This window comes from Parafrankia soli, from assembly GCF_001854695.1.
GTDB classification, from domain to species: domain Bacteria; phylum Actinomycetota; class Actinomycetes; order Frankiales; family Frankiaceae; genus Parafrankia; species Parafrankia soli.
This window is the reverse complement of sequence record NZ_MAXA01000224.1, coordinates 57,672-115,103: the sequence shown is the minus strand read 5'-3', so window position 1 is coordinate 115,103 and position 57,432 is coordinate 57,672. Positions and strand designations below refer to the sequence as shown.

At 73.2% G+C, this 57,432-nt stretch carries 52 protein-coding genes and 1 pseudogene (2 of these 53 running past the window's edge); 21 read left to right on the top strand and 32 right to left on the bottom strand.

Going from position 1 to position 57,432, the window contains the following annotated elements:
* A protein-coding gene (locus BBK14_RS21030) for a hypothetical protein (RefSeq protein ID WP_071064961.1) crosses the window boundary here: on the top strand, positions 1-921 show its 3' portion. 39 nt of this gene lie to the left of the window's left edge; only the last 921 of its 960 coding nucleotides appear in the window; its start codon lies beyond the left edge, outside the window; the stop codon is at positions 919-921.
* Positions 922-1,138: 217 nt separating this feature from the next.
* On the opposite strand, the gene BBK14_RS21025 is transcribed toward BBK14_RS21030, so the two are convergent.
* A complete protein-coding gene (locus BBK14_RS21025) occupies positions 1,139-1,708 on the bottom strand; it encodes a Fur family transcriptional regulator (protein WP_476739400.1) in 570 nt (189 codons plus the stop codon).
* 161 nt (positions 1,709-1,869) lie between these two features.
* Here BBK14_RS21025 and BBK14_RS21020 point away from each other — a divergent pair, with 161 nt between their 5' ends.
* Both BBK14_RS21020 and BBK14_RS21015 read left to right on the top strand, forming a co-directional pair.
* Positions 1,870-2,271: an SCO5389 family protein gene (locus BBK14_RS21020; protein ID WP_020464637.1), complete on the top strand. Its 402-nt coding sequence runs from the start codon at positions 1,870-1,872 to the stop codon at positions 2,269-2,271.
* A gap of 260 nt (positions 2,272-2,531) precedes the next feature.
* Complete coding sequence (locus tag BBK14_RS21015) at positions 2,532-3,233, top strand: hypothetical protein (protein ID WP_071064959.1); 702 nt, start codon at positions 2,532-2,534, stop codon at positions 3,231-3,233.
* 67 nt (positions 3,234-3,300) lie between these two features.
* Here the strand turns inward: BBK14_RS21015 and BBK14_RS21010 are convergent, their stop codons facing one another.
* The 9 genes from BBK14_RS21010 to BBK14_RS20970 all read right to left on the bottom strand — a co-directional run bounded on the left by BBK14_RS21010 (position 3,301) and on the right by BBK14_RS20970 (position 13,537).
* Positions 3,301-5,439 carry an ArnT family glycosyltransferase gene (locus tag BBK14_RS21010; RefSeq protein WP_420849178.1) on the bottom strand — a complete coding sequence of 713 codons (2,139 nt, stop codon included), beginning with the start codon at positions 5,437-5,439 and terminating at the stop codon, positions 3,301-3,303.
* Positions 5,440-5,527: 88 nt separating this feature from the next.
* A complete protein-coding gene (locus BBK14_RS21005) occupies positions 5,528-6,742 on the bottom strand; it encodes a pyridoxal phosphate-dependent aminotransferase (protein ID WP_071064958.1) in 1,215 nt (404 codons plus the stop codon).
* 62 nt (positions 6,743-6,804) lie between these two features.
* On the bottom strand, positions 6,805-7,728 hold the full coding sequence (locus BBK14_RS21000) for a metal ABC transporter permease (RefSeq protein WP_071064957.1): 924 nt from the start codon (positions 7,726-7,728) through the stop codon (positions 6,805-6,807).
* Positions 7,728-8,642, bottom strand: coding sequence for a metal ABC transporter permease (locus BBK14_RS20995; RefSeq protein ID WP_071064956.1), 915 nt, complete (start codon positions 8,640-8,642; stop codon positions 7,728-7,730). Before BBK14_RS20995 ends, BBK14_RS21000 begins: the two co-directional genes overlap by 1 nt.
* 7 nt (positions 8,643-8,649) lie before the next feature.
* Complete coding sequence (locus tag BBK14_RS20990) at positions 8,650-9,654, bottom strand: metal ABC transporter ATP-binding protein (RefSeq protein WP_071064955.1); 1,005 nt, start codon at positions 9,652-9,654, stop codon at positions 8,650-8,652.
* A gap of 28 nt (positions 9,655-9,682) precedes the next feature.
* Entirely contained in the window at positions 9,683-10,720 is a 1,038-nt protein-coding gene (locus BBK14_RS20985; RefSeq protein WP_083391129.1) for a metal ABC transporter substrate-binding protein, read from the bottom strand.
* 76 nt (positions 10,721-10,796) lie between these two features.
* Positions 10,797-11,399, bottom strand: a complete 603-nt coding sequence (locus BBK14_RS20980; protein WP_071065051.1) for an OmpA family protein — start codon at positions 11,397-11,399, stop codon at positions 10,797-10,799.
* Between the two features lie 47 nt (positions 11,400-11,446).
* The gene (locus BBK14_RS20975) at positions 11,447-11,992 is read right to left on the bottom strand and encodes a hypothetical protein (protein ID WP_071064954.1); all 546 of its coding nucleotides are present in this window, start codon (positions 11,990-11,992) and stop codon (positions 11,447-11,449) included.
* A gap of 501 nt (positions 11,993-12,493) precedes the next feature.
* Positions 12,494-13,537, bottom strand: coding sequence for a DUF2470 domain-containing protein (locus BBK14_RS20970; RefSeq protein WP_071064953.1), 1,044 nt, complete (start codon positions 13,535-13,537; stop codon positions 12,494-12,496).
* A gap of 222 nt (positions 13,538-13,759) precedes the next feature.
* Between BBK14_RS20970 and BBK14_RS20965 the strand changes: the two genes are divergently transcribed.
* A complete protein-coding gene (locus BBK14_RS20965) occupies positions 13,760-14,086 on the top strand; it encodes a type II toxin-antitoxin system VapB family antitoxin (protein ID WP_071064952.1) in 327 nt (108 codons plus the stop codon).
* Positions 14,087-14,149: 63 nt separating this feature from the next.
* Here the strand turns inward: BBK14_RS20965 and BBK14_RS20960 are convergent, their stop codons facing one another.
* From BBK14_RS20960 to BBK14_RS20945, 4 genes are all read right to left on the bottom strand, one after another.
* Positions 14,150-14,506 carry a hypothetical protein gene (locus BBK14_RS20960; RefSeq protein ID WP_020464623.1) on the bottom strand — a complete coding sequence of 119 codons (357 nt, stop codon included), beginning with the start codon at positions 14,504-14,506 and terminating at the stop codon, positions 14,150-14,152.
* A gap of 96 nt (positions 14,507-14,602) precedes the next feature.
* Positions 14,603-16,762, bottom strand: coding sequence for a primary-amine oxidase (locus BBK14_RS20955; protein WP_241831715.1), 2,160 nt, complete (start codon positions 16,760-16,762; stop codon positions 14,603-14,605).
* 212 nt (positions 16,763-16,974) lie between these two features.
* Positions 16,975-17,622, bottom strand: a complete 648-nt coding sequence (locus BBK14_RS20950; protein ID WP_071064951.1) for a response regulator transcription factor — start codon at positions 17,620-17,622, stop codon at positions 16,975-16,977.
* On the bottom strand, positions 17,610-18,548 hold the full coding sequence (locus BBK14_RS20945; protein ID WP_071064950.1) for an MOSC domain-containing protein: 939 nt from the start codon (positions 18,546-18,548) through the stop codon (positions 17,610-17,612). Before BBK14_RS20945 ends, BBK14_RS20950 begins: the two co-directional genes overlap by 13 nt.
* Positions 18,549-18,672: 124 nt before the next feature.
* On the opposite strand from BBK14_RS20945, the gene BBK14_RS20940 reads away from it, so the two are divergent.
* From BBK14_RS20940 to BBK14_RS20925, 4 genes are all read left to right on the top strand, one after another.
* Positions 18,673-19,821, top strand: coding sequence for a hypothetical protein (locus tag BBK14_RS20940; RefSeq protein WP_071065050.1), 1,149 nt, complete (start codon positions 18,673-18,675; stop codon positions 19,819-19,821).
* A 64-nt stretch (positions 19,822-19,885) separates the two neighbouring features.
* On the top strand, positions 19,886-20,599 hold the full coding sequence (locus BBK14_RS20935; RefSeq protein ID WP_071064949.1) for a hypothetical protein: 714 nt from the start codon (positions 19,886-19,888) through the stop codon (positions 20,597-20,599).
* Between the two features lie 273 nt (positions 20,600-20,872).
* Positions 20,873-21,610 carry a YcnI family copper-binding membrane protein gene (locus BBK14_RS20930; RefSeq protein ID WP_071064948.1) on the top strand — a complete coding sequence of 246 codons (738 nt, stop codon included), beginning with the start codon at positions 20,873-20,875 and terminating at the stop codon, positions 21,608-21,610.
* A gap of 111 nt (positions 21,611-21,721) precedes the next feature.
* The gene (locus tag BBK14_RS20925; protein WP_071064947.1) at positions 21,722-23,593 is read left to right on the top strand and encodes a copper resistance CopC/CopD family protein; all 1,872 of its coding nucleotides are present in this window, start codon (positions 21,722-21,724) and stop codon (positions 23,591-23,593) included.
* A gap of 80 nt (positions 23,594-23,673) precedes the next feature.
* Here the strand turns inward: BBK14_RS20925 and BBK14_RS20920 are convergent, their stop codons facing one another.
* The 3 genes from BBK14_RS20920 to mscL all read right to left on the bottom strand — a co-directional run bounded on the left by BBK14_RS20920 (position 23,674) and on the right by mscL (position 27,939).
* Positions 23,674-25,194, bottom strand: coding sequence for an RNA polymerase sigma factor (locus BBK14_RS20920; RefSeq protein WP_241831714.1), 1,521 nt, complete (start codon positions 25,192-25,194; stop codon positions 23,674-23,676).
* A 338-nt stretch (positions 25,195-25,532) separates the two neighbouring features.
* Positions 25,533-27,227 (bottom strand): trypsin-like peptidase domain-containing protein, encoded by a 1,695-nt coding sequence (locus BBK14_RS20915; protein WP_083391128.1) that lies wholly within the window; start codon positions 27,225-27,227, stop codon positions 25,533-25,535.
* 322 nt (positions 27,228-27,549) lie between these two features.
* Positions 27,550-27,939 carry a large conductance mechanosensitive channel protein MscL gene (gene mscL, locus BBK14_RS20910; RefSeq protein ID WP_071064946.1) on the bottom strand — a complete coding sequence of 130 codons (390 nt, stop codon included), beginning with the start codon at positions 27,937-27,939 and terminating at the stop codon, positions 27,550-27,552.
* A 366-nt stretch (positions 27,940-28,305) separates the two neighbouring features.
* Between mscL and BBK14_RS20905 the strand changes: the two genes are divergently transcribed.
* Positions 28,306-30,183, top strand: coding sequence for a hypothetical protein (locus BBK14_RS20905; RefSeq protein WP_198541369.1), 1,878 nt, complete (start codon positions 28,306-28,308; stop codon positions 30,181-30,183).
* Between the two features lie 77 nt (positions 30,184-30,260).
* On the opposite strand, the gene BBK14_RS20900 is transcribed toward BBK14_RS20905, so the two are convergent.
* The 3 genes from BBK14_RS20900 to BBK14_RS20890 all read right to left on the bottom strand — a co-directional run bounded on the left by BBK14_RS20900 (position 30,261) and on the right by BBK14_RS20890 (position 33,618).
* Complete coding sequence (locus BBK14_RS20900; RefSeq protein ID WP_071064945.1) at positions 30,261-31,478, bottom strand: CE1 family esterase; 1,218 nt, start codon at positions 31,476-31,478, stop codon at positions 30,261-30,263.
* 37 nt (positions 31,479-31,515) lie between these two features.
* On the bottom strand, positions 31,516-32,112 hold the full coding sequence (locus tag BBK14_RS37220; RefSeq protein ID WP_235014736.1) for a hypothetical protein: 597 nt from the start codon (positions 32,110-32,112) through the stop codon (positions 31,516-31,518).
* 210 nt (positions 32,113-32,322) lie between these two features.
* A complete protein-coding gene (locus BBK14_RS20890; RefSeq protein ID WP_241831713.1) occupies positions 32,323-33,618 on the bottom strand; it encodes a mechanosensitive ion channel family protein in 1,296 nt (431 codons plus the stop codon).
* Positions 33,619-33,758: 140 nt separating this feature from the next.
* Here BBK14_RS20890 and BBK14_RS20885 point away from each other — a divergent pair.
* Positions 33,759-35,067, top strand: a pseudogene (locus tag BBK14_RS20885) (cryptochrome/photolyase family protein).
* A 517-nt stretch (positions 35,068-35,584) separates the two neighbouring features.
* Here the strand turns inward: BBK14_RS20885 and BBK14_RS20880 are convergent.
* From BBK14_RS20880 to pdxH, 3 genes are all read right to left on the bottom strand, one after another.
* Complete coding sequence (locus BBK14_RS20880; RefSeq protein ID WP_198541367.1) at positions 35,585-36,472, bottom strand: L,D-transpeptidase; 888 nt, start codon at positions 36,470-36,472, stop codon at positions 35,585-35,587.
* Entirely contained in the window at positions 36,469-37,239 is a 771-nt protein-coding gene (locus BBK14_RS20875; protein ID WP_071064942.1) for a hypothetical protein, read from the bottom strand. The genes BBK14_RS20880 and BBK14_RS20875 overlap by 4 nt, the downstream gene beginning before the upstream one ends.
* A gap of 349 nt (positions 37,240-37,588) precedes the next feature.
* Positions 37,589-38,353 carry a pyridoxamine 5'-phosphate oxidase gene (gene pdxH, locus BBK14_RS20870; protein ID WP_071064941.1) on the bottom strand — a complete coding sequence of 255 codons (765 nt, stop codon included), beginning with the start codon at positions 38,351-38,353 and terminating at the stop codon, positions 37,589-37,591.
* Between the two features lie 447 nt (positions 38,354-38,800).
* On the opposite strand from pdxH, the gene BBK14_RS20865 reads away from it, so the two are divergent.
* Entirely contained in the window at positions 38,801-39,895 is a 1,095-nt protein-coding gene (locus BBK14_RS20865) for a citrate synthase 2 (protein ID WP_020464606.1), read from the top strand.
* A complete protein-coding gene (serC, locus tag BBK14_RS20860; protein WP_071064940.1) occupies positions 39,888-41,012 on the top strand; it encodes a phosphoserine transaminase in 1,125 nt (374 codons plus the stop codon). Before BBK14_RS20865 ends, serC begins: the two co-directional genes overlap by 8 nt.
* A gap of 429 nt (positions 41,013-41,441) precedes the next feature.
* Here the strand turns inward: serC and BBK14_RS20855 are convergent, their stop codons facing one another.
* The 4 genes from BBK14_RS20855 to BBK14_RS20840 form a co-directional block, all read right to left on the bottom strand.
* On the bottom strand, positions 41,442-42,809 hold the full coding sequence (locus tag BBK14_RS20855) for a citrate synthase (protein WP_020464604.1): 1,368 nt from the start codon (positions 42,807-42,809) through the stop codon (positions 41,442-41,444).
* Between the two features lie 341 nt (positions 42,810-43,150).
* Positions 43,151-43,846, bottom strand: a complete 696-nt coding sequence (locus BBK14_RS20850) for a hypothetical protein (RefSeq protein WP_071064939.1) — start codon at positions 43,844-43,846, stop codon at positions 43,151-43,153.
* A gap of 24 nt (positions 43,847-43,870) precedes the next feature.
* The gene (locus BBK14_RS20845; RefSeq protein WP_071064938.1) at positions 43,871-44,560 is read right to left on the bottom strand and encodes a response regulator transcription factor; all 690 of its coding nucleotides are present in this window, start codon (positions 44,558-44,560) and stop codon (positions 43,871-43,873) included.
* Between the two features lies 1 nt (position 44,561).
* On the bottom strand, positions 44,562-46,346 hold the full coding sequence (locus tag BBK14_RS20840) for a sensor histidine kinase (RefSeq protein WP_071064937.1): 1,785 nt from the start codon (positions 46,344-46,346) through the stop codon (positions 44,562-44,564).
* A 414-nt stretch (positions 46,347-46,760) separates the two neighbouring features.
* Here BBK14_RS20840 and BBK14_RS20835 point away from each other — a divergent pair, with 414 nt between their 5' ends.
* Both BBK14_RS20835 and BBK14_RS20830 read left to right on the top strand, forming a co-directional pair.
* Complete coding sequence (locus BBK14_RS20835) at positions 46,761-47,186, top strand: MarR family transcriptional regulator (protein ID WP_071064936.1); 426 nt, start codon at positions 46,761-46,763, stop codon at positions 47,184-47,186.
* A 68-nt stretch (positions 47,187-47,254) separates the two neighbouring features.
* Positions 47,255-48,580: an MFS transporter gene (locus tag BBK14_RS20830; protein ID WP_071064935.1), complete on the top strand. Its 1,326-nt coding sequence runs from the start codon at positions 47,255-47,257 to the stop codon at positions 48,578-48,580.
* Here BBK14_RS20830 and BBK14_RS20825 read toward each other — a convergent pair.
* Entirely contained in the window at positions 48,513-49,526 is a 1,014-nt protein-coding gene (locus tag BBK14_RS20825) for a Gfo/Idh/MocA family oxidoreductase (RefSeq protein ID WP_071064934.1), read from the bottom strand. The genes BBK14_RS20830 and BBK14_RS20825 overlap by 68 nt on opposite strands.
* Before the next feature lie 182 nt (positions 49,527-49,708).
* Between BBK14_RS20825 and BBK14_RS20820 the strand changes: the two genes are divergently transcribed.
* The 3 genes from BBK14_RS20820 to thpR all read left to right on the top strand — a co-directional run bounded on the left by BBK14_RS20820 (position 49,709) and on the right by thpR (position 51,129).
* A complete protein-coding gene (locus BBK14_RS20820; protein WP_071064933.1) occupies positions 49,709-49,936 on the top strand; it encodes a hypothetical protein in 228 nt (75 codons plus the stop codon).
* Positions 49,937-49,939: 3 nt separating this feature from the next.
* Positions 49,940-50,503, top strand: coding sequence for a Clp protease N-terminal domain-containing protein (locus BBK14_RS20815; RefSeq protein WP_071064932.1), 564 nt, complete (start codon positions 49,940-49,942; stop codon positions 50,501-50,503).
* A 104-nt stretch (positions 50,504-50,607) separates the two neighbouring features.
* The gene (gene thpR / locus BBK14_RS20810) at positions 50,608-51,129 is read left to right on the top strand and encodes an RNA 2',3'-cyclic phosphodiesterase (protein ID WP_241831712.1); all 522 of its coding nucleotides are present in this window, start codon (positions 50,608-50,610) and stop codon (positions 51,127-51,129) included.
* Here the strand turns inward: thpR and BBK14_RS20805 are convergent.
* From BBK14_RS20805 to BBK14_RS42320, 3 genes are all read right to left on the bottom strand, one after another.
* On the bottom strand, positions 51,075-51,449 hold the full coding sequence (locus BBK14_RS20805) for a winged helix-turn-helix domain-containing protein (RefSeq protein ID WP_020464595.1): 375 nt from the start codon (positions 51,447-51,449) through the stop codon (positions 51,075-51,077). The two genes, thpR and BBK14_RS20805, sit on opposite strands and share 55 nt — an antisense overlap.
* Before the next feature lie 153 nt (positions 51,450-51,602).
* Entirely contained in the window at positions 51,603-52,220 is a 618-nt protein-coding gene (locus tag BBK14_RS20800) for a cupin (protein ID WP_071064931.1), read from the bottom strand.
* A gap of 365 nt (positions 52,221-52,585) precedes the next feature.
* A complete protein-coding gene (locus BBK14_RS42320) occupies positions 52,586-52,666 on the bottom strand; it encodes a putative leader peptide (protein WP_368672102.1) in 81 nt (26 codons plus the stop codon).
* 685 nt (positions 52,667-53,351) lie between these two features.
* On the opposite strand from BBK14_RS42320, the gene BBK14_RS20795 reads away from it, so the two are divergent.
* The 4 genes from BBK14_RS20795 (at position 53,352) to BBK14_RS20780 (ending at position 56,176) form a co-directional block, all read left to right on the top strand.
* Entirely contained in the window at positions 53,352-53,945 is a 594-nt protein-coding gene (locus tag BBK14_RS20795) for an NADPH-dependent FMN reductase (RefSeq protein ID WP_071064930.1), read from the top strand.
* On the top strand, positions 53,942-54,580 hold the full coding sequence (locus BBK14_RS20790) for a flavin reductase family protein (RefSeq protein WP_071064929.1): 639 nt from the start codon (positions 53,942-53,944) through the stop codon (positions 54,578-54,580). The genes BBK14_RS20795 and BBK14_RS20790 overlap by 4 nt, the downstream gene beginning before the upstream one ends.
* 197 nt (positions 54,581-54,777) lie before the next feature.
* Positions 54,778-55,830 (top strand): sulfotransferase family protein, encoded by a 1,053-nt coding sequence (locus BBK14_RS20785; RefSeq protein WP_071064928.1) that lies wholly within the window; start codon positions 54,778-54,780, stop codon positions 55,828-55,830.
* Between the two features lie 76 nt (positions 55,831-55,906).
* Positions 55,907-56,176 (top strand): DUF2530 domain-containing protein, encoded by a 270-nt coding sequence (locus BBK14_RS20780; protein ID WP_071064927.1) that lies wholly within the window; start codon positions 55,907-55,909, stop codon positions 56,174-56,176.
* Between the two features lie 10 nt (positions 56,177-56,186).
* On the opposite strand, the gene BBK14_RS39025 is transcribed toward BBK14_RS20780, so the two are convergent.
* Positions 56,187-57,432, bottom strand: the 3' portion of a protein-coding gene (locus tag BBK14_RS39025) for a sacsin N-terminal ATP-binding-like domain-containing protein (protein ID WP_071064926.1). It continues 2,864 nt past the right edge of the window; 1,246 of the gene's 4,110 nt are visible here — the last part of the coding sequence; its start codon lies beyond the right edge, outside the window — the gene reads right to left on this strand; its stop codon occupies positions 56,187-56,189.

Below are 57,432 nucleotides of genomic sequence, written 5' to 3'. Positions count from 1 at the left end.
CTGGCCGCCGGCGTCGGCCGCAAGATACTCGTCGCCTTCGTCTTTCTCGCCGGGAGCGGGCTGGTGGTGGTCGGGGGGCCGTCGCCCGCGTGGGCCGCCGACACCACCCAGTACGCCGGCGACTCCACCCGGGGCAACGGGGCGGCCGTCCCGTTCGAGGGCCTCACGGACCAGAACGGCGGCCCGGTGCCCATCTCCGGGGCCATCGGCGTCGACCTGGTTCTCGGCTCGACGCAGCAGCCCTACCTGCCGTGCCAGAACTACAACCGGACCACCGGTACCGGCGACACCTTCGTCAACGCCTGCCAGGAACGGGGCAGCTACGCGACGTACACGCGTTTCGCCACGGGCAAGGGGCTTGTCTTCCCCAACGGGTACTTCATGGGCGACAGCCAGCCTGACCTGGTCAAGGGCGGCACACTGAACACCGGTTGGGGCCGCCGCACGGCCGGGCTTTCGTTCGAGTTCTACCCGCAGGTCGACCGGGACGCCGAGTTCGTCCACTCGCGTTTCTACATCGACGTCTTCGACCWTCGCGCCAACGGCTGGACGTACTCCGCGCACGTCGGCCGCATCAAACTGACGACGCTCAATGATCCGGGTACGGCGCAGGTCGGCGGCCGGCTCACCGACGGTGGGCAGACACCGGCCCGTGACCGGGTGAAGTTCCTCATCTTCGGCGGTGACGCCCGTTCGTCGACCGGGTACCCGATCTCGTCCTTCGCCGTCTTCACGAGCTCGGGGGCGGCGAACTGGAGCAGCGGCGCGCTGTACGCCGGCGCGCAGCGCATCACCGTCACGGACACCGCGACCGGCCGTGAATGCGTCATTGACCTGAAGCCGATCAGCGGTCGGGGCAACGCGCTCGACATCGACCTCTCCCGGCCCGGGTTCGGCCACGAGGGCAGCGTCTGCCACTGAACGGTGCCGAGTAACTGCGGCGGTTGAGCGACAGCCAGGACTCATCCAGTCGCCACACATCGCCGGGCGGCGGGACCTGACGTACATAGAACGGCGGCACCGGCCAGCGGCCGGGACGGCTTGGCTGTCCCGGCCGTTTTACATTTCTCCAACCGCTTTCGCGGGCGTTCGTTCAGTCGTTTTCGCGCGTTCGCTCGTTCGTTTTCGCGCGTTTCGCTCAGCCGTCGTCGCGGGGGCGGCCGGGGCTGTTGCCGCTGTTGCGTGAGGCGGCGCACCGGGCGCACGTTCCGTAGATCTCGACGGTGTGTACGACGTCGGTGAAGCCCTCCGCGCTGGCCACGGAGGACGTCCAGGCCTCGATCTCGGGGCCGGCGATCTCCACCGTGTGGCCGCAGTGGCGGCACACGAGATGGTGGTGGTGACCGTCCGTGGTGCACCGCCGGTACACGGTCTCGCCGTCATCCCGGCGCAGGACGTCCACCTCGCCGCGGTCGGCCAGCACCTGCAGGTGACGGTAGACGGTCGTCAGACCGACGGACTGGCCCTCCTGGCGTAGCCGGGCGTGCAGGTCCTGCGCGCTGGTGAAGGCGTTCGTCGCCGCGAGCGCGGAGGAGACCGCGTCGCCCTGCCGGGTGGCCCGGACGGAGGTGCCGCGGCCGCGACCCGGGCGGGACACCGCTCCGTTCGGGCGGTCACCGGAGCCAGCGCCGGCGCCGCCTGCCGCCCGGTCGGAGGCCGCTGACATGCCGCGCGGGGAGCTCACCCGCTCGCCTTCCACACTCGCCACGACATCCACTCTCTCATCTACCCGGCCTGTCTGGAGGGCGCGCGATCTCCTCAGTTCTCGCCATGGGAACGGTGTTGACATCGGTTTTCATTTCGTGCGACGGTGTGTGACGTAGTAGGCGCCGACTGTCGCCAATCCGTGTACTTCCCTGGAGGTTCCAGATGTCACTGACCGTCACGCCCGAGCTGGTCGAGGCCGCGGGCGAAGGCCGGATGACCGACGAGGACTTCGTCGCGTGCGTGCGCACCTCGCTCCCGTACGCCTACCGGCTGGTCGAGGAGCTGGTCACGGCCCTGCCCGACGCCGGCCCCGCGGGCCGGGATTTCGCCGACAACCAGGTGCCCCCGCCGGACGAGGCCGCGCGCGGGCAGCTGCTGCGTGCGATGGCCAGCACGTCCATCCGGTCGGCGCTCGAACGGCACTTCGGTGTCGCGCTGGCGTTCCAGAACTGCCACCGGGTCGCGGCCTTCGCACCCGAGGCCGTCGGGCGCGCGCAGTACCAGGCGTTCGTCTCACCGCGGGCACAGGTACTCAACCAGCAGCCCGAATTCGTCGACTGCTAGGCCACATTCCCAAGCCAGGCGCGGGCGTTCGCCCCGCCCCGGGGCCCCTCGCCGGGCGCTCGCCCCGGGGCCCCTCGCGGGCGCCCGCCCCGGGAACTCACCCGGCCGGCCCGGCCGTCTTGTCGCGTTGTGCCCTCGCTGCTGTCGGTTGCCCTCAGGTCGGCCCGGTGACCAGCACTGAGGTCATTTGAGGCGGCGGAATGTCCGTCCCGTACCCTTTGCTCGCGGTAATACGGTGGCGGGCAATCCGGGGGTGGTGGGTGGCAGGACGTCCGGCCTGGCTGCGGGGGGAGTCGTGGCGGATCGCCGAGCCGCCCCTGACCCCGGCGGCGACAGGTGCCGCGGTGCTCGGCGCGGTCGTGCTGGTCGTCGGGTGCGTCCTGACCGCCGGATCGGGCTTCGACGAGGGCTCCACGGCGACGACGCCGGTGGGAGTAGAAGTCGATCAGGGCCCGCTGGTCTCCTGGTACACGTCCACCCAGGGGATGCGCGGCAGTATCGCCACCAGCGTCGCGTCCGCGCGCGCCTTCCTCGACGCCCAGGAYGGCGCCTCACTGCGCCCACTGTGCATCCAACTGGCGGCGGAGGGACAGCAGGCGGGCGGGCTCACACCCGGGCCGGACCAGGAGGCGCAGCGGCTCTTCACCAGCGGCGCCGGGCACTACGAGGCTGCCGCGCGCACCTGCGCCCAGCTCTTCGACGGCACGCAGATCCCCGCCGCGCAGCTACAGGCACAGGTCCGGGCGGCGCTGGCCGACGGCGACCGCGACTGGGACGCGCTGGCCACCCGCGTCGGCCTTCCCATGGCCCATGCCGGGCCGACCCCACCGGCCGCCACCGACGGCTCGGGAGGCACGGGTGGGTCGGCAGCCACCGATGGCACGGGCGGTACCGGCGACACAGACGCCACGGGTGGGACGGACGGCAGCGGCGACCCGGAGGACACGAGCGCGTCCGGGTGAGACCTCCGCCGTGCGGACCCGCCCGCCCGCCCGCCCGGCCGGGCGGGTCGGGGCTCGGTGGGTGTGCTCAGCCTGCGTTGTCGGCTCGGTGCCCGCACGGGGTGAGGACGCGCAGCGTGCCGGTGAGCTCGAAGTCGTGTGTCCAGGCGGGGCACCAGCCCACGGCCCGTGCCTCGTCGAGCGCGTGGCCCGTGCCCCGGCGGTCGTAGGCGAGGACGAACAGCAGCACCCGCCCCTCCGGGCCCGGGGCGCGCCGGGTGAGTGCCCGCCCGACGCCGCCATCTCCGATCGCGGTCAGGAACACGGTCGAGGAGCGCGGCACCCGTGGTCCCACCGGCCCGGTCACCACATCCGCGCCCGGCCCGCCGGGACGTTCCTGACCGGGCGCATCCTGACGGGTCGGGCCCTGCCCGGCTGTGTTCGCGGCGGGTGCGTCCTGGCCGGCCGTACTTTGGCCGGCTGCGTCCTGGCCGGGTGTCCGGTCGTCGGAGGCGCCGTCCTGGCTTACCTCCATCCCGTACAGCCAACCCGCGCGGGCGAGCCGGCCGCCTACGACGACCAGGTCGCCGGGCCGGTGGAGCCGGCGGGCGGTGACGGTCGCGTCCACCATCAGGTCGATCGGACGGCGGTCGCCGCGTTCCTCCCACAGTGGGTGCAGGGCGCTGACCGCGGCGGCGGGCACCGCGGCCGCGGCGAGGACGGTCACCGCCGTCACCGCTGCCAGCAGGCCCGCCGCCGTGCGCCGCCAGCCGGCCGCGCGACCGCCGGCGGGATCGCCACTGGAAGGACCGTCCCCGGGGCGGCCGGCGACCCCGGCTCCCGCCCACGCGACGCGGGCGGTGCGGGCCAGCGCGGCGGCTCCGGCGGCCGCGACCACGGTGAGCAGCGGGACGAGGAAGACGTTCGTCCGCACGGCGCCGAACGGCCAGTACCGCCCGGCGCTCGCCGCCAGCACCATCAGCTCGGCGCCGCCGGTCGCGACCAGCAGCACCCGGCCATCCGGGCGTCGGGCGAGCGTGACCACTCCGGCCAGGAACGTGATCGCGACGGCACAGTCAAGCACGATCACTGCCGGGTCGGACGAGTCGGTCAGCGGGTGAACCAGGTTCGGGTCATAGCGGTCGATGCCCGGGGGCGCGCCGGCCGCGGTCGCCGCGAGCTGGTCGGCGATGAAACGGATCCCGTCGGGCAGTCCGCGCCCGGCCAGGAAGTGGTCGTCCCAGAACGTGCTCGCCCGCTGGCCGGACTGGTGCAACACGAACAGCGCCGCGTGCAGCCCCGCGATCACGGCGGCGGGGGCGTCGCACAGCGCGGCGCGAACGGCCGCGCGAACGGTCGGACGGAAGGCCCTGCGAGCAGCTGGGCGGGCGGCCGTGCGGCGGCCAGCCCAGCCATAGGCGCCGCGCAGCGGCCGGGCGACGTCCACGACGGTCAGCGGGACGATGAGGAAGACCGCGGGCAGGGAGAACAGCGCGAGGACGCCGACGGCGAACCGGCTCCACAGCAGGGCGCGGGTGGTGGAAGCGGCGCGCATCCAGAGCATGACCACGGCCAGTGCGCAGGTCGCGTCGAGGGTGTACGGCTTGACCTGGGACGCGAGGTCCACGACGGTGCCGCCGAGCGTGACCGTCAGCGCCGCCGTGAACGCCGCTGTGCGTCCGGTCAGCCGGCGGGCCAGTAGCCAGGTGCCCGCGGCGAGCGCGACGAGGGGAACGGCGGAGGGTAGCCGCAGGGCCCAGGCATGCCACCCGAACACGTCGCCGCACACCCGGAGCAGACCCATCGAGCCGATCGCGGACGGCGTGTTCGCCACCGAGAGCTCCGACCAGAAGGTCCCCGGCGGCTCGGCGACGAAGTGCGGGCGCCACAGCTCGTCGTACCAGAGCGGCTGGCGGAAGCGTTCCCACAGCACCGCCTGGACCGCGACCGCCAGCAGGCTGACTACGACCACCGCCAGCATGTCCACCGCGCCTCGCGACCCGGTTGTTTCACGTGTGTCCGGCGCAGGCCCCGCCACGCCGCCGCTGATCACCGCGACGGCCTGAACCGCCCCGCTGGCCTGGACCGCCGAGTCGGCCTGAACCGCTCCGTCGCCGCGGGTCACGCCGTCGCCCCGGAGCGGCGGGATGTCCAGCTCGTGGGCGGTTCGGCCGGCTGGCTGGTCGGTTCCACCGGCCGGCTCGGCCAGCACACGCGTGTCCTCCACCCGGTTGTCCACAGGTTCTGTCCACAGGGCGCCCGTCCCTTGTGGACAGAACCTGTGCGGCGCCGCCCGGCAAATCCGGACGAGGCGCTCAGGTCCGAGCGTAGGCGGTCAGGAACCGGTCGATCCGACCGACTGCGTCGGTCAGGTCGTCGACGCACGGCAGGGTCACCAGCCGGACATGGTCGGGCCGCGGCCAGTTGAACCCGGTGCCCTGCACCAGCAGGATCCGCTCGGCCCGCAGCAGGTCGAGCACGAAGCTCTCGTCGTCGTCGATCGGGTAGACCTCGGGATCGATGCGGGGGAACGCGTACAGCGCGCCGCGCGGGGGCACACACGACACCCCGGGGATGTCGTTGAGCAGCTTCACCACCGTGTCGCGCTGCTCGAGCAGCCGGCCGCCGGGCAGGACGAGATCGCCGGCACCGCTGCCCTCGGCGAGCGCGGCCTGGAGCGCGAACTGGCCGGGCACGTTCGCGCACAGGCGCATGTTCGCCAGGATGTTCAGGCCCTCGATGTAGCTCGACGCGTGCTGGCGGGGCCCGGAGAGGGTCATCCACCCGGAGCGGAAGCCCGCCAACCGGTAGGCCTTCGACAGCCCGTTGAACGTCACGCAGAACAGGTCGGGGGCGAGCGCCGCGGGCGAGTGGTGCTCCGCGCCGTCGTAGAGGATGCGGTCGTAGATCTCGTCGGAGAACAGCATCAGGTTGTGCCGGCGGGCGACCTCGATGAGCTCCTCGAGCACCGGCCGGTCGTAGACGGCCCCGGTCGGGTTGTTCGGGTTGATGATCACGATGGCGCGGGTACGTGGGGTGATCTTGCGGATGATGTCGTCGAGGTCGGGATTCCAGCCCGCGGACTCGTCGCACAGGTAGTGCACGGGCCGCCCGCCGGTGAGGCTGACCACCGCCGTCCACAGCGGGTAGTCGGGGGCGGGGAGGAGTACCTCGTCGCCGTTGTTCAGCAGCGCCTGCAGCGACATCATGATCAGCTCGGAGACGCCGTTGCCGAGGTAGACGTCGTCGGGCGTGACGCTGGTCATTCCCTTGCCGGCCGCGTAGCGTACGACGGCCTCACGGGCGGGGAGCAGGCCCTTGGAGTCGCTGTAGCCCTGTGCTGCCGCGAGGTTCTCGACCACGGCGGCGAGCACCGAAGGCGGCGCGGAGAAGCCGAACGGGGCGGGGTTGCCGATGTTCAGCTTCAGGATGCGCTGGCCTGCGGCCTCCAGCCGGGTCGCCTCGTCGAGGATGGGACCTCGGACGTCGTAGCAGACGTCGGCGAGCTTGTCGGACTGGGCGAACTCCATAGTGCCCAGGGTAGATGCCGTGTCGACCGGATTTCCCGCCCCCGTGTGCCGTGGGCGTGGGCTCACCCGCGGTGGGTGGCCGCGGCGATCCGCGCCGCCGGCGCTCCGGACAGCCCGCCCCGGGGCGCCAGGGCGAGGGAGAGCACGAGGGCCGTGGCGAGGGTCAGCACGATCGCCCCGCCGGCGGCGACGTCCCACTGCTCGCTGACGGCGAGCCCGACCACACCGCAGACCACGGCCACCGCGATCGAGACCGCGGTCATCGTCGACGTGCGCGAGCACCACAGCCGGGCGGTGGCGGCCGGCCCGACGACCAGCGCGACGGCCATGATCGTGCCCACCGCGGGCAGCGAGGTGACGACCGCGGCCTCCACGAGCAGCAGCAGGACGAGCCCGAGCCATCTGGACGGGTACCCGGCCGCGGTGAGCGCGGTGGGGTCGAACGCCCCGAGCAGCAGCTCCTTGCGCAGCGCCACGAGCGCGGCGAGCACCACGACGGCCGTCACACCGCTGACGACCAGATCGCTCTCCTGGACAGTCAGCACGGAGCCCACCAGGAAGGCGCTCAGATCACGGTTCGACCCGTCGCGGGCGGACATCAGCGCGACGCCGAGCGCGAACCCGCCGGAGAGGACGACGCCGGTCACGGTGCTCACGTCCCGCCCGCCGGTGCCCGCCCGCCCCGCGCCACCCGGGCCAGCGCCACCCGGACCGGTGCCGGCCGAGTGCCCCGGGGTGCCGGTGAGCAGGGCGACCGCGCTCACCAGCAGCACGCCGAACAGCCCGGCGCCCAGGACGAGGTTCATCCCGATCAGGGAGGCGATCACGACGCCCGGGAAGGTCGCGTGGGTCATCGCCATGGTGAGGAAGCTGAGCCGGCGCAGCACGACGTGCACGCCGACGGCGCCGCACAGCGTCCCGACGATCAGCACCTCGAGGAGGGCCCGCCGGGTGTAGCCGTCGCCCAGCGAGTCGAGCAGCGCCATCAGGTCGCCCCGCGTGACGAGGCGGGCCGCCGCTGCCGGCGCTCGCGGGAACGCGCGCCCCGTGACCGGCGCGGCAGCATGGCGACGAGGAGAGCCAGCGCGTAGATCACGACCAGCGCCAGGACGACCGTCGCGCCGGCGGCGAGCCGGATCTCGTGGCGCACGGACGCTTCGTAGCTGGCGACCAGGCCGAGCCAGCCGCCGAGGACCCCGAGCCCGATCGAGGCCAGCACGATGACCACCAGCCGGTCGCTGAGCAGCCGGGCCGCCGCCGCCGGGATCACGATCAGGGCAATGACCAGCACCGTCCCGACGGCGCGGACGGCGGCGACGACGACGAGCGCGATCACCAGGTTGAGGACGAGGTCCAGCAGCCACACCGGGTACCCGGCCGCGCGCGCCCCCTCCGGGTCGAACGCCCGCAGCAGCAGCTCCTTGTGGATCAGCGCGAGCACCGCGAGAGCCACGGCGGCGGTCACCGCGGTCACGGTGATGTCGGTGGAGTCGACGGTCAGCAGACGTCCGAAGAGGAACGCGGTGAGATCCGACGTGTAGGACTCCCGGCGCGAGACCAGCACGACACCGACGGCGAAACAGCCGGTGAGCAGCATCGCCATGGCCGCGTCCTCGGTGACCCGCCGGGTGGAGACCAGCGCGGTGAACCCGGCGGCGGCCGCGACGGCGACGAGCAGCGCACCCGGCACGATGCCGGAGTCGCCGGCGATCAGAAAACCGATCACGACACCCGGGAAGACGGCGTGGGTGAGCGCGTCGGTGAGGAAGGCGAGCCGGCGCAGCAGGACGAGGACCCCGACCACGGCGCTCAGCGTCCCGAGCAGCAGCACCTCGAGCAGCGCCCGGTACATGAACGGCCGCTCGAACGGCGCGATCAGGAGATCGCCGGGCGTGCTCACGGCCCGGTCACACGCGGGTCACGACGACGCCCCGGCCGTCGATCTCCAACGCGGCGCCGCCGTAGGCGGCCCGCAGGGGCTCCGCGGTGAGCGCCTCGGCGGGCGGTCCGAACGTGATCTGACGGCCGCTCAGCAGGCACACCTCGTCGCTGATGAGCTGCGCCAGGGCCAGGTCGTGGGTGGAGACGACGACGGCCGTGCCGGCGGCGGTCAGCGTACTGAGCGCGGCGAGCAGGGCGTCCTGCGAGACGACGTCCACGCCGTTGAACGGCTCGTCGAGCAGCAGCAGGCGGGGCTGGGCGGCGATGGCGCGGGCCAGCAGTACCCGCTGGCGCTGCCCTCCGGAGAGCGTGCCGAAGCGATCCCGGGCCCGGTGGGCCAGCCCGACGGCCTCCAGCGCGGCCTGCGCCGCCGCCCGGTCGGCGCGGCCCGGCCGGCGGATCCAGCCGATCCCGCGGTAGCGGCCCATCAGCACGACCTGACCGACCGAGATCGGGAAGTCCGGGTCGAGCGTGTCCGCCTGCGGCACGTAGGCGACCTCCCGGCGGGCGGCGCCCGGGGGACGTCCGAGCACCGTGATCAGCCCGTCGACCACGGGCACCAGGCCGAGCACGGCCTTGATCAGCGTTGACTTGCCCGCGCCGTTGGGCCCGATGAGGGCCAGCGTCCGGCCCGGGTGGAGGACGCCGTGCACGCCGTGCAGCACCGGCACCCTGCCGTAGGCGATGCTCGCGTGCTCCAGCGACAGTGCGGCGGGAGCGGCCCCGGCCTGGCCGCCGCTCTCGCCCGCGGCCGTACCCGGGATCGCTGCACCCGGAATCGCCGTATCCGGGATCACGGCGCCGACCTGGTCGGGGAGCGCGATCGCGTCGGCCGCCAGTGCTGTCGCCACTGCCGCCACCGGCGCCGCGGTCGTCGGTATCGCCACGGGCGACGGGGCTCCGTCCGGCCCGTCCGGCGCGGTCAGGCACGGTGCCTGAGCGTTACCGGTCATGATCGACCACCGGTCCATCCTGTAGATCCTGGCTGTGGGTCCTGTCTCACCGGAGGGCGTTGACGATGGTATCCGTGTTGTGCCGTTCGGCTTCGAGGTAGGTGGCACCATCAGACCCCGCCGGGCCCAGCGTGTCGGCGTAGAGGGCACCCTCGCCGGCGACGACGCGGACGCCCGCCTCGCGGCCGATGGTCTGCGCCGTCCGCGGCGGCAGGGATGACTCGGAGRACACCGCCACGACGCGGGACGCCCTGATCCGRCTGACGATGTCGTCGATCGCCCGGCCGGAGAGCTCGGCGGACGTGTCGAAGCTCGGGATGATCGACCCGACGAACTCCAGGCCGTACCGGTCCACGTAGTAGCCGAACGAGTCGTGGTTGGTGACCAGCTTGCGCCGGTCTGCCGGGATGGTGTCGATCTTCTGCTGGTTCTCCCGGTCGAGCTCGTCCAGCCTGGTCGTGTAGCCGGCGAGGTTGGCGCGGTACGTGGCGGAGCTCTCCGGATCGGCCGCCGCGAGCCCCTTCTCGACGTTCGTGACCATGATCTTCGCGTTGCGCGGGTCGTGCCAGATGTGCGGGTCGCCCCCGGCGTGCTCGTCCTCATGCGCACCCTCGTCGGCGTGGTCCGTGCCCCCTCCGGGCTCACTCCGGACGGTGACCCCGTCGGCCATCACGACCTCGACGCCGTCGAAGCCGCTGGCCGAGATCGCGTCGTCGAGCCAGCTCTCCAGGTCGACACCGTTCTCGATCAGGACGTCCGCGGAGCCGATCGCCTCGAGATCGGCCGGCGAAGGCTCGTAGTCATGCGGATCGACGCCCGGCCGCAGGATCTGCCTGACCTCGATGCCGTCACCGCCGATGGCGCGGGCGAAATCCGCCGCGTAGGTGGTCGTCGCGACCACCCGTGGCGCCGAGCCGCCCGCGCCGCCGGAGCCCCCACCCGAGCCGCCGCAGGCCGCCAGCGCGGCGGCGAGCGCAGCCGCGGTGAGCAGAGCGGCGGCGGGACGCGCCACCGGCAGCGACCGGGGGCGCGAGGCCTGGTCCGACGGGTGTCCGGCGGCGGGCCGGAGGGGCAGGGGCGACATGAGGAAAATGAAAACGGTTGTCGATGCGGATGTCAAATCGAACCGGCGTGGTCCAAACGGATGGCGCCCGCGGAGGTCAGCTGGCCAGGAAGCTGATCTGGACCCGCCTGTTCAGCGCGCGCCCGGCGGCGTCGTCGGACCCGTCGGGCCGGGTGTTCGGCGCGACAGGGTCGGCTCCGCCGCGGCCCGTAGCCGAGACGCGCGTGCCGCTCGGTACGGCTGGGCGGAGCAGATCCGCGACCGCGTTGGCCCGGCGCTGCGAGAGGATCACGTTGTAGGCCGGGGTGCCGAGGCTGTCGGTGTGGCCGAGAACCGTGACCGTCCTGGTGGCAGGGCCGACCCGGCCCGCGAGCGTGGCGATCTCCGTGCGCGCGGCCTCGGTCAGATCGTCGGAGTCGAAGGCGAACAGGACGTCCGCGCTGATCGTGACGGTGACCCGGTCGCCGGACCGTTCCTCGGTGACCAGCGGGAGCACGGAGTCCGCCGGGTCGATGGTGAGGACCGAGCCGGCGGCGTCGAGCGGGCGCACCGAACGGGTGATCTCCTCGGCGGGCACATCGGCCGGGGGCGGTGGTGCGCTCGTGGCGCCGAGGGCCCCCGGGCTCTCCGCCCCGGCGAGCGCCCAGAGCGCCGCGGTGACCAGAGCCAGCCGGGCGGCCCGGCCCGCGATCGCGCTCACCGGCGCCGTCACTGCCGCTGTCGCGGCGGGGGGCCGCGGGAGCGCGCTCAACGCGTGATCGCGGCGTCGTCGACGATCACCCGGTCGTTGAGGTAGACGTCCACGGTGGTCACGTCGGCGGGCGGTGCGGCGAAGGTGAACGAGCCGGTCACGGGCACGTTGTTGCGGGTCCGGGTGGTTCCCGAGGCGGCGCCCAGCGCCACTCCGGCGGAGTCCCGCACGACTGTGTAGCGGCGCAGGTTCACGGAGTCGACCAGGGTGACAGCGGCGTCGCGCCGGCCGGCCATGTCGTAGAGCGTGATGCCGGTGCCCGGGTCCTTGGCGTAGCGCGGCGTGAAGAGCAGATCGAGGCGGGCGAGTTGGCCGTCGACCCGCAGCCCGACGAAGCCGACCTCGACGTCCCCGTCCGCTCCCTGGAAGCGGGTGGTGCGGCTCGCGGTCGGCGTTCCCGCGGGCGGGGCTTCCGGGGAGGCCGCGCCGCCCTGGCCCGTGCCCGCTGTGCCGCTCGCCGGGGCCGGTGAGGGTGCCTCATCGTCGCCGGAGCCCGAACAGCCCGGGAGGACCAGGCAGGCAACCAGCAGGCCGCCGACCAACGCGGATGTACTCCGCGCGCGGTAGCCGCCAGAGCCACGGATCGAGGCCGGCCGGGCGGTCGACGCGGGACGCGCCCCCGGGGCCGATGGCCTCGCCGGGACGGGTGTCGTCCGCGGGCTGGCCGTCACCGGGCTGGCCGTCGCTGGGACGGTCGTCGGCGCCAAGGCGGGCGGGGGCAGGTGCGGCATCGGACCTCCGGGCGGGAGGGTCAGGGGAGTCCGATGCCGATTATGATCCCCGCCCGCCGGGCCTGGGGACAGGTACGGACACCGCCCGGGCCCAATCCGTCACCCGTGGGTCGAAAGGCGACAGAACGCGCGCCCTGTCGGCGCCTGCCGTGGCCGGGCCGGATGTTGCCGGCACGGGGGCCGCGGTGGCGGAGACCGCCGTAGCGCGGGCCGCCCGGGCCGCCCGGGCCGGACCCGCGACGGTGTCCGCCACGCCGCGGGTGGCGGTACGGCGGGGCCCGTCGGCGGTCGGCTCCGGTGCGTCAGCGCGGTTCATTCGGTGCCGTGCTCCGCCTCTTCCAGCAGCAGGCGCAGCTCGAGCCCGAGCGAGCGAGGTTCGGCCAGCGGAGACCGGAACAGCACCCGGACGGCGTCGGCGCCGTCGGGGCCGATCCGCCACATGTCCAGGCCGGCCCGGTCGAGCGAGGTCACCGACGCGCCGATCACCTCGTCGGCGCAGATGCTTCCGGCCGCCGTGACGCCGCGCGCGGCGAGCTGGCGCATCTGGGCGGCGTGGGCCTTGTTGAGGTGCTCGATCAGGTCCGGGGCGTAGGCCGTCACGAGGTCGGGCTCGGCGAGGGCGTACGAGGTGAGCTCGACGCGGCGGGCCGGCCCGAGCGACGACCAGCGGCCGCCGGGGCGTGCCGCCGCGTCGCGCCGCGCGCCCCGCGCCCGGCGGGTGACCCGGGACCGCCGCGGGGCCGGAGCCTCCACGACCTCCGTGCCCGCCGCCAGGTCGGCACCCGCCGCTTCCGTGCCGGTAGCCAGTTCCGTGCCCGCGGCCAGCTCGGCGTGTGCGGCTTCGGTGCCTGCCGCGAGCTCGGTCGCGACCGGCACGGAGCCGGCGGCTGTCCGGTCGGCGACTGTCCGGTCGGCGACCGGTGCCCGGTCGGCGCCGGCCGGGGCTTCGGCGCGGCCGGGCAGGCAGATGAGCACCTCGTCCACGGCCACGGAGAGGACACGCAGATCGGAGATGTCGCCGGAGGTCACTGTGATGCTGCGCCCCAGGTTGCCCAGGCGTTGGACGAGCTCGTCGGCGGTCTCCGCCGCCGAGGCCAGCACCCCCGCGAGGACCAGGCGCTCCCCGTTGTGGCCGGGCACGTCGACGCGTGCGCGGCGGCCGGAGTCCGCGCACCGCGCGGGCGGGCTGTCGGCGCCCACGAGCAGCAGGGGCTCGCCGCCGTCGTCGATGAGTCCGACCCAGCCCCGAACGTGGGCGCAGGGCAGCGTGAGCAGCGCGCAGCGGCCGCCGGCGAGGATGGTCCTCGCCTGCTCAGCCAGCACGGGCATGTCGACGTCCGAGCTTGGACTCGTCACCGGGCCTCCTCCTGTCATCAGGTAAGGCTTACTTAAGTCGTCGAGAGCCCGATGGTCAAGCCTTTCGTCCGGTTGTGGTCCCCTGTCTCAGATCAACACTGGTCGCGATTCCCAATGTCCGCGCAACGCGGTCCCGGAAGGGCACCGCGATCCGGTTCGCGGGCGGAGGATTCTAGGCTGTCGTGGTCGGGCAGTGTCTCGCCCCTCGAGAAGGAGGTGCCGGTGATCTTCAAGTTGGTCGGTGACGGTCGCCCGTACCCCGATCATGGTCTTGGCCAGCGGGACTGGGCCGCCATCCCGCCGCGGCAGGTGCGGCTCGACCAGCTCATCACGACGAAACGGGTGCTGGCGCTCGACGTCCTGCTGGACGAGGACTCGACGTTCTACGGCGACCTGTTCCCCCACGTTGTGGAGTGGGGTGGGGCGCTCTACCTGGAGGACGGCCTGCACCGCGCCGTGCGCGCGGCGCTGGCGCAGCGGACGTCCATCCACGCCCGGGTGCACGTGCACACCGCGGCACGGCCGGTGGGCAGGCTCAGCCACCAGTGACGCCGGGCCGGGCGCTTCCCGCGCTCCAGGTCCGGGGCCTGGTGGCGGCGGTGCGGGCCCGGCTCAGTCGTTGGTGATCTCGTAGGTCACGTAGGTGTCCTCGCCGACCTTGGCGAAGACGTAGCGCGGGCACGCCGACCCCGGCCGGTAGGCCGCGATGGGCCGAAGCACGGGGGAGCGCATGACCTGCTTGAGCCGCCCGCCGGCGAGCTTGCGTGCCTGGGCCCCGGAGACATCCGCAGTCTCCTGGCGCTCGTACCATCCACCGCAGTAGTGGATGTCGTGGGGGCGTGACGTCCAGGCCGGCGTGTGGAAGACCCAGAGCAGGTAGGCCGTACGCATGATCAGGGCCAGCAGGGCGATCGTGATCAGAGCACGGACGAGGTTCCCGGCCCGGTTCGTGGCGAGAACGGGACTCACAACTCCGGGAGCCTAGGGCAGCTACCCCCGTTCCGGGGCAAGCCGTCCCTTCCGGTCGGGGCGTGTCGCGTGCGCGCCCGCCCGCCGACGCCCCGGCTAAACAGCACGACCGGGCCCGTCCGCGGCCCCACCGACGTGCTCGTCCGAGCTGCCACCCGCGTTGTCTGCTGCGTGGTCTCCCGGCTGCCCGCCGGCGCAACCGGCCGCGTGCCCGGCAGTGGGGTCGGCAGCCTGCCCGGCGAGGTGCCCGGATGCGTGCCCGGCGAGGTGCTCGGACGGGGGCAGGTCGAGGGCCGGGTTGCCGTCGAAGAAGCCGTCCGGGCGCAGCTCGAAGCCGATCCGGCTGACCGGCATCACCGGCCAGTCCTCCGGGCGCACGACGTGGTGCGCCCCGAAGCTGTACCAGACGACGATGTCGGTGTCGGCGACCGGCCGGTCCGCGGCCGCGTACTGCGGCAGGCCCTCGTTGCCCGCGTTCTGGTTCGGGTAGCGGCCGGCGGCGTACCGCTCCCGCTCGTCGTGCGCGGTCACCCACAGGTTGCGGGACGCGAACCGCCCGCGCGCCGCCTGGTGCGAGTCGGGATGCGCCAGCAACGGCGCCGTGTGCCCCGGGACGAGCCGGTAGGCCACCGGGCGGCCGAGCGGGCCCTCGACGCGCGGGTTGGTGATCCGCCAGAACCGCGCGACGGACGGGTCGACCCTGCGCTGGGCGCGGCGTTCCGAGTCCAGCAGCGTGTCCTGGGTCCGCCAGGCGACGCCCGTCGGGTTGTCCGGGCCGATCGGGTCGGGCACCGAGTCGATCTCGTGCACCGAGTTCGGGCCGCCGTCGAGCTCCAGGTCCAGGCGCACGTTGAAGAAGTGCTGGTGATGCGGCCCGTACAGGCCGGGCGCCACGAGCACCCCGTGCGACGGCGACTCGCCCGGCCGCACCGCCCCGGTCGAGATCACCCCGGTCAGCTTCACCTCGAACTCGATCGAGCCGTCCAGGTAGAGGTACCAGAAGAAGCCGTACTCGTAGTTCCCGACCGTGCAGATCATCGAGATCACCAGCCGGCGCATGCGGCGGACCTCGACCTGGCCGGTCCGGAAGTCGGTGTGCTTCCAGGCGATGCCGGTGTCCTCCTCGTGCAGGCACACCGCGTTCGGGATCGCCACCGGGTTACCGTCGGAGTCGTTCACCACGGCGTCGAAGTACCGGATGTCACCGAGGCAGTCGCAGCCGAGCCGCAGCGAGTTGGCCATCACCCCGACCCCGTACTCGCCCATGTCGAAGACGTTCTTCACCCGGTGCGTCGGCGCCGGGTCGCCGTACGGGACGAACATCTCCGACACCGACGCGCGCTGCAGGATCGGCCGCCGCCGGCCCCGGTCGGTGTACGCGACCTGGTGCAGGATGAGGCCCTCGCGCGGGGTGAAACCGATGCGCAGGTCCCATTTCTGCCAGCGGACGGCGTACCCGTCCACGGTGAAGCTGGCGCCGCGCGGTTGGGTGACCTCGATCGGGCGCAGGTCGTCGCGCAGCCGGTCGAACGCGGGGACGTTCTCCGGGGCGGCCGTCATCAGCGCCGGTGCGTAGTTGCCGGGGCGCGGCGGCAGCGGCACGGGGCCGTCCGGGCCCTGGCCGTGGTCGGTCACGTCGACGACGGCCATCGCCTCGAGGTCGACGACGACCTGCAGTCCCTCCGCGGGCCGGGCGTAGCCGTTCTCGCCGGGCCCGGAGCGGACGAACGTCACCGGGCGCGCGATGCGCCGCCGGGCARGGTCGTCCTCACGCCCGGTGTAGCCCGCGGACCACGGGTCGATCATCGCGAGGGAGAAGTCGGTGACCCCGCGCCTGCGCATCGCCGCCTGCCAGTCCGGGTCGGCACGGACGACGTCCTCGCAGGCCAGGAACTCCTCCATCATCATCGCCGCCTGCACGCCGGGGACCGCGTACATCTCCACCACCGTCCCGGCGGACAGCGACACGACGGCCTCGTGGGTCAGCCGCGCCCCGCGCTCGTGCAGGACGCAGAACGCCTGCCGGTCCGGCGCGGCCAGCTCCTCGCCGACGTCCCGCTCGGCCTCGCGCGACACCATGGCGGCTTTTGGTGGCTCGTTCAGTTCGACGGAAACGAAACGAAACTCCGGCCCGAGCTTCTCGCTCGCCCGCAGGATCGCGGTGGCCCGGCCGATCTCGGCGGCCGACAGCGGTTCGAGGGGATGCGCCGGTCGCGCCGGGATCGTCCCGGGCTCCGGGGACGCACTGACCGTCATGGCGACCTCCACCAACATCTCGGGTGCGTGACCCGGCACGCAAGGGACTGGGCCACCCAAAAGTAGAGGTCGCCGAACGCGGGCCATCGGCGGCCCGTTCGGCGGTTTCCGGACGTCCGAAATGGACGCCGGTCAGCATTTCCCGAGATGGGCCTCGGCAGGATTCCCGCAGCAGGTCCGGTCAGGACTCCGGAGGTGGGTACTCCCGGAGGTCAGGACTCCCGGAGGTAGGTGAGGACGGCGAGGACCCGGCGGTGGTCCGTCCCGGAGGACTCCAGCCCCAGCTTGGCGAAGACGTTCGAGATGTGCTTCTCCACCGCGCCGGCGCTCACCACGAGCGCAGCGGCGATGGCCGTGTTCGACCGGCCCTCGGCCATCAGCCCCAGCACCTCGCGCTCGCGCGGGGTGAGCGTGGCCATCGGATCGTTGCGGCGGCTGCGCACCAGCAGCTGCGCGACCACCTCGGGATCCATCACCGTCCCGCCGGCGGCGACGCGCCGCACCGCCTCGACGAACTCACGGACGTCCGCGACCCTGTCCTTGAGGAGGTAGCCGACGGCACCCGCGCCGTCCGCGAGCAGCTCGCTGGCGTACTGTTTCTCCACGTACTGGCTCAGGACGAGCACCGGCGTACCGGGCACCTTGTCCCGCGCGGAGATCGCGGCGCGCAGCCCCTCGTCGCGGTGCGACGGCGGCATGCGCACGTCCACCACCGAGACGTCGGGCCGGTGCTCGACGATCGCGGTGACCAGGCCGGGGCCGTCCCCGACCGTCGTGACCACCTCGCAGCCGGCGTCGGTCAGCAGGCGGCGGATTCCCTCGCGCAGCAGCACGGAGTCCTCCGCGATCACGACCCGCACAGCACATCCTCCTCGCGTCCGTCCGGCGGCGTGAGCGGGTCGCCCGGGCGCAGGATCGCCTCGGTCAGCATGGTGACGTAGACCCCGCAGTCGGTATGCCCGTAGTTGCTGGAGAGTTCCTTGAGTATCCGGATGTCACGGATCCCCGTCTCGGGATTGACGGTCGTCGCCGCGCAGCGTGGCGTCCGTGCGAGCACGCGCGCGCGGGCGGCGCCGAGGCCGAGCTCCAGGCCGGCCCAGCCGAGCTCCGCCCACGGTGCGATCCCGTCGATGTAGACGTTCGCCCGGAACCGCAGCGGGTCGACGGGCTCGCCGACCCGCTCCGCGAGATCCCGGACGGAGGCGAGATTGATCACCGAGATGGCGTGCATGAACGTGTCCCCGCCGGCACCCGTGTCGGTGAAGCGGTGCCGCCCGCGGGCGGCGACGAGCCGCGGCCGGCCGCCGAGCCGGGACCCGAGCACCGCGAGGACGTAGTCCTCCAACTCGGCGCGCCCGGCCGGGGTGTTCAGGTCGACCCGGCGCACGTCGACGAGCCTGTCACCGGGCCTGGCAGCGGGCCCGTCGCCGGGCCCGCCACCGGGGCCGTCACCAGGCACGTCGCCGGTGTGTGCCGTCTGCTCGCACAGGCCGAAGGTCAGCATCCCGGACGCCGGGTCGAACGAGCTGCGGATCCGCGCGAGCGCCTCGTCCTTCTGGAGCATGACGAAACGGGTCTTGGGCAGGACCTCGGGGTCTTCCTCGTCGAACATCGTGTCCGGGCGGGCGAGCGCGAACATGCGGTCACCGGGGACGCTGTCGCCCGGATGGAGCGGCACCTCCGGGAGCGCCTCGGGTGTCATCCCCTTCAACGGGTACCGAAAGAGCCGGACGACGCGGCCCACGGCGGGGCTCGCGGTCGTGCCCGCCTCGCTGCTGGCGTCCATGCCCGTGCTCAACCTTCCATCCCCGAAACCGCCGGTGTGGGCCGAAACTGTCAGTGGGCCGAAACTGTCGGAGCCGGGTGAAACCGTCTCGTCATGTTCCGCGCGACCGTACGCTCAGACCGTCATGGTCAGTGCTCGGATCACCCCTCGGACCACCTCCCGGACGGCGCGCCTCATACCCGCCCTGGCCCGGGGCGCGGGTGCGGCCCTTCTCGCGTTCCTGGTCGGTGCGCTGTGGCTGGTCGCGCTCGCCCGCCCGGCGTCCGCGCACACCATCGGCGGGGCCGGCCCGACGAACTACCACACCACGCTCACCGGGGACCCGGCCGTACCCGGTGTGCGGCTGAGCGTCGTCGAGAACGGGAACCGGGTGCGGCTGGTGGCCACGGCGGGCTTTCCCATCCTCGTCGAGGGATACGAGAAGGAACCCTACCTACGCCTCGACACCCGCGGAGTGTGGGAGAACCGGCGTTCCTCGGCCACGTACCTCAACGCCAGCCGCACCGGCGACGACCCCGGCCCGGCCGACGTGGTCGACCCGTCGGCCCCGCCGGACTGGGTGCGGGTCTCCGCGGCGCAGGGCGGCCGCGTCGAGGCGTTCTGGCACGACCACCGGGTCCACTGGATGGGGTCGGCGGACCCGCCCGCGGTGCGCGCGGCGCCGGACCAGCGGCACCGGATCCAGGACTGGTCCGTCCCGCTGACGGCGAATGGGCGGCAGGCCGTCTACACGGGGACGCTCGAGTGGATCCCCGGTCCGTCGCCGCTGCCGTGGGCGGCGGGCACGGTCGCGGTGCTGGCCGGCACCGCCGCGCTGGGTCTCCTCCGGCAGGCGCGGTGGCCGCTCGCGGCCGTGCTGGCCGGTCTCGTCGCGGTCGACGCGACGCACTCCGCGCTGGTCGCGGCGGCGAACGCGAACGGCCGCCTCGACGCCTTCGTCTGGGGCAACGCCGTGCAGATCGCCGTGTGGGCGGGCGCCCTGGCCGGCGCGGTCCTCATCGTCCGGCGCTCGCCGACGGGGCTCTACCTGGCGGTGAGCGCCGGGCTGCTGATCGCCGTCCTCGGCGGCGTGCCCGATCTCGGGGTGTTCGTCCGCTCGGGCACGCCGGTGGTCGGCCCGGTGCTCGTGGTCCGGGTGGTCACCGCGGTGACGCTGGGCGCTGGCGCGGGGCTGGGGCTCGCGGTGTGGCTGACATTGCGGCGTCAGCCCGAGATGTCTGTTTCATCCGGAGCACCGGAGGTGCCGGGGGTATCCGGGGTGTCCGTCCCGTGACAAGGAATGTGGTCCTTGGCGCCAGTGACGTCCCCGCGTGGCAGGCTTGCTGACTGTGACAGGTATGCCGGGGACGAGCAGGCTTGCGAGAGCTGCCGTCTTCGGTGTCTCCTCGGCCTGCCTGGCGCTCGCGGCGCACGTCGCCGCGGGCGGGGAACGCCCACCCGCCCTGCTGGTCGCGGCCGGCGCCGGGCTTCTCACCCGGGTCGTCTACGGCCTCGCCGACCGGGAACGCGTGCTGGGGCAGATCCTCGGGGCCGTCCTGGCCGCGCAGGCCACGCTGCACACCGCCTTCGTCCTCGCGACGCACCACCCCCCCGGAGCGGGCGGAGCCGGCTCGGCACCGACCGCGGTCGCGGTGGTGGGGCCCGGGGTCGGTGAGCACCTGGTGGCCTCCCTGTTTCCCGGCGGGTCGATGGTTGCCGGGCACGCCTGCGCCGCGTCGTGCGTGGCCGTGCTGCTGCACCGGTGCGAGCGGCGCCTGTGGTCCACCGCGGCGCTGCGGTTGGCGGTGGAACGCGCCGTCACCGCCGTGGCGCGGATGACGTCCAGCGTGCTCGCCCGGCTGCGCGCCGCGGGGCGGATCGTGCCGCTCGCCGCGGCGGCGCGGCCGCGGGTCGCCGCCGCGCCGGTGACCTCGATGCCCGGGCGGGTCGCCGGCGGCGGGGCCGGTCCGGGGATCCGGTGGCACGCTCATGTCCTCCTGCTCGGAACCGACGCCGCACGGCGCGGGCCGCCGACCCGTCGACCGGGGTCGAGTCTCCGACCGGCGCTCTGACAGCGCACGGCGGAAGCCGGCACGCACGCGTCCGGAAGGTTCGCGCGGCTCGCGACGATGCGGCCTGCGATGCGGCCGTCGTGACGCTGCCGTGTCCTGGCGTCGCCGTCCTTGACAGTGCTGTCCCTGATGGTGCTGTTCGTGGCCGTGCCGCCTGGGCCCGCGCCCGCCGCTTCGCGTCGGCGCCGCCGGCCGTGCCGAGACGACCCCGGTGCTCGGGTCAGCAAATCCGATCACCAACGGAAGGCCCACCGGCCTTCGAGGAGGACTCCGATGTCCCGCACCATCCACACAGCCCGGCTCCGCCGTGGGGTCCTGTGCGCGCTCGCCGCCGCGGCGGGCACCATCGCGCTCGCCGTGCCGGCGTCCGCGCACGTCACCGTGTCGCCGGCGGAGGCGGCCGCGGGCGGCTACGCGACCCTGTCGTTCAAGGTGCCGACCGAGAGCGACACGGCGTCCACCACCGGGATCGACGTGCAGTTTCCGACCGACGCGCCGATCGCGTCGGTCACCGTCCAGCCCAAGCCCGGCTGGACGTACAAGGTCACCAAGGGCGCGCCGCCGGCGCCGCTCACCGTGCACGGCAGCCAGGTCAGCGAGATCGTCACCCGGATCACCTGGACGGCGCAGGACGGCGGCGGCATCAAGCCGGGCGAGTTCGACACCTTCAGCGTCTCGGCCGGCCCGCTGCCGGAGAAGGGCGACCAGGTCGTCTTCAAGACCCTGCAGACCTACTCGGACGGCGAGGTCGTCCGCTGGGTCGATGTCGCGGCGGCGGGTGCAGCCGAGCTGGAGCACCCGGCGCCGACGGTCACGCTGACCGCCGCCGCGGCGGCCGGCCACGACGACGACGGTGACGACACCGCCAGCATCGAATATACGGCCGCCACGGAATCGGACTCCACGTCGGACGGCACGGCACGCGCGCTCGGGATCACCGGGCTCGTACTGGGAGTCCTCGGACTGGCCGCCGGGGCCTTCGCGCTGATCACGACCCGCCGGCGGGCCTGACCCCGCGGGGTGCCTCCCACCAGCCGGTGGGAGGCACCCCGCACTCGCAGACACCGGCCGGCCGGGGTGACACCCCCGCCCTGGGCGGAACATCACCCGGAACGGAACATCATGACCGGATCCGAACGAAGGGGCTTGGAGCGTGGCGCCGGCCGCCGGCGCGCCGGCGAGCCCTCCCGCCGCCACGTAGGCGCCCGCAGGGTGCTGGCGGTCTGCGCGCTCGCCGCCGTCGCCGTGCTGGGCATGGCGCTGCCCGCGTCGGCGCACGCGGTGCTCACCGGCAGCGACCCGGTGGGCGGAGCGGCCCTCGACACCGCTCCCGCCCGGGTGACCCTGACGTTCAGCGAGTCCGTCTCGGTCAAGTCCGATTCGATCCGGATCCTGGACACCGCCGGCGCCCGCGCCGACGAAGGCGGCGCGCACGCCGGTGCGGCGGCGTCGCAGGCGACCGTCGCCCTGCGCGCCGGGCTCGGCCGGGGCACGTACGTGGTGAGCTGGCGAGTCGTCTCCGCGGACAGCCACCCGGTCGGCGGCGCGTTCGCGTTCGGGGTCGGAGGCCCGCCCGACGCCGGCGCAGCGGCTGCCCTGCCCTCGGGCGGCGGCGGGTCCCGGGTGGTCGGGGTGGCCCTGGGCACGGCGAGGTTCATCGCGTTCGCCGGGGCTGCGCTGCTGATCGGCGCCACCTTCTTCGTGGCCGTCCTGTGGCCCGCCGGGGGGCGCCGCTCCGCCCCGGTCCGGCTGATCGCGGCCGGCTGGCTGCTCAGCCTCGTCGGCGCGGTCGGGATGCTCCTCTTTCAAGGGCCCTACACGGCCGGGTCCGGAATCTCCGGCATCTTCCGTGGTGACCCGCTGGCCACCACCCTGGACGGCCGTTACGGCCAGCTCCTGGCGATCCGCGTGCTGGCGCTGCTGCTGGCCGTGCCGCTGCTGCGCCGGCTGCGCGACCCGGAGATGATCGAACCGGGCGACGACGGCGTTCGCCACCCGTCCGGGGCCGGCCGCCGGGGACTGGTGGAGCTCGCCGGCCTCGGCCTGACGCTTGTGGTGACCATGGCGATGATCGGCCACGCGAGCGCGGGGGAGACGGTCTGGCTGGCGACGGCCAGCGTGACCCTGCACACCGCGGCCATGGCGATCTGGCTGGGCGGGCTGTGCGTGCTCGGCCTGACCCTGCTCGGCTGGTCCGGGCAGGGCGCGGGCGACGGCCACGGCAGCAGCACCGGCAATGACACTGGCGATGACGGCGTGGGCCGCGACGCGAGCCTCGAAGGCGAGCCCGTGCCACCCGCCCACGCGGTCGAACTGGCCCATGTCCTGCCACGCTGGTCGAGGACGGCGACGATCGCGATCGCCGTGATCGTCCTGACCGGGGCCTTCCAGACCTGGCGGGAGATCGGCGAGTTCGGGGCGCTGTTCGACACGACCTACGGCCGGTTGCTCCTCTACAAGCTCTGGTTCGTCCTCGGCGCGCTCGGGCTGGGGTTCCTCGCCAGGCGCTGGGTGCTCCGGCACTACCACCCCGAGCCGGGGCCGCAGGTCACCTCGATCGCCCTCACCGGGCTGCGCCGTGGCGTGCTGTTCGAGGTCCTGATCGGTGCCGTGGTCCTGGCGGTCACAGCGATCCTGGTGAACACCATCCCGGGCCGGGACTCCTACGCCCCGCCCTTCGCCAGGACCACCGTCGCCGGCCCGCTCACCGTGGACATCAACGTCTCGCCCACCCGCACCGGGGCGCAGACGATGCACGTCTACACCTACGACCCGCAGGGCCGGCCGCAGCGGCTGGTCGAGGCCAGCGGGGAGCTGAGCCTGCCCTCGGCGGGTGTCGGCCCCCTACAGGTCCCGCTGGTGGAGGTCGCTGACGGCCACGCCGTGGCCGAGGGAGTGGGCGTGCCCCTGCCCGGCCAGTGGCAGCTCCGCTTCACCCTGCGCATCAACGACTTCGACCAGTACGTGACGACGGTCTTCTACGACGTCCGCTGAACTCCGCCCGCTCCGTTGCCTCGGCCGCGTAGGGACTGGCTGAGGCAACGCGCTTCGGTTGAGCTACTTCCGACTCGGGATTAGACCGGGACCGGGCTCTGCAGGTCTTGGGCGCCCGATGGGAGGCGCTGGTCGCCGGCCGGTCCCGGTGCGGTCGTCGCCGGGGCCGGTGCCTCACTGGTCGGCGGCGCCGGGGCCGGAGCGGTGCTCGGGGGCGGGGCGGGCTCGGAGGTCGTCGCCGGCGGCGGCGTCGTGGGAGCCTCGCCGTCCGGCGGCGTCGTCGGGGTGCCCGTGGCCGGGGGTGCCGTGGTGGCCGGGGGCGGCGTCGTCGGGCCGGGGGTCGCGGGCGGTGTCGTCGGCGGGGTCGTCGCCGGCGGCGCGGGCGCGTTCGTGGTGGGCGGCGGCGGTGTGCTCGGGGCCGGCGCGGGCGGTGCGGCGGGCTGGTCGGCGCCGCGCTGGCCGGTGTCGACCTCGCGGACGACCTGGCCGGGGCGGGATACGCCGGGACGGCTCGTGTAGGCGCCCGCGACGGTCGGCACCACAGTGGGCGAGGGCGCCTCGGACGCGACCGGCGGCCGGGCGATCGTCGGCAGGGGGCCGGGTGGCGCCGAGGGGGCGATCGCGACGATGCCGGGGCCGCCGTCGGCGACCAGCGCGGCCTCGCCCGCGGGCCAGGAGATGACGGCGGTGAGCCCGGCGACGGCGACGACCAGGGCGGCGGCCACGGCGATCGCGGGCCGGGCCCGGAAGTCGGCGAACCCGCCGGACCCTGCGGCGTCACCCGGGTAGGCGCGGTCCACGGGGATCAGCGGGAGGACGTTCCCGTACCGGTCCTGGGCACCGGCGCCGGCCGGTGCCATGGTCTGCTCATGCTGGTCGTCCTGGCGCTGCGTGCGCAACTGCCCGGTGGACGGCGAGATGACGGTTACGGCGTCCTCAGGGGCGTAGCCGCCCGTGGGGCGACCGTCCGCGACCGGTGCCGGACCGCGGCGGTCCTGGGTCGGGAAGGCCGAGGCGGTGAAGGCCGGGACGGCCGGGCGGCTCGGGGCGGCGGCACCGGGATGGCCCGGCACCCCGCCAGCAGCCAGGCCCGCCGCGGCGGCCAGGTCGTCGACTCCGGCAAACGCGACGCCCGCAGGCTCGGTACCGGCGAACTCGGAGCCGGCGCGCTCTGCGGCTCGGCGGCTCGCGGCCGCCGCGGCGGCTTCGGCGGCGACGGCCGCGCGGTCGAAGGTGCGCTCCAGACCGGCCCGCAGGCTGGCCGGCGCGGGCACCACGGCGCCGTCGAGCAGCTCCTCGGGTGAGACGCCGTGCGGGACGGGAACGCTGCGCGCCTGCGGGGATCCCGACCAGGCCAGCGCGCTGCCGCGGGCGAGCTCCAGCAGCCAGGGGCGCAGTCGGGTCGGGTCCGAGAGCGGGTTGAGCCTCGTCCTCGCCACGAGGGCGAACGCGGTGCCGGCGGCCGCCCGCGCGACCGTCGGGTCGCCGAGGATCAGCAGGCACATCGAGAAGACGTCGTCGGCGTAGCGGTTGTACAGGTCATCGAAAGCCTGACGATCGCCGCGCCGAACCCGCGCCACCAGGTCCGCGTCGTCGTTCATCCGCTCAGCATCTCCCCGTGACGGCGTTCCTGACCTCGGCATCGGGACCAGGCTCCCAACCATTGTGGTGCCGGCCTGGTCACCGGTCAGGCAGGTCAATAGTAGGAGGTGCGTCATCCTGTTGGGGTGAATGCTGGGAAGATCTTTTGTCGCCAGCTCGACACCACGGTCAGCTTGACGCTGATCGTGGTGTCGTATCCCACTTCGTCGGGCGCGCTGACCACCTTATACGAAGGCAGCTTCGACGTATCCGCTCCGGCATCGCCGGGGCCGGACCGGTCCAGGCGACTGGTGAAGAAACCGCCTGGTATTCCCGAGAACCATCGTCAGTGTGGTGATCAGGAATTGGGCGGTTGTTCGAGCAGCGTGACCGTCGCGGTCTGGCTGGAGCCGTCGCGCTGGTAGGTGACCTGCACCTGGTTGCCGATCTCGTAGGACCGGACGGCGGCGATCAGCGAATCCACGTCGGTGACGGCGCGATCCCCCACTTTGGTGATGACGTCACCTACGCGCAGGCCCGCTTTGTCCGCCGGGCCTCCGCTGACCAGGGAGCGGATCTGCGCGCCCGTCCCACTCGCGGCCGTCGACCGGGTGTTCTCGTCGGCGGTGGAGGCGCTCACACCCAGATAGGGGTGCTGCGCTGCGCCGTTGTCGACGAGCTGGCCGGCGACCTTCTCCGCGTAGTTGCCCGGAATCGCGAAACCAACCCCGATGTTTCCGGACTGCTGACTACCACCAAAGGGTGAACTGCCGCCGWCCGTCGCGATTGCGGTGTTCACGCCGATGATCTCGCCCTTGCTGTTCACCAGCGGCCCACCCGAGTTGCCGGGATTGATGGGCGCGTCGGTCTGGATCGCGTCCAGGACGGTGTTCTGCTGGTCCCGCACGGTCGCGTCGCCGGTGCGGACGGGCCGGTGCAGCGAGCTGACGATGCCGGAGGTGACCGTCCCGTTGAGGCCCAGCGGGCTGCCGACGGCGACGACGAGCTCGCCGACCTGCAGTGCGTCGGAGTCCCCGAACGTGGCGGCGGGCAGGCCGGTAGCGTCGATCTTGACCACGGCGAGGTCGGAGCTCGGGTCGGTCGCCTTGACCTGCGCGTCGAAGGTCCGGCCGTCCTGCATTGTGACCGTGAGGGTGCCGCCCTGCGAGGCGCCGGACACCACGTGGTTGTTCGTGAGGATGTAGCCGTCCGCGCGGATGATCGTCCCGGAGCCGGTGCCCGACTCCTGGCTGGACTGTTCGGCGATCGTCACGACACTGGGCAGGATCGCCTGCGCGGCCGCGGCGACCGTGTTGTCCGCGGCCGGAGAGACGCCGGCCGTGCCGGTCGACTGCCGCAGGCCGGCGGAGGAGGTCACCACCGCCGGGGAGTCGTCGCTGGCGACGAGTGCGCCGACGCCGCCGCCGATGCCGCCCGACACGAGCGCGATCGCCAGCGCGGCCGCGATCATCCGACGCCGGCGCATGGGCGCCGGGTTCGGCTTCGCGGGGGTGAACCGCCCGTAGGGGTCGGAGCCGCCCGGTGACCCGGGCGCCCGGCCACCGGGTGCCTGACCGCCGGGAGCCGCTCCGGGCGGCACCGGGGCGCCCCAGCCGGGATGCCCGGGGTTCCACCACGCGCCGGACTGCTGCCGGCCCTGGCCGGTGGCCGGGCTGCCCTGGTCGACCCGTTGCGTGCTGTCACCAGCGCCGGCGGTGGAGCGGGGGTCGGCCCAGCCGGAGGTCTGGGCGTAGGGCGCGGTCGGCCGGGGACCCTGCTGCGGGCCCGGCTCGTAGGGCCCACCGGGCGCGCCCGTGCCGGGCGCCGGGCCGGCCGGGTGCGGCGCCGGCGGGGGGCCCGCCGGAAAACCGCCGGTCTGGTCAGGACGGCTCGGGCCGGGCCCGGCCGGCGGCGTACCGGGGTACTGCTGGTGTTCGACGGGATTCGACCGTGGGTCCACCGACCCCTCCGAACTGTTCGCCTCGGCCCTGGTCCGCTCCGGCGCGTCGTCGGGCGGAGCCCAAGGGGACCGGGCGTCGTGCGTGGCAGTCATGGTAAGCACTTTCCCCCGGGACCCTGAGCGATTCCTGAATTCCAACCTACGTTCCGCTTAGTCGGCGCCGCGAAGGGTGTCCGCTCCAGGACATCCTGCCCGAGTCTGGAAATGGCATCCGTTGTGGCCCCGGCCCGTGGTGCCGGCTCTGGTGCCGGCCCCGCGCGCAGGGCGGCCGGGTCGGCGCGCTCCTGGGCTGGTCACGGCGCTGGACTGGTCGTGGTGCCGGCTCCGCCGGGTACTCCGCCTGGCTGCTGACCGTGGCCGGCCTCCGTACCCGCGGCGCCTGCCGCGTCCCCCGGCGTGCCGGTGCCGGTGTCGTTCACCGTCGCCCGGCCGCCAGCAGGTCCCGGATCTCGGTCAGCAGCCGGGTCTCGTCCGTGAGCGTCGGATCGTCCAGCGGGGACGTCTGGCCGCGCCGTCGCCGCTCATTGATCCTGCTGACCGATGCGACCACGACAAAGTAGATCACCGCGGCGATCGAGAGGAACGCGATGAGGCTGTTCAGGAATCGACCGTAGTAGAAGACACTGTTGTTGATCGTGAAGGTGAGCTGTGCGAAGTCCGGCTTCCCGATGATCGCGGCGATGAGCGGGGTGAAGAGGTTCGCGACCAGCGACGTGACCACCGCGGTGAAGGCGGTGCCGATCACGACGGCGACCGCGAGGTCGACGACGTTCCCCCGCAGCAGGAACTCTTTGAAGCCCTTCATGCATCCCCCCGGACGTCGACTTCCCCGCGATGCCGTGCCGAGCGTGTGACCGCCCGATCGGGTGGTTCGTGGTGGTTCCCACCCGCCACACCATCGGGCCGGGTGCCGCGACCGCCGGTGCCGTCCGCGACGGCCGGCGACGTCGGCCGTCGGTGATGGCGAGGACACTAACGGCGGTGGCGGCGGCCGGCAGCGCGATGAGCTGGGGCCGGCGAACTCCGGCCGGCGGACTTCCCCCGGCAGGTCGGGAAATGGGCCACGAGGTGGGATGAATGTCAAGGGGGCTCGCGCAACACTTCCGCAACGGCGTGATACACCGGTATCCGCTGGGTATTCCCTGCATGGCCCGGAATCGGAGGTTGTCTGGTGACGGACGGTGCGTGGAGAGGTGACCCTCGGGATCCGGCTGGGCCCGGCTACCGGGAACGGCCGCCCGGCGCACCGGACGACCCGGGGCCGGACGGCTACTGGGACGGCCCGGACCAGCATCAGCAGTACCGGAACGATCCCCGCGCCAACGGTCCCCACCAGGGCGTGCCGCACTACCAGGGCGGCCCGCCCGCGGGATATCCCGACGGCCCCCAGCCGGGCGGCGCCTACCAGCAGCCGGGATACCCGCCGGCCGCCGACCCCGGGCGCGCCTACGGCCCCGGCCCCGGCGGCGGTCCCTACCCGCCGGCAGGCCCGGCGGGAGGCCAGTACTCGCCGCCGCCCGGTCCCGGTGCCCGCCCGCCCGCGGGCGGTGGCGCGCCCTATCCTCCGGGCGGCCCGGGCCCCGCGACCGGCCCGTACCCGCCGCCCGGCCCCGCCACGGGCGGCTACCCGTCGGCGGACGGCCCGAGCGGCCCGGGCGGTCCGGGCGGTGGGGGTGCCCGCCGGGACTCGACCTCCGTCCGCGGTGCCTTGGTGCCGCGCGCCGGCGCCGGCCGTGCCCCGACGCGCCCGCCGGGGTCGACCGGTCCGGCGCCGCGGCAGGCCCCCGAGCGGGGGAGCGCGGTAGATGCCGGCGCCGCCCGTCCGGACCTGTATCAGCCGGAGCCGTCCCGAGCGGCCGCGCGCCCGGGGACGGACCCGGGCGCGCGCCGGGGCGGTCCCGACCCGGCCTACCGGGACGCGGCGTACCCGCAGATGGCACACCGCGACGTCGCGGTGCCCGACGCCGACCCGCGCGACGCCGGACGGCGGGACGTGCCCTACCGCGACCAGGAACGCGGATACCGCGACGGACCCGCGCGGGACACGCCGTACCGCGACCCGGACGGCCCGGCTGACGACGACGGCCGCGGCCCGATGCCCGGCACCGGCCCGCGCGCGCGGGCCCGGGCCGCCCGGCGCGCCGGCGGCCAGGACGGCACCGGTCCGCAGGACCGGGCCAGATCCACGGGCGCCGGCACCGAGGTGCTGGGAGCCGTCGGCGTGGCTTCCGCCGGGACCGGGCCGCGCCGGGCCGCGCCCCCGCGGCAGGGCGGCTTCGACGAGGTCGACTTCCCCGGCGAACCTGACTTCCCGGACGACGGCGACGGCCTCGACGGTCCGGACGGCGGCGAGAGCGCCGGGCTCGGGCCCTTCCTGCGCCGCCTCGTGATCGCCCTGGTCGTGCTCGGTGTGGCCCTCGCGGTGGGCGTCGGTGCCGGCGTCATCTGGGAGAAGGTGCGCCCGAGCGGCGATACGGCGACGACGGCGAACACGCCCTCGACGGCGACGCCCGGCACGGGCCCGTCGGCTTCCCCCGCGCCGTCCACCGGTGCCCCCGCGGGCGGCGGCCAGCCGCAGGCCGCGGTGCCCGCGGACTGGGTGGCCTTCACGGACCCCGACCAGAAGGCGACGTTCTCCCATCCGCCGACCTGGAAGCAACGACGGGACAACACCGGTGTGTTCTTCGGGGAGCCGGGGGCGGGCGCGGTGGGCACACCCGCCGAGTACGGCCCGCAGATGATCGGCGTCGCCCGGGTCGCGGGCGCGGACGCCGCGACGGCGCTCAGCCAGGTCCAGGGCAGTGAGTTCGGCAGCGTCTCGGGCCTGACCCAGGACCGCTCGGGCCCGGCGACGGACACGTCCGGCGCGACCGTGCAGGAACTGGCGGGCTCCTACGACCGTGACGGCCAGCGCGTCTCGTACCTCATGCGCACGAGCGAGGCGCCCGGCGCGGTCTACGTGCTCATCGCCAGGGTTCCGGCGGACGCCTCGGCGTCACTGAACACGATGATGGGCGCGCTGCGCGCCTCGTTCCAGCCGGCCGCCTGAGGCCAGCTCAGCCGCCTGACGCCGGCTTGGTTGTCTGACGCCGGCTTGGCTGTCTGGGGCAGGCAGGGCGGGATCGCTCAGATCCGGGGGCCGGCGGTGGCCGAGCGGGCCGGCCCCAGCAGCTCCCACAGCACGGCGGCCGTGTCGAAGGAGCCGGCGCCGGTCAGCGGCGGCCAGCCGTGCCCCAGCGCCGGCAGCACGTACTGCACGAGGCGGGCGGACGTCGAACAGGTCGTCTCGTGCCGGACGGCCACCGGCGGCGCCTGGACGGGCGGCGCGGGCGGCTGGGTAGCGGGCGCGCCCGGTCCCGTCGCCGGCGGCTGGCCGAGCGGTGCCTGGCCGAGCGGTGCCTGGCCGGCCGCCGGCGGTGTGGTGGCGGGCAGCAGCCCGGGGCCGGCGGCGGCGATGATCGCCGGGTCGGCTGGCCCGGCGGTGCCGGACCCGGCCGGGTCCACCGCCCCGACCTGGGCTCCGGTCGCGCCGATCGGACGGCCGTCCGCGCCGGTGGTCGTGGTGTCGGCGGGCTGGGTGGGTGACGGGCAGCCGTCCACCGCCCGGAACGGGGCGAGGCTCACCTCGACGGGCGTGATCCCCGTCTGCAGGGCCTCGGACCACAGCGCGCCGGCGTACGGGACGTGGCCGTCCATTCCGCCGTGCACCGACACCATGGTTACGGGCGCGGGCGGAGTGCAGTTGAAGGTCTGCAGGCTGGCGGCGACGACCGCGAGCCCGGCGAGCTCGTCCCCGTGCTCGCAGGCGTAGCGGTAGGCCAGCATGCCGCCGTTCGACAGCCCGATGATGCTGACCCGGCGCGGGTCGATCGGGTACCTGCTCTCCAGGTGCGCGATGAGTGAACGCAGCCAGCCGACGTCGTCACTGCTGGCGGCCGCGGCCGGGCCGCAGCAGGTGCCCGCGTTCCAGGACATCCCCAGCCCGTCGGGGTAGACGACCGCGAAGCCGGCCGACCGGGCGAGCGCGTCGAGCCCCCAGCCGTGCTGCGGCTCGGTGCCATCGTGGTACAGGCTGTGCAGCGCCACGACCAGCGGGTACGGCCCCGGCGTGCCCGTGTCCGGCAGCGTCAGCCGGATCTGACCACCCCGTCCACTTCGCTCGAAGGCATCGGGACCGATCGTCGGCGGCGGGGTGGGGATGGTCCCCTCGTCGCTCGTCGGGCCGGGCCGGGCGCTTGGCCCGGCCCCGCCTGCGAGCCCGCACCCGGCGACGACCAGCAATGCCGCGAGCAGGGACATGAGAAGCCGTACCGCGACGAAGCGGCGGCTGCGGGCGGCCGACACGACCGGTATTCTGACGCGCCGCCCACAGGCCCGCGCGTCAACGGTGTCGTTGATTACTCTTAGTGTTAGGGCTGATACGTGCGAGGTCGTTCTCATTTGCCCGCACCACGTTCAGGCGGGGCCGGTCACGTGGGGACCAGCGCTCGGGCACGGCCGGTTCCCCACCTGTCGGTTCTCTTCCGGCCGGGGCCATGCCACGCGGGTTCACGTGCAGGGGCATGACGTTCCTCGAGTCGACGTCGAACGAGCGCGGATCGCCGCTCGGGACCGCCGACACCCCGCTGTCGACCTTGCCCCTGTCTGACTTGCTCCTGTCGATCCTGGTTCTGTCACGACCGTCCTCGGCCGCCCCCGCCCCGGAGCCGGCGGTGCTCGCGTCCATGATCCGCGTCGCCTGGGCGCGGTCCGCGCCGAGCCCGCGGGGCTCGGTGGACTCGGCCGCGCTCCGGTAGCGATCGAACGCGACCTGCGCGCGGGTCTCCAGGTCGTCGACCTTCGCGAGCGATTCGCGGACCCGTCGTTCGCCGGCCGGGCCGGCGGCCAGCAGATCGGACAGGCAGTGGTCCACTGCCCTGCGAGCCGCCAGCCATCCGAGGAGCAGCCGTGAACGTTCCATGTCGGATGGCTCGTTCACCGAGATGTCCCTTCGCTCGCAATCTCTCGACGCCGGTGCGGCGTCGCCCCCCGCGAGGTCCTGCTTGTCCGCGTTGCGTCCTGGCGTAGGTGTCTCCCACCGTCGTGCGGCGTGGCGCCGACGCCGCGCCGCCACCCGAAGTCTTCCCTTCCCAGAGTGCCCCACCCGGCGGCGCGGCGCGTCGCAGTTCGCCGAACGCACACCCACACGTCAGTCGGAAACAGCGCCAGGGAGCTGGTTCTCCCCCCGAACAGGGGATGTCGGCGGCGTGCCGGGTAGCGCCGACGGCGATGGCAGGGTTGTGCGTGGCGACGCGGGTGCGGGATCCGTGGACGGTACCCGTCCCGGCACGTCGGCCGTCGAGGGGGCCCGCGGTAGCGCTCCCGGCGGGGGCGGTGGCACGGGCACCGCTGACGGCGCCGGGGTTCGACGCCGCTCCGACGCCGTTCCCCGCTCGGACGCCGTTCCCCGCTCGCCCGGTGGCGGGACGGGCGGGTGCCGCGGTGTGGGCGCCGGCGCCCGCGGCGGCACCGGAGTCGGCGTGGGCACGGCCGCCGGTTCCGTCGCTGGCCCCGGGTGCGGGCGTGTCTGGGGCGCTGTGCGGCGCGCCACCGCCGTACCCGGATCGGGTACGGGCACGCCGCGGTCCGGCCCCGGCTCACCGAGGGGTGCCATGGGCGTGCCGCAGGGCGGCGTGGCTGTGTCACGGCTGGCTGGCGCGGGTGGTGGGGGCGTGCCGCCGGGCGGGGTGGACGGCCGTCCCGGGGGGCTCTGGCCGGCGCTGTTCGGCGGTGCCCACCGCGCCGCGCCCCGGTTCGCGTGCCAGGCGGCGCGGGCCTCTCCGGCGCCGTCCTCGGCCCGGTCGAGGATCTTCTCCCAGCGGCTCTGCATCGGCCGGACGAGACCGCCGCCCACTCCGACCACCACCACTCCGGTGCAGGCCGCGAGCACTGCGTAGAGCAGCGGTGTGGTGACCGACGTCCCGATGCCGAGCTCGTCCAGCGCCGCCTTGCCGAAGGCGAGGACGGCGAACCCGGCGACGGCCCGGCTCAGCGCGTTGCCGTGCCGCAGCCCGGCGAACGACTCGGTGACCAGGCGCCGCGCCCAGGCGGCCAGCGCCAGCCCGAGCAGCGCGATGACGGCCGCGAGCAGCGCGCGGGCGAGCAGCGCCAGCGCCGTGCCGGCCATCCGGTCGGCGGGACTCGGCCCGAACACCCCGAGCGCCGCACGCAGGATGGCCAACAGGCAGATCACGGCCACCACCCGCAGCAGCCATCCCCTGATCACCCCGGTCTGGCAGCGCAGCAGCCGCGACGCGCCGGCCCGGTCGAGCGCGCCGTCGAGGCCGGCCTGCTCCAGCACCCGGTCCGCGGCGTGGAGCGCGCCGCGGACGACCACGGCTCCGACGGTGAGGACGAGCGCGAAGATCAGGATCTTGGGACCGATCTGCGCGATCCGTGACCACGCGTCCGAGACGCCCTGATCCCACTGCACCGCCTGCGTCATCGCGACAGCACAGCAGGAAGCCTCTGACCGCGGGTCCATGCCACGCCGTGACCTCGCGTGACATCGGAGTGGTCTCCGTTGGTGACCCGTGGTGACGGGCTACCGTCCGTCGGATGAGCTCGCCCCCCTCGACGCAGGCGGTGTGGTGGCTTCGCCGTGACCTCCGCCTCGACGACAACCCGGCGCTGCTCGCCGCCGCCGAGTCCGGCCGGGTGCTGGCTCTCTTCGTCCTCGACGACGCGCTGCGGCGCCCGTCCAGTCCCGTCCGCCTGGCTGTTCCTCCACCGGTGCCTGCGCGACCTGGACGCCCAGCTCGGCGGCCGGCTGTGCGTGCGCACCGGCTCGCCCTACGCGGTAGCGCCCGGCCGCCTGCGCAAGGCCGACGGGACGTCCTACCGGGTGTTCACGCCCTTCTACCGGGCCTGGAAGGAACACGGCTGGCGCGGGCCGGCCATCCCGGCGGATCCGGTCTGGCTCCAGCCCGCCGACCTCGACGGCGGCAGCGAACCGATCCCGGCGGATCCGGAGCTCGGGGGYACCGAGCTACCCCCGGCCGGCGAACACGCCGCACACGAGCGCCTGCGTGCCTTCCTGACCGAATCGCTGGCCGGCTACGCGGCGCACCGCGACGAGCCGGCCGCGGCCGTCACCTCCCGCCTCTCGCCCTACCTGAAATGGGGCTGCATCCACCCGCGCACCGTCCTCGACGCGCTGCGCACGGCCACGGCCACGGCCACGGCGAGCGAATCGGGAGACGCCGTACCCGGCTGGTCCGGGGCCAGCCGGGCTGGCGGCGCTGGCGGGGCCGGTGCGGCTGGCGGGGGCGGCGGGCTGGCCGGTTCGGCCGAGAAGTTCCGCTCCGAGCTCGCCTGGCGGGAGTTCTACGCGGACGTCCTCGCCGGCACCCCCTCGTCGGCCCGGACCGACCTCACCGACACCCTGGCCGCGTTGGCCTACGAGCCTCCCGGTGACACCTTCGAGGCGTGGAAGTGGGGCCGCACCGGTTACCCGATCGTCGACGCCGGCATGCGCCAGCTCCTCGCCGAGGGCTGGGTGCACAACCGGGTCCGGATGATCGAGGCCTCGTTCGTCTGCAAGGACCTGCACGTCCACTGGACGCACGGCGCCCGCTGGTACCTCGAGCGCCTCGTCGACGGCGACCTCGCGTCCAACAACCACGGCTGGCAGTGGACGGCCGGCACCGGAACCGACGCCGCCCCGTACTTCCGGGTCTTCAACCCCGTCTCGCAGGGGCGCAAGTTCGATCCCGCCGGGGAGTACATCCGCCGATGGGTCCCCGAACTGCGCGGCCTCCCGCCCGACGCGGTGCACGAGCCGTGGAAACTCCCGGCCGGCCCGCCGAACGGCTACCCACGCCCAGTCGTCGATCACGCTGTCGAACGCCGGGAGGCCCTCGACCGCCACGCCCGAGCCCGACACCACGACTAACCGGCTTAACCGGCATGACCGGCTCGGGCACCACCGGGCCGGGCGGGTCCGCGGCGGATCGCCAGGTTCGCCCCACTATCGGGCCGACTGGTCGTGCCGCAAGTGAAGGTCGTGTCGGTTATCCGACAGCGCCCGATTCTGTGGACCGCCAGTTCCCGCCGCGGGGATTGGCCACCCTTGACGTGGGCAGGGAGACGGCGGGCTCGACTCCTCGCCCGTCCGACCGGTGGGGAGGTGACGGGCTCCGCCGGACGTGGTCGCGCCGGTGCGGGATGTGGAGGGCAGCCCGTACCGGCGCGTCACGGAGGTCGCGGCCGTGTCTGTCCGCGCTCGGAGGGGGCGCTGGGCCACACGGTCGCGGCCCGAGGCGATCCCGCCCGCAAGCCTGCGGACTCAAGAGATCGGACGAGCGATCGCGCAGGGCCAGGCCGGCCCCGCGCAGCATGCAGGGCGGCGCCACGCTGCGCCGCCCCACGCGGTCCCGCGACCCGCGGCACGGAGAAGACCAGATCAGGCCCTAGGCGATGATCTCCACCGGTGTCCCCAGCGGGACGGTCTGGGCCAGTCGGGTGATCGCGTCGTTGCTCAGGCGGATGCAGCCGTGGCTGACGTCCCGGCCGATCGAACCGGGCTCGTTCGTCCCGTGGATGCCGATCACCGGGTCCCGGCCGCCGAACGAGTCCAGGCTGGTGGAGAAGCCGCTGAGCCCGAAGGCGTACGGCCCGTAGGGGCCGCCCGGGTTGCTGGGCTTCAGCAGTTCCATCAGGAAGAAGCGCCCGCCGGGCGTCGGGGTGTCGGTGGTGCCGATCGCCACCGACTCTTCCGCAATCATCTTGTCGTTGCTGTACAGCCGCAGCTTGTGCGCACCGCGGGCGACGACGATCCGGTAGGGCGTCTGGCTGGCCGTCACCTGCTCGGCCTTCACCCAGCCCGAGCTCCCGTTGGGCTCGACGGGCAGCAGAACCTGCCACCAGCCCGGCATTTTCGCCTGGACGAGGAAGACCCGCGGCGCGCCGTTCTCGTTCGGGTTCGACAGGCTGGACGTCGGCTTCGCCGCGTTCGGCGCCTGGTAGACGTCGACACTCGCGCCGGTGGCGGTCACGACGGTGCTCGCGCCCTGCCCGAGGCCGGCGACGGCGGCGAGCTGGCTGCGCACCGGCTCCGGGACCTGGCCGGACGCCGCGGTCGAGTCGTCCCCGCCGCAGCCGGTGAGGATCACGCCGCCGAGCACGACGGCCAGCGCCGCCGTGCCCACCCGGGCCAGACCGCGACGTCCCGGCCGGCGCTCCTCGGCCAGACTGTCACCACCCGGTGCCGGATCGTGGCCGGGCAGCGGGCCGCGGTTGGACGTCGCGTCGTGGCGAGGAGTCGCGACGTGGGTGGTCATGCCGGCGCCGCTGGTCATCTCGTGTAGTAAGGCTCGGCCCGCACCGCCGTAGCCACGGCCGGGTCGGCGACGGGGAGCGAGACCTGGGGGTCGACCGGCGGGGCCGTCCCGGCGCAGTCCGAGACGCCCACGGTCGGAACGGTCACGAGGAGGTAACCGGTCTCGGCGTCCCACGGGGAGGCGATGACCGCCATCGCGTGGGTCTGCAGCGGCAGGCTCTGGCCGGGGCCGATCTCCGAGATCCCGGCGCCGAGGCTGGTGTCGAACCAGCCGAAGCCGAGGGCCTTGTCGGAGGTGTTCCGCAGCGTCCACTCAGGGCCCGGGGCGCCGCAGGTGAAGGTCAGGACGAGCGGGTTCACGTCGAAGTCCTCGATGCCGTCGATCTCCTTGTCGAGCGGCACCTTGAAGGGCAGCAGCGACAGGAACCCGTCGAGGATGGGGTCGCCCGTCCCCGAGCTCGGGGTGGGCGAGGGCGTGCCGGTCGTCGTGGTGGTCACGTCGACGCCGGGGGTCGCGCTCGGGTCCGCGCTGGCTGTGGCGGAGGGGTCGACGCTCGGCGTGGCGCTCGGGTCGAGGCTCGCCGTGGCCTCGGCTGTCGGAGTGCCGGTGGGCGTCGGGGCGCCGCCGAGAATGTCGCCGGTCGTGTCCGGGGTCGGCGTCGCGGTCGGAGTGGCGCTCGTCGTCGGGGTCGGTTCCGGTGTGGTTGCTGAGGCCGGCGTGGCCACTGAGATCAGGGCCGCGCCGAGAACGCCGGCCGCCATGGCCCGCATTCTTGTGATCCGCATGAATCCGTCTCCCTCGACTGTGACGGGTCGCCGCGACACCCGCCGTCGGCGCCCGCCGAAGCGTCGACGGGCCGGAGGGCGGCGCGTCGACGCAGGGCGCGGATCAGCGTTTGCCGATCAGTTATGACTGCACGCAGGAAGGTACCAATGCCTGGTTCGTCACGAGGTGGGCGGGTCTGGCGTAGCGGGAACGTTGGGTGTTCGTCAGTGTTAATCGCGTATCGCCCCGGCGGTGTCGTGCCTCCGTCGCCAAATCGGGATCGCGGCCGCGCGCCCGCCGGCCCGTCACCCTGGAATGACAGTGCTGGCATTTCGGACGCTGTGACGATATGGACCGGTTCGCCCGCCTTCAGGGCGCCAGGCGCTCGATGACCCATCCCAGGGCGTCGGCGGGCCTGCTCGGTGCGTCGCCCGGCCCGGCGTCCGGTGTGGTGCCGGAGGATCGACGGAGAGTGGTTAGGCGATAGCGCAGACGGTCGTGGAGGCGGTCCGGGCGCCCCTGCCAGAACTCGATCGAGGTCGGGACGAGCCGCAGTCCCCCCCAAAAGGGGGGAGCCGGCACCGGTTCGGTGGCCGGCCACCTCTGTCCCAGCCGGGCGAGCCGCTCGGTGAGTACCGCGCGCGAGTCGATCACCTGGGACTGGTGGCTCGCCCACGCCCCGAGCTGAGATCCCCGCGGCCGGGACCGGAAATAGGTCTCGCTCTCCGCCCGTGACACGCGTTCAATCGAACCAGCGACGATCACCTGGCGTTCCAGTGGGTACCACGGGAAGAGCAACGACCCGTACGGATTCGCCGCGGCCTCGCGGGCCTTCGTCGAGGTGTAGTTCGTGAACAGCGTGAATCCGCGTGCGTCGAACCCCTTCATCAGGACGGTGCGGGAACTCGGCCGTCCGGCCTCGTCAGCGGTGGAGAAGATCATCGCGTTGGGCTCGCGGATCCCCGCCCCCGGGGCCGAGGCGTCGGTGAACCATTCCTGAAACTGTTCGAGCCATGTCGGAGCGAGCATCCGCTCGTCGAACCGGCCCGGGTGGTAGCCGCGCCGCTGCACAGCCGGGTCGGGCACGGGCGGGTCGTGCACGGGCGGGTCGTGCACGGGCGGATGGGCGGCCATGCCCCGATCCTGGCAGCCCGGTGGCACCCTGCGTCGATGTGACTGGCATCACCTCGGACGGTCCTGCTCCAGGTGATCGGTCGAAACCACGGCAACCGCCCCGGCACAGGCGATGMCGGGCCGTGCGGAACGCGACTCATCACGCCCCGTCCGGTGGCGTTGCCGTGTCTGACAGGGCAGGATGCAGACGGACGATTGCGCCGTTAACACAGGACTGTCGTGGCAGGAMAGAGCTGTCGTGGCAGGACTGTCGTGGCAGGACTGTGGGGCGCGAGAGACGACCGAACGACGGGCGAATCCGGCGTATCGGGACAGCGGCGGAACGGGACGGCACGACGACCGCTGTGTCGGCGTGCAGCTTGGCCGGCCACGCGGTTGCCGCGGTCGGCCGGTCCCGGCAGGGCCCGTCCCGTGGCCGGCCGAGACAGAAGCGGAGATCCGGACTCGATGGCCGAGAAGACAAGCGATTTCAAGCCGGGCCTGGAGGGCGTGATCGCCTTCGAGACCGAGATCGCCGAGCCGGACAAGGAAGGCAGCGCGCTGCGCTACCGCGGCGTCGACATCGAGGATCTCGTCGGCAAGGTCGACTACGGCCACGTATGGGGCCTGCTCGTCGACGGGTCGTTCGAACCCGGACTGCCGCCGGCCGAACCGTTCCCGCTGCCGGTGCACTCCGGCGACATCCGGGTGGACGTCCAGAGCGCGCTGGCCATGCTCGCCCCGTACTGGGGCTTCGGCCAGTTGATCGACATCGCCCCCGAGCAGGCCCGTGAGGACCTCGCCCGGTCATCGGTGATGGCACTCTCCTTCGTCGCGCAGGCGGCTCGCGGCCTCGGGCAGCCCGCCGTGCCGCAGAAGGAGGTCGACCGCGCCCGCACCATCACCGAGCGGTTCATGATCCGTTGGCGCGGCGAGCCGGACCCCAAGCACGTCCAGGCCGTCGACGCCTACTGGGTGTCCGCCGCCGAGCACGGCCTGAACGCCTCCACCTTCACCGCCCGCGTGGTCGCCTCCACCGGGGCGGACGTCGCCGCGGCGCTGTCCGCGGCCGTGGGCGCGCTCTCCGGGCCGCTGCACGGCGGGGCGCCGTCCCGCGTGCTGGCGATGCTGGACGAGGTCGAGCGCACCGGTGACCCGGTCGGCTACGTCCGCCGCGCCCTGGACCGCAAGGAGCGCCTCATGGGCTTCGGGCACCGGGTCTACCGCGCCGAGGACCCGCGCGCCCGTGTGCTCCGCCGCACCGCCCGCGACCTGGGATCGACCCGGTACGAAGTGGCCGAGGCCCTCGAGGCGGCCGCGATCGAGGAGCTGACCAACCGCTACCCGGACCGCCCCCTCCGGACGAACGTCGAGTTCTGGTCGGCCGTGGTGCTGGACTTCGCCGAGGTGCCGGCTCATATGTTCACGTCCATGTTCACCTGTGCCCGCACCGCGGGCTGGAGCGCTCACATCCTGGAGCAGCAGCGCACCAGCCGGCTCATCCGCCCGTCCGCCCGCTACGTCGGCCCCGCGCCGAGGCCGCTGGGGGATGTCCATGCCTGACGCCCCGACGATCGTCCTGCCGGACTCACTGCGCCCGGTCGACGGTCGGTTCGGCTGCGGGCCCTCCAAGGTCCGCACCGAAGCCGTGCAGGCTCTCGCCGCGAGCGGGGCCTCCCTCCTCGGCACCTCGCACCGGCAGAAGCCGGTGAAGAACCTGGTCGGACGGGTCCGCACCGGGCTGGCCGACCTGTTCTCCCTTCCCGAGGGCTACGAGGTGGTCCTCGGGATCGGCGGCGCCACCGCGTTCTGGGACGCCGCCGCCTTCAACCTGGTGCGGGAGCGCTCCCAGCACCTGGTCTTCGGCGAGTTCGGTGGCAAGTTCGCCGACACCACCAAGGGCGCCCCGTTCCTGGCCGCGCCGTCGGTGGTCAGGTCCGAGCCGGGTACCCACCCGGACTGGGCTCCCGAGCCCGGCGTCGACGTCTACGCCACGCCGCACAACGAGACGTCCACCGGCGTGGCCCGGCCGGTGCGCCGCCCAGTCGGCGCCGACGCGGGCGCGCTGCACCTGGTGGACGCCACCTCGGGCGCCGGCGGCCTGCCCGTCGACCTCACCGAGGTGGACGTCTACTACTTCGCGCCGCAGAAGTGCTTCGCCTCCGACGGTGGGCTCTGGGCGGCCCTGATGTCGCCGGCGGCGATCGCCCGGCTCGGCGAGATCGCGGCGACGGACCGCTGGATCCCGCCCTTCCTGGACCTGACGACCGCGCTGGACAACAGCACGAAGGACCAGACCTACAACACCCCGGCCGTGTCCACGCTGTTCCTGTTCGCCGAGCAGCTCGACTGGATGCTGGGCAACGGCGGCCTGGACTGGTGTGTGCGCCGCACCGGAGAGTCCTCCTCGATCCTGTACAACTGGGCCGAGAAGACGCCGTACACGACGCCGTTCGTCACCGACCCGGCGCACCGCTCGCAGGTCGTCGTCACGATCGACTTCGAGGGCGTCGACGCCGCCGCGGTGGCCAAGGTGCTGCGCGCCAACGGCGTGGTCGACGTCGAGCCCTACCGCAAGCTCGGACGCAACCAGCTCCGGGTGGCCTGCTTCCCCGCGGTCGAGCCGTCGGACGTCGAGACCCTGACCAGCGCCATCGACCACGTGGTCGAGCGCCTGTAGCCGGGACGGGGCCGCCTCCCGGGGCCGACGCGTTCGGCCGTGAGGTTGGCACCTGAGTGCTGATATCGGGCCGAGGAGACAACGTGTCTCCTCGGCCCGATCGCTTGGCAGAGCCGGCTCCGGGACTCCGGCCGGGTAATCACTGGCTCCAGATATGACGGATCGAGTCGGGCATTTCAGCCAGCCTGCTCGCCCTTTGGTTTCGTTCTCGCCCTTTCGGAATGGAATCCGCCGACATCGACCCCCCGAAACGGCGAGGGAGATACCAAAGGGCGAGAGTGGGGACGGGCCCGAACGCCACGGACCCGGGAGCGGGGCACCCGGGTCCGTGGAACGTGTGCGGGCCGGTGGAGAGCTAGTCCTGCGCGACGGCACTGCCAACGGCCGTCGCGCCCTGGCCCTTGAAAAAACCCTGACTGACTGAAAAAGTCAGCGCAGCGGGCGGCTGGGGGCGGCCTGCGCGGCCTGAGCGGCGATCGGGTCGGTCTCGGCGTCCGTGGCCGCGGAGCGGACGTGCATCGGGACGTAGGGGCGCTCGTCGTAGCCGATGTAGAGCTGGCGCGGACGGGCGATCTTCTGCTCGGGGTCGAGCAGGCCCTCCTCCCACTGGGCCAGCCAGCCCGGCATCCGGCCGATCGCGAACAGCACCGGGAACATCTCCACCGGGAAGCCCATGGCCTGGTAGATGATGCCGGTGTAGAAGTCCACGTTCGGGTAGAGCTTGCGCGAGATGAAGTACTCGTCCTCGAGGGCGATCCGCTCGAGCTCCATCGCGAGGTCGAGCAGCGGGTTCGTCCCGGTGACCTTGAAGACCTCGTCGGCGACCTGGCGGATCACCCGGGCCCGCGGGTCGTAGTTCTTGTAGATCCGGTGGCCGAAGCCCATGAGCTTCTTCTTGCCGTCCTTCACCTGGGCGATGAAGGCGGGGATGTTCTCGACCGAGCCGATGTCGGCGAGCATCCGCAGGACCTGCTCGTTGGCACCGCCGTGCAGCGGGCCGTAGAGCGCGGCGATCGCCGCGGCCGCGGCGGAGAACGGGTCGGCCTGGGAGCTGCCGACGGCCCGCATCGCGTTGGCGGAGCAGTTCTGCTCGTGGTCGGCGTGCAGGATGAACAGCACGTCGAGGGCGTGCTCGAGGTTCGGGTCCGGCTCGTACTTGAGCTCGGTGGCCTTCCACATCATGTTGAGGAAGTTGCCGGCGTACGAAAGATCATTATCCGGGTAGACGTACGGGAAACCGACCGAGTGCCGGTAGGAGAACGCCGCCAGGGTGGTGATCTTCGCGATGAGCCGGACGATCTGCAGCCGGCGCAGGCCGGGGTCGTCGATCGTCTTGGCGTCCGGGTAGAAGGTCGACAGCGCGCCGACGGTCGACACGAGCATGCCCATCGGGTGGGCGTCGTGGTGGAAGCCGTCGATGAACTTCTTGATCGACTCATGCACCAGGGTGTGGTGCGTGATCTCGTCTTCCCAGGTGGAGAGCTCGTCCGAGGTGGGGAGCTCGCCGGCCAGCAGCAGGTAGGCGACCTCGAGGAAGCTGCTCTTCTCAGCCAGCTCCTGGATCGGGTAACCGCGGTAGCGCAGGATGCCGGCGTCACCGTCGATGTAGGTGATCGCGCTGCGGCAGCTGGCCGTGTTGGTGAAGGCGGGATCGTACGCCATGAGACCGAAGTCGTCGTCATCGACCTTGATGGCACGGAACGCACTGGCGCGGATCGTGCCGTCAGCCACCGGTACCTCGTACGTCCGACCGGTGCGGTTGTCGGTGACAGTCAGGCTACTGACCTGCTCGGTCACGCCGGGCTCCTCTCGCCATGGCACTGCCGGGTGACGGCGTCGGCCACCTTCGGGCGCGCGCCCGGTTCGGAGCGCTCTCGCCGGTTCACTGGTTCGGTTGTCCCCAAGTCTCGCGGTTCGGGCCATCACATGCGCGTGATCGGTGGCCTCCGTCCCACGTGTGCTGTGCCACCCTCTATGCCTCCTACCTGCGGGTGGCATCATCGTTGCCCCTCCTGGTAAGGGACAGCCTGATTTGGGCCCGTTCGGACGCGCCGGTCGCGGCTGTCAGAGGTGTCCCGGGGAGACCAGGCCCGGCCAACACCAACGGCGGCCGCCAATTTAGCGAGATTGGTCACACATCATCGGTCGGGGGTGCCGGCCGGGGGTGCCAGCCGTGACCGACCGGTCCCGGGATCAACCGCGATCTCAGCACCCACAGTCGCAGTCGCAGACCTCACACGCATCGCAGCAGTCTCCGCAGCGTTCGCACCAGCTCTCCTGCCGCCGTGCTCGCGGCGCGCCCGGCGCCGTGCTCGCCGGCGGCGCCACCAGCCGTCACCCTCCGCCGGCGCGGTACCGGCGAACGTGCGGGTCACCGAATGCGTGAGCTCGTCCACCAGGAGCACACGCAACAGCGCCGCGTCCGCGGACGGGACCAGCGTGAGCTCGTCGACCGCCAGGCGCAGCCCGGTCAGCGCGTCCAGGCACAGCGACCGCGCCGCGGCGTCGGTGGTGCCGCTGGCGGTCAGCGGGTTCCAGTGCCCGGCCCTCTCGTCGGCGGCGCGGTCGGCCGCGCCCGCGGCGCGAGCGGCGCCGGCGCGCAACAGCCGGGTGCCGGCCAGGCCGTCGCCGTCCCGGGCGTGGTCGTGGATGCGTGCCGCCGCCGCGGCCAGTGACGCCGAGGCCGCCAGGGTGATTCCCGGATCCTCGGCGGTGACGACCCGCGCCGTCCGCATGGCCCGCAGCGCCAGGCACAGCCCGCAGAGGTGCGCCGACCAGAGCTCGTGCGCCGCGGCACCGAGACGACCCCGGCATGGCCGGATCAATCCGAACACGCTGGGACCTTACGGCGGCGGACTCTACGGCGCTGGCGGGCCCTCCGGCGAGCGCGGGACGACGCCGCCCGACGACCGCAACCAGGCGAGTACGGCGAGCACCCGGCGGTTGTCGTCGCCGGAGACCGGCATCTCGAGCTTGGTGAACACGCTCGCGACGTGGTTCTCCACCGTCTTCGCGGCCAGGTGCAGGCGTACCGCGATCCCGGCGTTGGAGCGGCCCTCCGCCATCTCCCGCAGGACGGCGCGCTCCCGCTTGGTGAGTCGGTCGAGGGCCTCGGCCTTGCGGCGGTGGGTGAGCAGGCCGGCGACGATCTCCTCGTCCACGACGAGACGGCCGTCCGCGATCCGGCGCAGGCCGTCGAGGAGGTTGCCGACATCCTCGACGCGGTCCTTGAGGAGGTAGCCGGTGCCGCCGCGTCCGTCGCCCAGCAGGCGGACCGCGTAGCGGATGTCCGCGTAGGTGGAGAGCACCAGGACGCCGACCCCGGGGTGCAGGCCACGGATCCGCTCGGCGGTGACGAGCCCCTCGTTGGTGAAGGTCGGCGGCATGCGCATGTCGAGAATGACGACGTCGGGAGGTTCGTCGGCGATGTGTGCGAGGATCTTGTCCGGTTCGGCGGCCTGCGCGATGACCTGCACGCCTGCCGCGTTGAGCAGCATCGCGAGGCCTTCCCGGAACAGCGCTGAATCGTCCGCTATCGCTACCCGCATGTCACCACCCACCTCGTGCGTCGCTGCTCCACGGGATGCTCGCCGTCAGCCGGGTGCCGCAGCGCTGCGGGCTCGACAGCGTGAACTCGCCGCCGAGTGCGCGGACCCGGTCGCCGAGGCCGGCGATTCCGCCGCCGTCGCTGATGGTCGCACCGCCCTTCCCGTCGTCGGTCACCTGGATGAGGAACTGGYCGCCGAGCATTTTGACCGTTACCCGCACATGGCTGGCATCCGCGTGTTTGACGGTATTCGCCAGAGCCTCGCTCACGGTGTAGTACGCCGTGGTCTCCAGCGTGGTATCGAATCGATCGTCAGGCACATCAAGGTCGACATCCACAGGAAGCGCCTCGGTGACGTTCTCGAGTGCCGCTTTCAGTCCGCTCTCGCTCAGCGCGGGCGGATGGATGCCGCGGGCGAGTCCGCGCAGCTCGGCGAGCGCCGCGCGCAGGTCCTCCCGGGCTCCATCGAGGGCGGCGACGGTGGCCTGGTCGGTGGACTGCTCCCGGGCGAGCCCGAGCCGGGCCGAGAGCGCCAGCAGCCGCTGCTGCGCGCCGTCGTGCAGGTCGCGCTCGATCCGCCGGCGCTCGGCGAGCCCGGCCTCGACGAGTCGGGTCCGGGTCGCGCGGACGGTGTCGAGCTGGGTGGTCACCGTGGCGTGCAGCCGCGCGTTCTCCAGCGCGATGGCGCTGGCGTTCAGCGCGACCGCGACCAGGTCGCGGTCGCGTTCCAGCGACGAGTGCGCGGAGAGCACGGCCAGCGGCGCGCCGGCCGTGGTGTGGACGGGCAGCGCGAGCTGGGTGCCTCCCGCCGCGGGCGGGACGGCCGGCAGGCCGTCGGCGTTCACGTGGAAGCCGCGTTCGGGCATCCACAGGTAGAGCTCCGCGCTGTCGTCGCCGACCGCCGCCCGCAGCACCTCGCGGACGGCCGCCGGCGTCGGCGGCGTGCTCAGCCCGCTCAGCAGTTGGGCGATGCGGGCCCGGGCGAGATGGCGGCGCACAGCGGCCACGGCGAAGGCCACCGGGATGGCGAACAACGCCAGCGCTATCGGGATGAAGACCGGATCGACCTCGGCGCCCTGCGGGTAGTAGACGAACAGGTTCACCACCGCGGCGATGGTGAAGGCGGTGAGCACGCAGAGGGAGACCGGCCCGAGGGTGCGCCGCTCCAGCGCGGAGGCCCGCCGGTAGCGCCGGGCGATGGCCAGGCCGAAGACGACGACGACCACGAGGCTCAGTGCGTCGAGGGTGTGCACGACGATGCCGAACACGCCCGCGTCGATCGCGGAGCCGTACCACCACACGCCGGGGGCGTAGCCGAAGGACTCCGGGCGGGACAGTGCGATCAGCACGAGGTTGCCCACCGGGATCACCGCGACGGCGGTGCCGAGCAGCACTCGTTCACTGGTGTCGTGCAGACGCCCTGACGGGTATCGAAGCACGCCCCAGCCGAGGCAGACCCAGAAGTGGTTGTAGGCGAACGAGGAGAGCACAGCGGACGGGCCGGCCTCCCAGGTCGCCACCCAGGACGCCGTCCAGAGCACCCCGCCGAGGATGAACGCGCTGCTCACGCTGCCGAGGGCGTCCTCGTCCAGGAGCAGGAGCCCGGTGAGGACGAAGGTGAGGGAGACGAGGACGTTCAGCGCGGCGGCGAACGGCGTCGTGGACCACGCCGGCCACTGGGCCGCGACGGTGATCGCGACCGTCGTGACGCCCGCGGTGGTCAGGACGGCGGAACGGTGCCTGGCGGCGATTCGGGTCAGGGGCCGCGGCAGGAACGGATGCGGCACCTCAGGCCACCACCGATCGCGACGATCTCACTCGACAAGGGTTACACACCAGGCCCTTCGGCCTGAGGGTTACCCCCCAGGCATCAAGGTGGGAACTACCCCGCAACCTTGGAGGTCTCCCCGAAGCGGGGCTGTGTCGTGTCGGTGAATAGTGGAGCCGACTCGCCGCGTGGCCGTGAGCGGGTGTCCCGGACCGTCGGGGGCCGGACGCTACCGGGGGGTGGCCGGCTCTCGACGCTCCGCGCGTGTGCCCCGCCTGTTGTCCGGTCGGTTCGTTCGTTCATCCGTCCCGGCGGGGCGATCTGCCGCGGAGAGGGCGCCGATTTCCCGGTCGCGGGCCCCCTCGGCCGCGAGGTGAAATGGACGTCCTAATCGCTCTTGAAGTTTAGCGATGCTAACGAGTACTTTCGAGAAATGGAGAGCGTGAGCGCGGCGGAGCTCGCGTCCACCCTGCGCCTGTCGGTCATGCGGCTCTCCCGGCGAATGCGTCAGGAACGCTCCAGCACGCTGACCCCGACCCAGGTCGCCACGCTCGCCACGCTCGCCCGGCATGGGCCGATGACGCTCGGTGAGGCGGCGGCGCACGAGCGGGTGCAACCACCGTCCATGACCCGGGTGATCGCGACCCTGTCCGAGGCCGGTCTCGTCCATCGTGGTCAGCATCCCTCCGACGGCCGGCAGGTGATCGCCGAGGTCACCGAGGCCGGCCGGGAGCTGCTCGCCGCGGACCGCCGCCGCCGTGACGAGTGGCTGGCCGAGCGCCTGGTGGATCTCTCCCCGGCCGAGGCCGACGCGCTGCGGATCGCCGCCCCGATCCTGGAMCGCCTGGCCGGCCTGTAGCCGTGGGGATGTTCCGGTAACCATGGGGACGCCGCAGTAGCCATGGGAATGGTCCGGTAGCCGTGGGGATGTTCCGGTCGCTGTCGGTCCGCAACTTCCGCCTCTTCGCATCCGGCCAGCTGGTCTCGCTGATCGGGACGTGGATGGGCATGACCACGCTCGACTGGCTGGTGCTGGCCCTCGGCGGCGGCGGGACGGAGCTGGGGATCACCCTGGCGCTCCAGTACGGCCCGATGCTGCTGTTCGGGCTCTACGCCGGCGTCGTCGCCGACCGGTTCCCCAAGCTGCGGTTGCTGCTGATCACCCAGAGCTCGGCGGCGGTGCTGTCCGTCGCCGCATGCGCGCTGATCGCTTCCGGGGCGCTGCGCATGCCGATRCTCTTCGTCCTCTCGGGCCTGCTCGGCGTGGTGACCTCCTTCGACGCTCCCATCCGGCAGGCGTTCATCGTCGAGATGGTCGGCGCCCCGCTGCTGCCGAACGCCGTCGCGCTGAACAGCATGATCTTCAACGCGGGACGGATCGCCGGACCGGCCGCGGCCGGCGGGCTCATCGGCATCGCGGGCACCATGCCCGGCGCGGCCTGGGTGTTCGGCCTCAACGCGCTGTCGTTCGCCGCGGTGCTGACCGGCCTGGCGCGCATCCGTACCGGGGATCTCCTGCCGGCCCGACCCGTCCAGCGGGCCCGGGGGCAGCTGCGTGCGGGGCTGAGCTACGCCGTCCGGCACCGCGAGATCGCCACGCCCATCCTGCTGGTGGGCATCGTCGGCGCCCTGGGGCTGAACTTCCCCGTCACGGTCGCGCTGATGGCCAGCGAGCAGTTCGGCGGGACGGCGGCCACCTACGGCCTCCTCACGGCGATGCTGGCGGTCGGCTCCATCGCGGGCGCGGCCGTGTCGGCGCGGCGCCTGGACGTCCCCCGCCACACCACGCTCATCGCCGCGACGGCGGCCTTCGGGGTCTCGGAGACGCTGTTCGGGCTGATGCCGAACCTGTGGCTGTTCGCGCTGCTGGCCATCCCGACCGGCGCCTGTGTGCTGCTGGTCAGCACCATGGCGAACGCGCTGGTGCAGCTGAGCACCGACGATGCCATGCGGGGCCGGGTGATGGGCGTGTTCCTGCTGGTCTTCATCGGCACGACGCCGATCGGCGCCCCGATCGTCGGGGCGGTCTGTGAGGCGTTCGGGCCGCGGGCTGGCCTCGCTCTCGGTGGGGTGAGCTCGCTGCTCGCCGCCGCGATCGTCGCGCTGTTCGACCTGCGCCGCCCGCCCGCCGCGGCACGGGCAGCCGGCCCCGGCCCCGCGGGGCCGGGGCTCGCCGTGGGCGGGCTCAAAGCTCGACCCAGCCACCCCGCTTGTGAGACGCCGCGGCCGCCACCTGCAGGCGCGTCGCGGTGAGCAGGTCGTGGAAGGTCGCGCCGCGCACCAGGGCCGGGTCGTCCAGCTCGGTGGCCCGCACGACGTCGTAAGTGGCCTCGACCAGGCCGGGCCGCTCGGCGGGCACCGTCGGCATCCACAGGTCACGGACGCCCGTCCCGTCCTGCCGGCGGACCCGCCGCCCCTGGACGACCATGCGGCCCGCCTCGCCGCAGACGGTCACCGTGGCGGTGGCGATCTCCCCGCCCATCCGCTCGTTGATCAGGATGGTCGTCCCGTTGGCGGCGAGCAGGGCCAGGGTGACCGGCGCGTCGGGGGTGAGCGTGGTCGCCGGCATGCTGCCGGGATCGGCGCACACGGCGAGGATCTCGCCGCACCAGCGCAGCGTCAGGTCGATGATCTCGGCCCGGCCGATCGGCCCGGACGGCGCGCCGACCACGGTGATCTGGCTCAGCCGGCCCAGCGAGTGCACCGACGCCTGGACGTGCCACGCCGCGGGCCACGCCCGGCCGTCCAGGGCGACGACGTGGGCGAGATCGGCGTCCTCGGCGATGTCGGCCACCGCGCGCAGCGCCTCGGCCTCGGCCGTGGCCGGCTTCGCGAGCAGGACGTGCAGGCCGGCCTCGGCCGCCCGGCGGGCCACGATGTCGGACGCCGGCGGCGACATCTCGATGCAGACCGCCTCGATGTCGTCCGACAGCAGGGCGATCAGGTCGCTGTAGGCGCGCGGGGCCTTCGCCTCGGCGGCCCAGGCCAGCGACTCCAGCGGCTCCGGCGCCAGCAGCCCCACGACATCGACCCCGGCGTCACGCAGGACGTCTGCCGTCGAGCGTTCGGAACCGTCGGTGACCAGGGCCATCGCGACCGGGAGGTCGGRCTGCCTGCGCCGGGCGGCACGGCGGTCCGAGCGCCAGGCTCTGGACAGGCCGGGATCGCGGGGCGCCACCAGTTCGGGGACCGTCGTCACAGCTCCGATAGTGCCCCCGATTGCCGTCCGCCGGTGGGCGGTCGGGCCGATCCCGTCGCTAGACCACCCACTCGAACCAGCCCGCTGTGACCAGGACGCGCCACGCCGCTCGGGTGTGCCCGTCGTGACGGGTGTGTCAACCAAGGTTGACGCGACAGGGATGTCAACGTAAGTTGACGTCCATGAGTGCAACAGCCACGACGCTCGCCGGCGCGGCGTCCGACGACGACCCCCGGGTGGGGCTCGCCGCCGTCGCGTCGCTGCGGGCGTTGCTCGAATCCCTGGAGGAGCTCCAGGTCGCCAACGCGCGGAGCAGAGCCTGGTCCTGGCAGGAGATCGCGGACGTGCTCGGTGTGAGCCGGCAGGCCGCCCACAAGAAGTACGGCCGTCGCTTCGGGAAGGGGAGGTAGACCGTGCTCGAACGATTCACGGAGGAGTCCAGACGGGCGGTGCGGGCGGCCGTCGACGCGGCAGTCCTGGAACCCGGCGAACGGGTGCACACGGCGCACCTGCTGCTCGGCCTGGCCATCGAGGGCGGCGCGGTCGGCCGGGCACTGGCCGGGCTCGGGCTGGACGAGGCCGCCCTGCGGGGCGAGCTCGCCGGGGCGCGGGTGATCTCCTTCGGTGGGCGTGATCTCGACACCGACGCCCTCGCCTCCATCGGGGTCGACTACGACGCGGTGCGGCGCGCCGCCGAGCAGCGCTTCGGGGAGGGCGCGCTCAACGGCGCCCTCGGTGGCACGCTCACCCGCCGCCCACCGCGGCGATCCTGGTTCCGGCGCCGCGGGCCGGTCCGTCTCGCCGGAGAGGCGAGGCGCGCGCTCGAACGCACGCTGCGCGTGGCACAGGCTCACGGTGCGAAGAGCATCGAACCGCGGCACCTGCTGCTCGGCGTGCTGAGCAACCCGTCATGCATCGCGGTCCGCCTGATCGAACGGCGCGGGCTGACAGCCGACCAGGTCCGCGCCGCACTGTGACGGTGCCGGGATCAGGGCCCAGGCCCAGGCCCAGGCCAGAGTCGAGGCCGGGCCGGCAGCGGCTCTTCGTCGCGCTGCTGCCACCGGCGGAGGTGGTGCGCGAGTTGGCCACCACTGTCTCCGAGGCAACCGCCGCCGTGGGGGCGGGCGTGCCGCGGCTTCGCTGGACGGATCCGTCGCGGTGGCACGTGACGCTGGCGTTCCTCGGGCCGGTCGAGCCAGGGACGCGGCCCGCGCTCGCCGAACGGCTCGGTCGGGTCGCCCACCGGCACGGCCCGGCCGAGCTGTGCCTCGACGGCGCCGGCCGCTTCGGCCACCGGGTGCTCTGGGTCCGGGTCGCCGGCGATCTCGGGCAGCTGGCGGCGGGGGTGCGCCGCGCGGCCGTCCGGGCCGGCGCGGACGGCGGCGACGACCGCCCGCTGCGGGCCCACCTCACCCTGGCCCGCGTTCCCGAGGGCACCGCCGCCGACCTGCGACCACTGGTCCGCACCCTCGGCGAGATCATGAAGCCGTCGGCCTGGACGGCGCGGACCCTGACCCTGATGAGCAGCGTCGGTGGGCCGTCCCCCGTCTACAGCGTCGAGGGCGAGTGGGACCTGAGCGGCTCGTCACCGGCCGGCCGGTAGCGGTACCCGACCCGCCGGACCGTCTCGATGTGGTCCCGGTGATGGCGGCCCAGCTTGCGCCGTAGCCGAGTGATCATGACGTCGACGGTGCGCGGGGCGGACGCGCCGAGGGCGCCGGGATCCTGCCGCCACACCTCGCGCAGCAGCTCCTCCCTGCTGTGCACACGGCCCGGGTTGCGCACGAGGTAGTCGAGCACCTCGAACTCAAGGTAGGTGAGGTCGATCGGCCGTCCGTCGACCAGGACCTGCCAGGCCAGGCGGTCGACGTCCACGGCGCCTCTGACGGGTGTACTCGCGACGAAGCCGGCATGGGCTGCCACGGACGCCTCCAGGCGATTCGGATTGGGCACGAGGTCGGATGACACGAGTGTGTTGAACGGGCCGGGTGGGATGAACGGGCGCGGTGACGTGGGGCGGGAGGAGCCGCCGGGAGCTCGCGGGGAGCGGGCGGGAGCCGGAGCCCCTTGTCACTGTTACGAGCAACCCGCGATGTCCTCGCTGGTCGTTCGGACGGAGCCGGTCCAGCGCAGGTCCGGCAGGTTGACGACGATCGCGTCCTGGGTGCTGCGGGCGATCACCACCAGGGCCTCGTGCTCGGGATCCGGGTTCTCCTCGCGGTGCGGCACCCACGGCGGAACGAAGATGTAGTCCCCCGGCGAGGTCCGGATACGGATCTCCCGCGGCGGAGCGCCCGAATCGCTCCCGCCACCGTTCTCGCCGCTCCTGCCGTTGCCGCCGTCCGCGCCGCTCGCGCCGCCGTGGCTCGCGACGCCGGTGTCGTCCCCCGAGAGCTCGTCCGCCGGGAAGACGAACTCCGGATGCCCGCTGACCACGTAGATCGCGGTCTCGGACCGACCATGGTGATGATTGGCCGACGCGGTAGCCGGCGCCACGTGCGTCTGGCCCATCCACAGCTTCGACGAGCCCACGGTGCGCGCGCTCACCGCCGCCAGCCGCCGCATCCCGGATGTCTGCGCCGTCTCGGGATCGAGCGCCCAGGGCGCGATGTGATGCAGCCGCCGATGAAAGGCGTCGATCTCCTCGGGGGACGGGACAAGATCGTCAATGGACGGAACGTGCAGGTCACTCACGGGTCGGCGCTCCGGTGCTGAGGTCGGTGGTGCGGTCGGTCGGGTCTGTGGCAGCACACCGCGTCGGCGGACGCGCCCGCTGGAGGCGGCCCTGGGCCAGCAGCCGCGCCCGCCGCACCATCGCGCCCGCCCGCTGGCGGGGCCGCGTTCGGGCATGCTCCCGTGCCGCCGTCCACCGGTGCCGGACAGGACCGGCGGGGCGCCGGACGTCACCGTCCGGACTTCGGGATGGCTGGTGGCGGTGTGATGCGCGTGGCAACGGACGCGGGCGGTGGCGTGGTGCGGGCGGTGGCGTGGTGCGGGCGGCCGGATCGCGGCGGCGGGCCCGCGGGCGGGGGCCGTGCCGCGGCGCGCCACGGGCGGCGTCAGTAAGCCGAACAGGCGGCGGAGGCGACCCGCAACAAGTCGATGTGCCCACGCGTCACGAGGTAGGCCGGCTTCAACACAGAAGCAACGGAAACACGCCGGCGGATCGCCGCCAACCGATCAATGATGTGATCTGATTCACTTTATCACTGCTTGACTGAACAAAGCGGCGCTCCGCACAGTTCTCGACGTGGCAGCTTGCGTTCTCCCCACCCGTCGGGCGCTGCCATCGCACAGGTCCTGGTTCGCCTCCCGCCCGCTGCTCACCCGTCGGCGCTGCGTCGACTACGGTCGCGCCACCCGCTGCCGCTGTCGCGCCACCGCCCGCTCCTGACGAAGCCGGTCCGCCGCGCGTGGGTCGCCCCGGTCGCGCGTCCGATGCGTGCGCCTGTTGTGGTCTGTTCCGCCGTGGCCTGATCGCCCGGCGGTCGGATCTGCCGCGCGCTGCCCGCCTGCCACGGCGGCCGGGCTTCGCACGGCGGCCAGGCACGGCTGGCGGATCAGGCTCGGCACCCTCCCGGTCGCGGTCCGGGCCGTCCCCGCGGCACGGTTCCGCCGACCGGCGCGAACGCCCGCGCACCCGGGTGCCGGACGCCCGCGCCATCGGTGACCAGCGACGACAAATGCACCAGTGCCAGCGATGACAAGTGACAGTGCCGACGAGCGATGGCGACGGTGAGTGACGGTGAGTGACGAGGGCGAACTCGCGCGAAGTCCAGCCAGCGAACCCGCTCCGCGACGTCCATCCTGACCGGAAGGCCGCTCATGCCACAGACCACATCTCCCGCTTCGCCGCGCCTCGTCGTCATCATCGGCAACCCACGGCCCGGCTCCCGGACGCTGACCCTCGCCCGCTTCCTCGCGGAGCGGATCGCGGACGAGCTGCCGGTCGCGAGCATCGAGATCATCGATCTCTCCACGCTGGCCCGGTACCTCTTCGCCGACGACGGCCGGGTCGCCGCGGCCCTCACGGCCGCGGCCAAGGCGGATCTGCTGATCGTCGCGTCGCCGGTCTACAAGGGCAGCTACACCGGTCTGCTCAAGTCGTTCCTGGACCTGCTGCCCGGTGGGGCGCTGCGGGGGGCGACCGCCGTACCGGTGGTCATCTCGGCGGCGCCGGACCACTCGGTGGCCGGGGAGCTCTACCTGCGCCCGGTCCTCGTGGAACTGGGCGCGACCGTCCCCGCCCGGTCGTTCGCGGTAATCGAGGAGCAGCTCCCGGACCTGGACATCGTGGTCGACTCCTGGGTTGTCTCGCACGCCCCCGTGCTTCGCGCCAGCGTCGCCGCACACACCGGGACGGCGCTCTTCGCCCAGGACGTCCGGGTGGAAAACGACCTCGTGGAGACGGCTCGATGACGCTCGACACCCTCGGCCGCGACCCCTCGCCGCACCCGGACCAGCCACGGACGGCTCCAGCACCGGAACAGGCGTCCCCGTTGTCCCAGGTGCCCTCGGTCTCGGTGGCTCCCGCACCGGTTCCGGTGCCGGCGGCGCCGCAGTCGGCGGCGGCGGTCGACCCGGCGGCGCTGCGCAGTGCGTTCCGCCGGCACGCGGCCGGGGTCACCGTCGTGACGATGATCGGTCCCCGGGGTCCGGTCGGCTTCACCGCGACGTCGGTCGCCTCCCTCTCCGCGGATCCGCCGTTGCTGTCGCTGTCCCTGTCCGCGACGTCGTCGAGCGCGCCGGCGCTGCTCGCCGCCGGCACCCTCGTCGTCCACCTGCTCTCGGACGGCCAGCAGGAGCTCGCCGCGCGGTTCGCGACCTCGGGCATCGACCGGTTCGCGGAACCGACCCGCTGGCGCAGCCTGCCCACCGGCGAGCCACTGCTGGTGGACGCGGCCGTGTGGCTACGGACCCGCATCCACTCCCGGCTGAACGCCGGCGACCACCACCTGATGATCGCCGAAGTCCTGGAAACCCGCTCCCACCGCCAGTCCCAGCCCCTCATCTACCACAACGGCGCCTACGGCACCATCAATCCCAACAAATAGAAATAATCCCCCTATAAGCCCCCCGATAACTCCGGGTCGGGCGGAGCTCCGACGAAGTGTGGCGACTGAGTGAGTCCATGGACTCACTCAGTCGCCACACTTTCGCTACGTGCGGTCATATTGTCTACTTAATTGGTAGAGAATATGGGCTATACTCTTGGTGTGCGCGTGTTTTTCCGCCCGGGAGGAGGGCCGGCATGGCGCTGCCTGATTTCGTCGTCATCGGGGCTCCCGAAGCCGGGACGCCGAGCCTGCACGCCGCGCTCACCCGCCACCTGGGCCTGGCGATGTCCCCCGTGGCGGAACCGGGCTACTTCCTGACCTCCGGACGTCCCCGGGACGACGCCAGCCCCCCCGGCCACGGCGGCGGTGCCAGCTCCGGCGGTCCCGTTGGCCCTGCCGGCCATCCTGGTCTCGGCGGTTCCGCCAGCCCCACCGGTCTCTCCGGCCCCGGTGGCTCCGGTGACCTCGCTGGCACCGGGGGATCTCGGGCCGCGGGCGGTGCTGGCCTAACCAGCGAGAACTACATTTGGTGCCTTTCGGACTATGAGACGTTGTTCCGGGGTGGTGACGGGCGTCGTCCGCGCGGTGAGAGCACTCCTTACTACCTTGCCGAGTTCTCCGCCCAGCGGCGGATGCACGAGCTCCTGCCCTACCTGCGGATGATCGCCGTCCTGCGTGACCCGGTGGAGCGCGCCTACGCGAACTGGCTCGCGCACCGAAGGACCGGGCTGGAACCGCTGCCGACCCTGATCGAGGCGCTCGACGCCGAGGAGGAACGGTGCGCGGCCGGCTGGAGTCGCAGGTGGCGGTACGCCGAGCTCGGGAGGTACGGCGTCCAGCTGCGGCGGTTGTACACCCTGTTTCCGCCGAGCCAGGTGCTGCTGGTGCGTTACCGGGACCTGGTCCTCGAACCCGCGGCCGTGCTGCGCCGCGTCTGCGGATTCGTCGGGGCGGTCGACCCGGCGGCCGGTTTCGGGTGCGACAGCCGGATTTTCGCGCCGGCGACAATCGATCCCGGCACGACGCGCGTTGTCAGGGAGGCGGTCCCGGCGGCCGTCGATCCGATGGACGCCGTGCTGGCCGAGCTGCGGCGCAGCCTCAGGCCGGGTCCGCCGCCACCGCCCGGCCTGCGCGAACAGGTCCTCGACCGGTTCCGGGACGACATCGCCCTACTCGGCCAGCTGACGGGATCCTCTTTCGCGGAGTGGCTCGACCGCGGCGACCTCCCCCTGACCGCCGGCCGCTGACCCGCGCCCGCCGGCCCGCCGACGGCTGACCTGCCGGAGGTGGACGCGCGGCCTGAAGACGGTAGCGTCGGCCCGGATGAGCACACAAGCGGGTGACAAGGCCGAGCCGGACGTGGTGGAACTGCGTCCGCTGCCCTACGACGGTGTCCGCTCCGTCGCGGTCGGCACCGTCATGTGGCTGATCGCCCTACTGGTCATGATCCCGTTCGCCGACGATCTGCGGGCGGATGGCCGGCTCTGGTGGATCGCGACGGCGGCGGTCGGCTTCGTGCTCGGGCTCATGGGCCTGTGGGTCGTCGTGCGACGCCGGAATCGGCTGCGCGCGACCGCCGCCGAGCCCGACTGAGCACCAGGAGTCAAAGATCGTCGAGGTCGTCCTCGGCCTGACGGCGGCCGGCGCCGTCGGGATCCCGCAACGCGGCGGCCAGTCCGTGCCGGCGCTCCCACTGGCCGGCCCGCCAGGCCAGAGCCCGGGCGAGCGCGTCCGTGCCGGCCTCGGCGTCGACGTGGATCTCACCGCCGATGCCGCCGACGACCCGCCACGGCACCCGGACCCGTCCCCCGCCCAGGCTTGAGATCCACAGCTCGGGATGGACCTGGTACCGCGCGACGAGGGGACGCGCGGCGCCCGGCACCGCGGCCAGGTCGACCCCGTCGAGCGAATCCGGGGTGTCCGCGGCCCCGACCAGGGTCGCGCTCCCGACGACGACCGCGTTGCCGGCCACCATGACGGTCCTCGTCACGGCCCTGCCCGGAACCGCACCGCGGACGCCACTGACGCCACCGCCACCGGTACCACCGTCACCGGTGCCGGCTCCGGCCGAGACAGCGCTGCCAGCGATGGAACCGCCGGCCTGAACGGTGCTGTCGATCAGAACAGCGGATCCACCGAATCCAGCGGATCCACCCAGTCCAGTGGATTCGTCCAGTACAGCGAAGTCGGCCAGCTCCGAGGCGAGACGCAGCCCGAGGATGTGCGCGGCCTCGGCGGCGCGATCCAGTGGCAGGCGCAGCGCGGGATGGTCGGCGCCGATCACTTCGAGCAGGTCCGGTGCGTCCACGACCACCACGTCGGCGGAGCGGAACACCCCGGTCGGGGTTCGTACGGTCAGCGGCGGATCCAGCCTTGGGCCGGTCGTGCCGGAGGGGTCGGCCCCGAGCAGGCCGGCCGCGCTCACTGCGGCCATGTAGAGCGTCCGGGCCGCCGGCCAGCCGATCTCGCGGTCGGCGTCGCCGAGCCGGTCCAGCAGGTCGATCACCGCGTCCGGGTCGGTGAGCACGTCGTCGAGGGTGAGCCGGCAGCCGAGCCGGCGCAGCAGCTCCGGGTCGACGCCCGGCAGCGGCGCACCCGGCGCGAACAGCCCGGTCAGCAACGGATCGGCGCCGGGCAGGACGAGCTCGCCCGGGGGGAGCCGGGTGTCCGAGGCGCCCTCCACCGGCAGCAGCGCGTGCCGGGCCAGCCACCAGCGGGTGTACGAGGGTTCGGCGCCGAGAACCACCCGGCGCAGGGGCGGGCGGGCGAGCTCCGCAAGCGCCTCCGGCCATGCGTCGGGGTCGACGAGCTCAAGGTCGCGGACGGCCGCGAAACGCCGGACAACCCGC

Bases quoted from the DNA above. Each gene is read 5' to 3' on its own strand.
- BBK14_RS21020 (WP_020464637.1), top strand. From the start codon at position 1,870: ATGTCACTGACCGTCACGCCCGAGCTGGTCGAGGCCGCGGGCGAAGGC.
- BBK14_RS21005 (WP_071064958.1), bottom strand. From the start codon at position 6,742: ATGGAGTTCGCCCAGTCCGACAAGCTCGCCGACGTCTGCTACGACGTC.
- BBK14_RS21000 (WP_071064957.1), bottom strand. From the start codon at position 7,728: ATGGCGCTGCTCGACTCGCTGGGCGACGGCTACACCCGGCGGGCCCTC.
- BBK14_RS20990 (WP_071064955.1), bottom strand. From the start codon at position 9,654: ATGGACCGGTGGTCGATCATGACCGGTAACGCTCAGGCACCGTGCCTG.
- BBK14_RS20945 (WP_071064950.1), bottom strand. From the start codon at position 18,548: ATGGACGCCAGCAGCGAGGCGGGCACGACCGCGAGCCCCGCCGTGGGC.
- BBK14_RS20940 (WP_071065050.1), top strand. From the start codon at position 18,673: ATGGTCAGTGCTCGGATCACCCCTCGGACCACCTCCCGGACGGCGCGC.
- BBK14_RS20935 (WP_071064949.1), top strand. From the start codon at position 19,886: ATGCCGGGGACGAGCAGGCTTGCGAGAGCTGCCGTCTTCGGTGTCTCC.
- BBK14_RS20930 (WP_071064948.1), top strand. From the start codon at position 20,873: ATGTCCCGCACCATCCACACAGCCCGGCTCCGCCGTGGGGTCCTGTGC.
- BBK14_RS20925 (WP_071064947.1), top strand. From the start codon at position 21,722: ATGACCGGATCCGAACGAAGGGGCTTGGAGCGTGGCGCCGGCCGCCGG.
- BBK14_RS20920 (WP_241831714.1), bottom strand. From the start codon at position 25,194: ATGAACGACGACGCGGACCTGGTGGCGCGGGTTCGGCGCGGCGATCGT.
- mscL (WP_071064946.1), bottom strand. From the start codon at position 27,939: ATGAAGGGCTTCAAAGAGTTCCTGCTGCGGGGGAACGTCGTCGACCTC.
- BBK14_RS20890 (WP_241831713.1), bottom strand. From the start codon at position 33,618: ATGACGCAGGCGGTGCAGTGGGATCAGGGCGTCTCGGACGCGTGGTCA.
- BBK14_RS20880 (WP_198541367.1), bottom strand. From the start codon at position 36,472: ATGACCAGCGGCGCCGGCATGACCACCCACGTCGCGACTCCTCGCCAC.
- BBK14_RS20875 (WP_071064942.1), bottom strand. From the start codon at position 37,239: ATGCGGATCACAAGAATGCGGGCCATGGCGGCCGGCGTTCTCGGCGCG.
- pdxH (WP_071064941.1), bottom strand. From the start codon at position 38,353: ATGGCCGCCCATCCGCCCGTGCACGACCCGCCCGTGCACGACCCGCCC.
- BBK14_RS20865 (WP_020464606.1), top strand. From the start codon at position 38,801: ATGGCCGAGAAGACAAGCGATTTCAAGCCGGGCCTGGAGGGCGTGATC.
- serC (WP_071064940.1), top strand. From the start codon at position 39,888: ATGCCTGACGCCCCGACGATCGTCCTGCCGGACTCACTGCGCCCGGTC.
- BBK14_RS20845 (WP_071064938.1), bottom strand. From the start codon at position 44,560: ATGCGGGTAGCGATAGCGGACGATTCAGCGCTGTTCCGGGAAGGCCTC.
- BBK14_RS20820 (WP_071064933.1), top strand. From the start codon at position 49,709: ATGAGTGCAACAGCCACGACGCTCGCCGGCGCGGCGTCCGACGACGAC.
- BBK14_RS20795 (WP_071064930.1), top strand. From the start codon at position 53,352: ATGCCACAGACCACATCTCCCGCTTCGCCGCGCCTCGTCGTCATCATC.
- BBK14_RS20790 (WP_071064929.1), top strand. From the start codon at position 53,942: ATGACGCTCGACACCCTCGGCCGCGACCCCTCGCCGCACCCGGACCAG.
- BBK14_RS20785 (WP_071064928.1), top strand. From the start codon at position 54,778: ATGGCGCTGCCTGATTTCGTCGTCATCGGGGCTCCCGAAGCCGGGACG.
- BBK14_RS20780 (WP_071064927.1), top strand. From the start codon at position 55,907: ATGAGCACACAAGCGGGTGACAAGGCCGAGCCGGACGTGGTGGAACTG.